Raw genomic sequence first — 57,671 nt, forward strand, 5'->3', positions numbered from 1 at the left:
AAATTTTTTATCGTAGCTAACCCGCTCGATCTCCCTTAATCCCTCAAGAATGTAACAGGAATATTCCCATATTACAGCCTTTATTTCTTTTCCGTTGGAATCAGCGACAATTGTCAGGGCATTGATGACAGCGCTCATGACTGCCGTATCTTCCTTGCCGTAGTGCCGGATTAAGTAAAAGCTTTTATAAAGTAAGTCTTCAAATGACGGCTTATGGAAAATCACCCGGAGAGAGGACTCCTCATCCATATAGAACGGACGCGGAACGTAGTTTTTACCAAGTCTTGATAATACCCTGGCAATGTGTTCAATGGCATTTGCGGTTGTATAAGGGTCGTTAAAGGCAGGAGAAATGGCCCTTATTGCAATTTCAGAGAGCTTTTGAATGCCAAATCCTACATCCTTGATGGGTTCCTGTTCAGGGATGATAACGATTTTACTGATTAAGTGGTCCTTCATCTCATCTTGTAAATGTCCGGATTTCCAGACTTTCAGAAGCGGGGTGCCCTCATCGACATAGCTGCCGGGTTCTTTCGTAATTTCAATCACTAAATCCCCTTTTTTTGCAAGGCGGATCAGCTCTTTTAATTCCGCATGCTGGATATAGCCGGCTTTTCTGCTTTTTAGGGAAATTCCATTTTCCGCTTTAAGGGAGTCTGATTCTTCACACTCTGCGGATGCCTTCAGCTTTTGATCTTCCTCATAATTTTCTTTCCAGGCCGCCATGGTTTTATTCGTAATCTGAAGAATCAGGTTACTTACTTTTATAGAGGTAACGGAGTGATGAATAAAGAAGACGAACGCTCCCAGGCAGGCAAATGCCACAAGGATCGACAAGCTTGGAACAATAAATAAGTCTCCTCCGTTATCTCTGACTAAAAGCAGCAGGATAATGGTGTAAACAAATCCTCCTGTAAACATGCCCAGAACCCGCTGGGAGCTCCGGTCGGAGGTGAAGTTCTGAAGGGCCCTGGGTGAAAATTGCGCTGCATAAGTGGTCAGCACCACTAGGATGGATGAAAATGTGATTGTTGTCATGGTTAACAGAGAAGTAGCAATTGAGCTTAATATGGTTTGTGCCAGCTGCATATCCGATAAAAAAAGATCCGGTATGTAATCATAAAGACCTGTATGCTGAGCGGCGTAACGGTCAAGTTCCATACTGCCATAAGCGAGAACAAGGGCAATTAACCCATATAGCAGCGGGATAAACCAAAAGCTTGCCCTAACTTGCAAAAATCGGTTCATTTCCATCTTCATTCCTCCGGTTATTGGCAGATTGGCTATTATGATGTATAGTAGCTTTACAGCTAAATACAAGTCCGTTTTTCTTGAACGGGAGAGGTTCTAGCACAACCCTCTATAAAAAACTAAGGACAGCAATATCTTGAGGCGTTCCTTGGATATTGTTTTTTGTTTTTTTATAGATGATCCGCTAAGGCACCTCATTAAATGGGGTGCCTTTATTAATTCACCAATCATGTAAGGGGTAAACCTGGGTGCAGCTGGAAGCCCTAAAATGAAACTGGAGGAGAACCATCATGAAAAATGAAAAAGCGCTTGTCGTCTTCAGCGGTGGCCAGGACAGCACAACCTGTCTATTCTGGGCATTGAGAACGTTCAAGGAAGTAGAGGCAGTCACGTTTAACTACAACCAGCGCCATAAGCTGGAGATCGAAATAGCAGAAAATATTGCGAAGGAACAGAAAGTCCCTCATCATTTGCTGGATATGTCGCTCTTGAATCAGCTTGCCCCAAATGCGTTAACGAGAAACGGAATAGCGATCGAACAAGCGGAGGGAGAACTTCCTTCAACATTTGTCCCCGGCAGAAACCTGCTCTTCCTGTCTTTTGCCTCTGTGCTTGCATCCCAGATTGGAGCAAGGCATGTCGTAACCGGCGTTTGTGAAACCGACTTCAGCGGCTACCCGGATTGCCGGGATCAATTTATAAAATCCTGCAACGTTACCGTCAATCTTGCTATGGATGAATCCTTCGTGTTCCATACGCCTCTCATGTGGCTGAATAAAGAGGAAACGTGGGCGCTGGCGGATGAGTTGAACGTGCTCGAATATATACGGAACCGGACTTTGACGTGCTATAACGGAATCCCGGCAGACGGATGCGGGGATTGTCCGGCCTGCAGACTGAGAAGGAATGGATTGGATTGCTATTTAACCAATAAGGAGGCTGCACAATGATTCAGCAGATTTATCCGCAAGTGAACCATGATTATCAGTATGAACTGAACAAAGATATGCAGGTTTCTGCAGCTCATTTTATCCCGCATAAAGGTGCCGGTCCTTGCCGTAATGTACATGGCCATACGTACTATATCAATGTAACGATTGCCGGGGATACATTGGATGATTCCGGATTTTTAGTAAACTTTAAAACACTTAAAAATCTGGTTCATGGCCAGTTCGACCATACGTTGTTAAACGAACATCCCCTTTTCAGCTCTGACGATCCCAAAGATTTTCCAACAACGGAAGTAGTAGCCGGAAAAATTTACGGGATGATCCAGGCGGAGCTTGACAAGATGCCCGGCAAGCCCGTTTGTCTGCAAGTATTTGTAAGAGAAACACCGACCAGCTATGTGCTGTACAGACCGAAGAAGGTGAAGCAGAATGGCTGAGACCATTCCGGTACTGGAGATTTTCGGGCCGACTATACAGGGGGAAGGAATGGTCATCGGGCAGAAAACGATGTTTATCCGAACGGCAGGCTGCGATTATTCGTGTTCATGGTGTGATTCTGCTTTTACGTGGGACGGAACGGCAGCAGAGGAAATTGTCCAGATGGATGCCGCTCAAGTGTGGGCTGAGCTTTACCGCATTGGAGGAAATCGATTTTCCCATGTAACCGTGTCAGGCGGCAATCCCGCCTTGCTGAAAAACCTCCGCTCTGTTATTTCACTTCTGAAAGAGAAAGGCAAAAAAATTGCACTTGAAACGCAGGGAAGCAGGTACCAGGAATGGTTTACAGAAATTGATGACCTGACCCTCTCACCTAAACCGCCGAGTTCTGGAATGAAAACGGATTTTTCTGTATTGCGGAGCCTAATGGACCGGCTGCAAGCAGCCGGCAGGATTCAAACAGCAAGTTTAAAGATTGTCATTTTTAATGAAGAAGATTTGGCTTATGCAAAGAGGATTCACCAGGAATTCCCTTCCATCCCTTTTTATCTTCAAGTGGGGAATGATGATCCGGGGCTAACAAATAACGAAGTCCTGATTCAAAACTTAATGAGCCGCTATGAATGGCTGATTGACTTAGTAATAGAAGATGAGGAACTAAATTCAGTCCGCGTTCTGCCGCAGCTTCACACGCTGCTTTGGGGAAACAAGCGCGGAGTTTAAGGAGATAAGAAAATGAGCGGAAGAAGAGATGAAGAATTAACCGGAGTAACCTTGCTTGGCAGTGAAGGCACAAAATACTTGTTTGAATATACACCTGAAATACTGGAATCCTTTGAAAATAAGCACCAGGGCCGGGATTACTTTGTTAAATTAAATTGCCCTGAGTTTACGTCCCTTTGTCCGAAAACCGGCCAGCCAGATTTTGCTGCCATTTATATAAGCTATATTCCAGACCGGTTAATGGTCGAAAGCAAATCGCTGAAGCTCTATTTGTTCAGTTTCCGCAATCACGGAGACTTTCATGAAGATTGCATGAACATCATCATGAACGATTTAATTCAGCTAATGGACCCCAGATATATTGAAGTGTGGGGGAAATTCACCCCAAGAGGAGGGATTTCCATCGATCCATACACAAACTATGGTAAGCCCGGCACGAAGTATGAGAGAATGGCGGAGCATCGGCTGATGAATCATGATTTGTATCCGGAGAAAGTTGATAACAGATAAAAGGCAGGCAGCTTCCATTTGGAAGCTGTTTTTTCGTTCGGCAAAGCCGGTGAAAATCTGAATGGTTTGAAAGGGTCTTAAAAGCAAATCTCTTTTAAACTTGGCTGTTGATTGCAGCTAGCAGGCGTTCGCTTATCCAAGGGCTGGGCGGTGAGCCGCCTCCTCGCTTCGCGACTGCGGGGTCTCACCTGTCCCGCTGCTCTTAGCTCGGAGTCTCACGTCTTCCGCTCCAATCAACAGGTGGGAAAAATCAACACCATGCTTTAACAAAGCCAATAGCAAAAGGAAAAATTCTTCATAAATTGGTATATGGAAAAGCTTAAACGTAAGAAAAGTAAAAAATATCAGTAAGGGAGATGGGGGTATGACCCTGATTGGGATGCTTCATCACAGGGCGGATCCTGAAAAAGTAAAAAGGAGCTATGCGTACGCCTCTGCAGCAAAATCAGAAGGGGCAGAGTTCTTTTATTTTACCGCTGGGAAAGTGGATATAAACCGAGAAACCATTCTGGGGAAAAAGTATGAAGATGGAAAATGGATTGATAAGGAATTTCCGTTTCCGGATGTTATTTTTAATGCAAGTTATCCTGCTACTGAAAATGGCGAAAAAATCATTGACCATTTGTATGAAAGAATCCCATTTACGAGTCATTCAATCGGAAATAAGCTGACAGTATATGAAAAAATCAAGAACGGAAAGCAATTCGAGCAATATTTAATTCCAAGTGCTGAATTATCAAATCTGGAATTATTATTTGAGATGGTCCATTCATACTCGAAAGTCATTATTAAACCATTATCCGGAAATCAGGGAGGAGGTATCCTTTTCATAGAAGAAGCTGAAGCAGGTACGTTCAAGATAAATGACAAGGGGAAAATATATAGCCTGGATCAGGAAAGGCTGGTTCAATCCATTAAAGACCTAGATGAAGTTTTCTTAATCCAGCCATTTATAACATGTAAAACAAAAGCGGGTAATGTATTTGATTTTCGTTTGCATGTACAAAAAGCTGGTAAAGGTGAATGGGTAATTACGTCCATTTTCCCACGGATAGGCCCGTCAGGAAGCATAGCCTCCAACCTGGGCGGGGGAGGATACACGTGTTATTTAGAAGATTTTTTAAGAAATGAGTTTGATCATTCCTGGTTTGATGTCAAAAGAATACTGGAGTACTTTGCGATTCGTTTCGCCAGCCATTTTGACACGTTGTATGATCAGTCCCTGGATGAGCTGGGAATTGATGTGGGCATAGACGAAAATCAGAAATTATGGATCTTTGAAGTAAATTGGAGACCGGGTATACCGGTGATATTCCGGGGAGAACTTGATGTTGCTAAAAACACGATCCTCTATGCCAAGTATTTGGCGGCGCAAAAAAGCAAAGCTTGATGGGGCATCATAAGGTGCTTCATCAAAGCGGTTGTTGGAACAGGCAATCCCCTATTTTAATTGTATAAAGAACCAAAACCACCATTCATCTATATACTACAGTAGACAAACTATGCATAGAAAATTACAGTTTGGTGGGATCATTAAGACAATGGAAACGATCGTGTTTATTGGAACAAATAAATCCGGATCCAGCAGAGAAGCAATCAGGGCCTCAGAGCGATTAGGTTTTTTTACGGTGCTATTTACAAATAAAAAGCAATTTCTTGAACAGAGAGAGGAATTTACGGAAGTCCATCAAATGGTGTTTTCGAATATCATCAAAGAAGAGTTAGCGGAAAACATGATGGAACTGCAGAAACAAGGAAAAAAGATCAGGTTAATTGTCAGCTTTGTAGATCCATACGTTCATATTGCAGCAGCTTTAAATGAACGGTTTACGGATAGTACCGTTTCATCTATGCAATTTCTGGACATGGAAGATAAAATACGAACAAGGAATATGTTAAAACATCTCCCGCAATCCCCATATTTCTTTGTGTATAACCCTGAAGAATCAGTAAGCGGGTTTATAAAAAAAATAAACACCCGCTTCCCGCTCATTGTAAAATCCCCTGTGTCAGCCGGCTCTAAAGATGTCCTGTATATAAACAGCAAATTTGAATTGCAAATGGCTATTATAGGGATGAGTAAAAAATATAAAAATACTCCTATTTTAGTAGAAGAATATTTAATAGGTCCTCAATATTTAATTGAAGTGATTGTTCATCATGGAAAGATAAACATTGCAGCTGTTATCAAGCAGGAGACCACATTTGACCAGCGGTTTATCGTAACGGGCTACAGTTTGTGCACAAAAATGGATAGTCGTCTGCATGAAAGCATTCGGGACTCAGTCGATTCAATAGTTGGTGCTTTTAAAATGGAAGATGGAGCCTGCCATGTCGAGATGAAACTTGTGAATGGCAATTGGAAATTAATAGAAATTAACCCCAGGATTTCGGGTGGAGCAATGAACCGGATGATAGAGACGGGATATGGGATAAATTTGGTGGAAGAAACGTTAAAACTTTACTTGGGGGGAACTCCTGAGCTCACAAGAAAGCATAATAAGTTCGTATACGTCCACTACATCACAATCGATAAAAGGGGAAGGCTGCAGAATGTTACTGGCACTGGCAGGGCTTTAAAGCACCCGGGGGTGGAAGAGGTATTCATTAAGCCCCGCAAAGGGAAGATGCTGCGCCCTCCATTATCCATGGGAGACCGGTATGGGTATGTAATGGCAGAAGCCGATAGCTATGCATCAGCGAGAAAGGCAGCATTAGAGGCTGCAAAGGAAATCTCATTTAATCTAGAGTCGGATCATGTATAGAGATACCAATAAAACCATAAAAAGCGGGTGGAAAAAATGCTGAATAAAGTGAAATTTAATGAAATGATGCTTTCAAATCAAAAAGAAAGGATAGAAGAGGTTAAATGGATGAGCTGGAAGGCTAAACAGCTGAAAGGATTTCATGGCGTCGTGGACTTGCTGAAGCAGCCAAATTGGCAGCAGGAATTAGGGGACATATTAACGTTTTTAAGTTTAAATAAAATCGTACATGGCACTGCCTATTTAAAAATCAACTGTCACTATGACGAGTGTAAGGATTAACGGACAGCCAGACTTATGCTTCTTACAAACATGAGGTTTAGCAATGCTATAAACTCAAATCAAGAATTCGCCAGTAAGGTAATCTGTTTTTTTTGAAGGGAATTAGACAGGACATTTAGAAACAAGCAGGATTTCTCATTACATTTATTGAATACCCATGTAAAACCTATGGGAAGTGAGAGAAATGAATCAATACAAAATCCGCTATCATTTCAGCAATGACTTCTATGTGACGAGAGAAGTTGAGACAAAGCTTGATAAATCAGCCGTGCTTAAAGAGTTTTGTCAAGATGAAAGAATCAGCTTTGAAGATAAGCGCGGAGATTTGCTGAGCTTTTTAATGAGCGATGTAAAACTGGTTACGGTAGAAGACGAAAACGCAAACAGCTTCAGGATGAAAACTGCAGGTTTCTAAGAAAAGAAGTACCAAGGCAGGTGCTTCTTTTCTTTGAATTCTGTATGTTCAATCAGAGATTTTTCCCATAAGAACTAAATCGTAAAACAATCCCTTTGAATATTGAGCCTTTTTCATAACTCCCTCTTTCTCAAATCCCGCTTTTTCAAGCAGACGTAACGAAGGCGTATTTTCAGGCCTTACAACAGCACCAATTCTGTTCAGTCCAAGTTCGCTGAAGCCAAAATCAGCTGCTGAAGTCAAGGCCTCGAAGGTCAGGCCAAATCTCCAATAATCAGGATGGATCTCGTATCCTATTTCCGCTCTTTTGTGATAACTGTTCCAATTGTGAAACCCGATGGTCCCGCAAAGCTTCCCATCAAACTGCATTCCCCAGCGGATTGAGGTTCGGTTCCGCCATCCTTCCTTAAAACGTAAAGCAAGGAGCTTAGCTTCTCCGGCATCTTTCAAAGGTTCCATTCCATAATATTGGAGCACATTGCCACTTGTAAATATAGCTAAAAGATCTTCTGTGTCTGCTTCGGTTATTTCTCTTAAAGCCAATCTTTTCGTAAGCAGATTAGGAAATGTCATAAAAGCCTCCCCATATGGAAATGAAATCGATGTATTCTTTGAAGATTTTGGACAAGCGATGAACTGGGGTAATAAGCAAGTCAAAGTAAAAGTGTATCAATAGGAAAAGGGACGGCCGATGCCGTCCCTTTTTAAGAGATATGACGAGATAAAAGAAACAGTTTGATCAGGATTCCTTAAGAATCTTATAATTTTTATGGTTCACGACGGTGCGCCTTTCGAGTTCAAGGTCAAGAAAATTATCCATATAAGTCAGGTCGACAATAACCGAATTTTCGTTCACCTTTTCAACAATCCCGCGCAGCCCGTTTTTAAATTCTATAAGATTTCCTACTTTAGCAATCTTCATTTCCTCTCTCCTTCAATCGTACTAACTACCCCCATTAGAAAACATTCTGCACTATTTTGGCAATAAAGTAAAGACTATTTTGATAGCGCTGTATTCCGGCAGGAGCCGTTAAACAGGGAGCCATAATCTTATTGTGATATCATGACTTTGAGGATTCACAGCGTTCCCCATGCATATTAAAGATGATTATTTGAATAACGAAGGCTGAAAGGAGAAAGAAAATTGGAACAAACGGGTTTAGTTTTAGAGGGCGGCGGAATGAGAGGCATCTACACAGCCGGAGTACTGGAATATTTTATGGAGAAGGATCTTTATTTTCCCTACGTTATAGGAGTTTCAGCAGGCGCCTGCATGGCGGCTTCCTACATATCAAGGCAAATGGACAGAAACCGGACCGTTAACATTGATTATGCCGGGGACCCCAAATATTTATCACTGCAAAATTATCTCAAGAGCCGTCAGCTTTTCGGAATGGACTATATTTTTGATGAAATACCGAACCGGCTCGTTCCGTTTGATTTTGAGGCATTTACGAAAAATACAGAACAATTAGTCATTGGTGCGACGGATTGTACCACAGGAAAAGCGGTGTATTTTACTAAGCCTGAAACAATGGGAGATTTGCTTACAATCATAAGGGCCTCAAGCTCTCTTCCTTTTATAGCGCCAATGGTCTCATTTCAGGGTAAAGAGCTGATGGATGGGGGGATTGTTGATTCCATTCCGATTAAAAAAGCAGAGAAGGACGGCATCCTTCGAAACGTCGTAGTGCTGACCAGGAACGAAGGGTATGTGAAGGCCCCGCCAAAGGGCCAATGGATGGTGAGACGGTCCTTCAGGAAGCATCCCAAGCTGGCCGCGGCTGTTCTGGACCGTTATAGGATGTATAATGAAACACTCGCGTACATTGAAGCTCAAGAGAAAGAAGGAAAAGTTTTTGTAATCAGGCCGAGTGCTAAGCTGGAAGTGGGCAGAATTGAACGGAACCCCGTAAAGCTTGATGCTCTGTACAAGCAGGGGATTGAAGATGCGAAAAGGACTCTTTCAAGTCTCAGACGCTGGCTCGAGAACAGTTGACAGCCTTTTCTTCGTGAGTAAAGTATTCGTCTGTTTACTTTATTTCAGTGCAGGGAAGAGTATAAGCAGAGGAGTGATAACTATGAAAGTACTAATTGCTGGAGCAAACGGAAGCACAGGAAGATATGTGATTGAAAAAGCGGCTGAAAAGGGATTTGAACCCATTGCAATGATTCGCGATCCCGAACAGGCTGAAGGCTTGGAGAAGAAGGGTGCTAAAACGGTAGTGGCGGACCTTGAAGGAGATGTATCGGAAGCGGTCAGCCAGGCAGACGCCGTTATTTTTGCGGCCGGTTCAGGATCCGGAACAGGAGACGACAAAACCATTGCCATTGATCAGGACGGAGCAATCAAGCTGATTGATGCGGCCAAGAAGCATAACATTAAAAAGTTTGTTATGCTCAGCTCAATTGGAACAGATACACCGGAAGAAGGACCGGATGAGATGCAGGTTTATTTAAGATCGAAAGCTATCGCGGATGAATATTTAAGAAATGCGGAAATTTCCTACTCAATCGTCCGTCCGGGGGCACTTTCAGATGAAAAAGGCACCGGTAAGATTGCAGCCGGGAAACAAGTAAACCATGAAGGTTCCATTCCGCGGGAGGATGTGGCAGAAGTACTGGTGTCATGTCTTGAAGAGGATTCGTCTCATAATCAGACATTTGAAATTATCAGCGGTGATACGGATATTTCAAAAGCGATAAGCTCAATCATGTAAATAGGGTTTGATTCATATTTGCAAGCCCTGTAAACTAATATCAAAACATTAGGGGGCTGCAAAATGGATCCGCAAACCATTCATGATTCGCTCGATCAGCTTAAGAGTGGTACATTGGCTGAATATCCGGTGCCAAAAGAATTCTTTCTGCAAGTTCGTGAAATCCTTGTCAGCAGAGAGGACTTCAAGCATTTCCGGGGAATAGCCAAACACAATGGCTATACAGTCTATACGTACTTGGAGGCCGCGAGAAGCTAGAATTAGAAAAACGCCTAAGTTCAGGCGTTTTTCTAATTTTTACTATTTATTGATTTTTTTATTCTTACTAAACTTAATAGGGTTTACCCAGATTATTAATCTTGACTCTGAGCTTTTGGACGGCTGCCCTTCTCCAGCTTTTCACTGCCGCAGGAGTTACCCGTTCTTTACAGGCAATTTCGGCAATTGAGAGTCCCTGAAACGCATAGCCGATGACCCATTTTTTTTGATTAGGCGTTAGTGAACTTATGAGATCCGCCCAGTCATATCCTTCTTCCTTTTCGCCTTCATGGGAAATGCCCTCGGACAAACTCATATCTTTTAGCTCTTCCCTCTGCAGAAAACGGTTTTGACGGGTCATCTCATTCATTAATCTCCCCTTAATGAAGAGGTAAAAATAAGCGTCCATCGGACCTTTTGAAGGATTATATTGCTCAGAAGCCTCCCATAATGCAATACAGGCAGTCTGAAAATATTCTTCGTAATTCCTGTAAATGGATAATCGCTTTAATAAATGCAGAATCATTGGCTTATAGGCTTTTAGCAATTCTGAGTACGTCAATGAACAGTTCCTTTAAAGGATGCACCCTTTATTTATTCCGCCGGTAAGCCTATAGTAAAATGCTTTTTCTTTTCTGGAAAATTGGTTTTTCCTTCAGATAAAACGTCATTCAGCATCTAAATTAAGGATTTCTCTTATCATTTTGCGTTTTTAATGAAACATTCCAATTGCCAATGGCTTATTATCATCGATTTAGATGGTAAGCATTACTAATGATTTTTTATAGAAAAGCTGTTAGGCTGGAGCATGTAAATTTTTTTGATTGCCTTGGAGGTTGGAATGTGAGAAAAAATATAAAAAGAGGACTCAACATTGCTATTGCCTTATGGATTGCTTTCATCTTTTGCGCAGCCCCTTCTTCTGCTGCTGAAAAGCATAAGGTCGAAAAGGGAGAAACATTGGAAATGATCAGCTTAACCTTTATTGTTTCTATAGATGATATAAAAAAATGGAACCACTTAGAGAGAACGGCAGCAGTTGAGGGAGATACACTGCGGATACCAGAGAAAAGGTCTCAGCGGAAAGCGTTGGAAAAAGCGCCGGGAATTTCCGTTTCTGAAGATGAAAAAAAATTGCTTGCACGGCTCGTTCATGCAGAAGCTAAAGGAGAGCCTTATGAAGGCAAGGTTGCTGTTGCCTCTGTAGTATTAAACCGGGTAGAGCATGACGAGTTCCCTGATTCCGTTAAAAAAGTCATTTACGAGAAAAATGCTTTTTCACCTGTAGGAAATGGAAGCATTCAAAACAAACCTGACCAGGAATCCAAAAAAGCGGCCGATGAGGCTCTTAAAAGGAAATCTGTTCACTATCTCTATTTTTTCAACTCAGAAACTGCTGAAAGCGAATGGATTAAAACAAGAAAAATAAAGGAAACAATTGGCAATCACAGCTTTGCTATGTAAATAGGTGAACCCCCTTCCAAGCTCCAAGGAAGGGGGTTTTTTGGTTATTAAACCTGCTCTGAAGGAAAACGGAAAACGGCGGATCATGCACCATCTGTTTAGCTGAGCGCTTTAATGAATCTTCAGGAAAAACCGTTAAGTATACTTTTATTCCTTTTCCGCAAAATAAAGGTAATGATTACAGACCGGGGTTGAGGCTTTTGGATGGGATGAAAAATTTAGACGGCACGTTAAAAGCTTCTATGACGGAGCTGATGGGCGTGCTCAGGAGCTCGTCAGATTTTATTCAATATGAAAATCGCGGAGCCGCTATTAAATATTGGGTTTCCTATTACCGCACCTTGATTGATACGAAGATGCTTCATGAAAGCGTTCTGGTTGTTCTTAACGGGGAGAAATGGTCTTCCCTCGAGCAATTAAAAGGGATTGTGCCAATTGAAGACGTCATCTTAACATCAGATACGGATGTCATAAAGGAAAAGCTTCTGCAGGGATTTATAATGGTTGCCCTGACTGAGTATAGTGCTTCATGCCTACTCATTCGAGTATTTATGGAAAAAGCAAGACAAGTGAGCCTTCCTGAAGTGGAATTTAGTGTAGTTGGCCCTAAGGAAGCCTTTGTTGAATCCTTGGAGTCGAATATACATTTAATCCGGAAGCGGCTGCCATCCGATCAGCTCAGAATTAAAGAAATCCAAATAGGAAAGCTTACACGGACGAAGACGGCTGTCCTATACCTTGAAAACATTGCAGATGAGGAGAATGTAAAGACCGTCTGGCAGAGACTTAACGAGATTGACATCGACCATATAAGCGACAGCTCTTTTTTAACTCAGCTTATATCTGATAATCATCATTCTCCCTTTCCGCAGCTTCTGGATTCTGAGCGTCCGGATCGGGCTGTTTCCATTCTGTCAGAGGGCAAAATAGTGATTGTAGTGGATGGCTCTCCACAGGTGCTGATTGGCCCAAGCACATTAGTGGAGTTTTTTTCAGCATTCGATGATTATTTTTTCAATTATATCGTTGCTTCTTTTTTCCGGATTGTAAGGCTGGCATCTGTTGCATTCTCTGTTTTAGTCACCCCAATTTATGTGGCAGCGCTTAACTTTCATTATGAACTGATTCCAAGAGACCTTTTAAACACGTTGATCAGCTCACGAGAGGAAATACCCCTTCCTCCTATATTAGAGGCGGTATTTTTGGAACTCACGATAGAACTGCTGAGAGAGGCTGGGGCAAGGCTTCCTACAAAGGTTGGGCAGACAATTGGGATTGTGGGGGGAATTGTCATTGGAACGGCGTCTGTTGAAGCGGGGTTAACAAGCAATGTCCTGCTGATCATTGTCTCACTTGCTGCACTCGCATCGTTTACGACGCCTGTCTATAAAATGAGCAATACAATCCGCCTTCTCCGATTTCCTTTTTTACTGTTTGCGGAATTTTATGGACTGCTCGGCATTGTATTTTGTTTCTGTTTTCTGGCAGCCCATCTTTTAAAGCTCACTTCTCTTGGAAGGCCGTTTCTTGGACCGATTTATCCGCCTCGGTCCGCGGATTTGAAGGATGCGCTGATCCGGCTGCCTTTTCCATTAATGTCGATGAGGCCGATTCAGCTGCGTACAAAACAGCCGGTTCGATTTAATAAGAAGAAAGCGAAAGAAAATAAAGATATCGATGAATAGAAGGGGTGAACAAGGATGACGAATATAGCCGAAAAATATCAGGTTTCTCATTTTCTTGTTTTTTACCTCATTCATTCCCTGCAATTTGGAGTTGGAGTATTAGGTTTTCAAAGAATTATTGCAAATGAAGCAGGACAGGATGCCTGGATCCCAGTTATCCTGTCGGGCTTGTTTTCCCATATGATGGTGTGGATGATATACAAAATTCTTAAAGGAGCTGATGGCAATATCCATGATATTCATCATCGGCTCTTTGGAAAGTGGCTTGGAAAAGGATTGAACCTGCTGATTTCCATCTATTTTACGCTGCTCGCCATTGAAGTGCTGAGGACGTTTGTAGAAATTATTCAAGTGTGGATGTTCCCGGATTTAAATATCTGGATATTCAGCATCCTGTTTTTGATCCTTGTTTACTATATTGTTACAGGCGGATTTCGCGTCGTTACAGGGATATGCTTTTTTGGAGTCATCCTGCCGGGCTATTTGATTTTCACGTTCTTCTTCCCGCTGGAATTTGCCGATTGGCAGAACCTTTTCCCGGTCTTTGATCATTCATTCGGAGAGATCCTTTCCGGAACGCAGAGTATGTCGCTGACGGTTCTTGGATTTGAAGCCCTCCTCGTCTACTATCCCTTTATTAAACATCCGGAAAAATCACAAAAATGGGCACACGGTGCTATCTTTTTTACTACATCCCTTTATTTGCTCATTATGATCGTCACTCTTGTTTTTTTCAGTCCAGAGCAGCTGCAAAAGAATATTTGGGCTACCCTTACCATTTGGAAAATTGTTGAAATTCCCTTTGTGGAACGATTCGAATACATTGGAATTGCCAATTGGAATCTTGTTATCCTTCCAAACATCTGCCTGACATTATGGTGTGCAAGCAGAGGCATAAAACAAACCCTGAATCTTCCTCAAAAGAAAACGCTGTTAATGGTTCTCAGCCTGACCTTAATTTCGGTGATCCTCTTGACGACCAGGCAGCAAATTGACAGGTTCAACAGCTTTATGGGAGACGTCGGGCTGTATTTCTATTTGTACATTCCATTTATTTTAATCCTTCAGATTATAATTAAAAAGATGAAAAAGCAAGGGGGTTCCGGGTGATGAAAAGCACCGTTTTTTTCTTCATAATGATACTGCTCTCTTTTCTCCAGACGGGATGTATACAAAAGGAAATCATTGATGATGTAAACATCATTCTGGCATCCGGATACGATCTGGAGGATGGAGCATTAACGGGAACCGTAATTGTCCCTGTTTATCAAAAACAGCAGCCTGTCCAAAGTGAAGTTCTGGAGGAAAAAGCCGTGTTAACGAGAGATTTGCTGACAGACCTTCAGCGCAAATCATCAGATCCGCTTGTGTACGGCAAGCTTCAAGTAGCTGTTTTTGGTGAAAAATTGGCTGCGGAAGGATTTGAGGATCTTCTGGATGCCCTTCAGAGGGATGCGAGTGTTGGGTCAAGAGTATACTTGGCAATTGGGAGGAAAACAGCTTCAGAGATTTTGAAGGGCCAGTATGGGATCAGAGGGACAGCAGTATATTTGCACAATTTAATCAAACACAATATCGAAGGCCGGGATCTTCCAAGAGAGAATCTCCATTTATTCTTATATAATCTTTATGACGAGGGAAAGGATCCCTACTTGCCGATTCTCCAGCTTTCCGGTAAAGATGAGCTGGAGATCGCAGGAGTCGCATTATTCAGGGAAGATCGGATGGTTGGGGAAGTTCAGAAAGAAAAGATGATGTTTTTTAAACTGCTGACAGATCAATATATGGAAGGAACTTACACTTTCAGTCTTAAAAGCGGAGAAACGGTTTCAGTTAAAAGCATCACATCCAAAAAAGATGTGAAAATGGAATCTGCGGAGAAGGTGAAATTTACGATTGAGCTTGAAGGGCACATCCGAGAATTTACCGGTGAAAAAATAACTCCGAAGATCATTCAAGAAGTACAGGAGGAATTCAAAAAAGCCGTGGAAAAAGAATGCCTGGCTCTCGTTAATAAGTTTAAATCCCTGAATACAGATCCCACTGGAATAGGGGATACAGCTTCTCATACGTTCAGGTCCTTTAAAATGGATGAATGGAAAAAATCGTATCAGGATTTGAAGGTTGAAATCGAAGCGAATATTATCATTACTGAGTCGGGAGTTATCGAATAAACCTTTGATAAAGAAAATATTTTGTCCCAGCCTCTCATATGATGAAAAAGCGGAATGAAGATGGGAGTGCTGCGAATGAGTTCATTTGCAAAAGGAGCCTTGCTGCTGGCGCTGGCAGCTTTTTTTGGAGAATGCCTGGAATTTCTCCTGAATATGATATTGGCGAAAGAGCTTGGAGAACATGGAATGGGAATGTATATGCAGCTGCTGCCCGTTATATTTTTCGTAGTGGTGATTTCCAGTCTTGAGCTGCCTGTTTCCATATCCAAATTTGTGGCAGAGCAAAAAAAGGAATATCACTACAGCATGCTCAGACATGCGTTAAGGTTTGTTTATAAGCTAACAGGCATGATCTTAATTGTTGTGCTTGTTATCTTGCCGTTCCTGCCAATCTTTTCAGCGTATCACCCGCTTGTCCGTTACCTGCTGTTTCTGCTTGTCCCCATCGTATCCTTCTCTTCTATTGCGAGAGGCTATTTTATGGGTGTGCAGCAAATGGAAAAAATAGCCATATCAAATTTTTTAAGAAAAGCTGTGCAGCTCATCGTTCTTTACTTGCTTTTCCAAGGCTTGAGCTTTAATGAAAGCTCCGCATTATTTATTGCTCTGGCCGTATTAATAGGAAGTGAAGCCGTTGTTTTCTTTTATTTATTTGCTCAATACTTGCTTCAATACCGAATGATGAAGCAGGTGACCCATCATGATATGGATGGCCGCGATGTTCATAAAGCATTAATGTCAGTTTCGGTCCCTACGACAGCCTTAAGAATTTTCAATGCCATAACCAATGCGATACAGCCTTTTTTAATTAAAGGTGCCTTGGTTGTGTCAGGAGCAGGGGGGGTGATGGCTACTGAGCAGTATGGATTGCTTGCAGGGGTAGCGATGAGCATCGGGTTTTTTCCTGCTTTTTTATCCCATTCCATTATGGTGGCTCTCCTTCCGAATGTTTCAGAAGCTTATGCTAAGCAGGATGGAGAGCGGTTGCGCAGTTTACTGCAGCAATCGATGTGGGTCACTTTCCTGTATGGGATCCCTGCCGTTTATCTTATGTATTGGTTTGCTGAGCCGCTAACCCATCTTTTTTTTCAATCGCCGGAAGCTTCTCTATATTTAAAGCTCCTGTGGCCGTATTTTCTGTTTCATTTTTTCATTCACCCGCTCCAGGCATATCTGATTGGACTGGGGCTGGTAAAAGACGCTTTTTATCATTCAGTCTGGTCTCACATCGTCTCTTTCCTCATGATGTATATACTTGGATCCATGAGCCAATTTCAAATGACAGGTGTCATATTAGGAATGAATATGGGGATTATTCTTCTGTTTCTGCTTCACTACGTTACAATTTGCAGGAAAATCGGCTTGTCCCTTTTCTTACTTTCAAGCAGCCGTTTCACCTGAGCATGCAAATTGAATAGCCTGAAGCATAGAAGGTATAATGACGATATGAATGATTGCAGGGAGGATTACCTTGATTATGCTGGCAGCAGCTATTTTTATTCTCGTTTTATATAGTGCATTTGAATGGTATCAAAGATACATTCCTGTTCGGAATATTCCATGCTTGCCGTTAGACAGAATGGACGGACAGCTTATCGTGGATGTGCGGGATTACAATAACAGGAACGATATAGTCCAGGAGCAAACATTAAATATTCCTATTCCGTATTTGCAGAAAGCCTTTGTTGATATTCAGGGCAGTGAAATATACCTGATTGCAGCGACAAAGCTTGAACGCAATATGAGTATCCGTTTTTTAAAGCGGAAAGGGATTGCGGTAAAGGGCTACACGCTTACTGATGAGAGCGGCTGTGGCAAATGACGGCAGTGAATGAATGACATTTAGAAAATATAGAACGGCTTCCGGGAGGGAGCCGTTTTAATTTGGATCAATTTCTTATTAAATAAGCGTCCCACATGATCTAGGAGTTATCAAGGCACTGGGGAAGCAGGGCAGGGAGCGGCAAATTATGATTTATAAATCAGTTCGATTTGTTTTCCAGTCCCATTGCACCCGCTGCATTTACTGTTAAATGGAAGAAAGGTAATGCGTTTCAGCTTTCCGGAGCCGTTGCAGGATTTGCATATGACAAGTAAGGCCAAGTTATCCCACCTCCTATAACTAAACATTTCCAAAGGGCTGAAAACTATGCAGTGGAGTAAGTAGATTAAAAATTCAGTCTATTTCTGCATTATATGATCCCACCCTTCTATTTGCCCGCAGCAAAGGTATTAAAAAGCATCAAACAGATAAATTGGGCTGGGTACTTTCCTTTTTAAGTTATTGATCTGCGTTCGAACTGGCTAATAATTCAATAAAGTTCAAGTATCCTTCTAAACAAGTCCGTCTGGAGAAAGAGAAGATTCAAGGAAATCAACGTTACTAGTTGGACACAATGAAAAACCGGCCGCGTTCATAACCGGTTTTATATTTCGTTTTTAATTATAATAATTATTAAATATAAATTATAATAATTATAATATATATTTGGGGTTCATCTGCTATAATGGTTCATATAATGCTTAAAACAAGTAAATTTACAGAAGTGAAGATGATTTACATTCTCAATTAGAGGTGATTAAATTGGACTTTGTTACTTATATTTCTCCTAAATGGAAGGAACACAGTGAATTAATTGCTGCCATCGTTTCAGGCCTTTTCATTGTTGCCGGCTGGTCTTTGCAGCAGAGTTCCGAGCAAGCTTCTGCTGCATTATTTATTATGGCTTTTGCAATCGGGGGATTTGCGAAAGCTAGAGAGGGGATAGAGGAAACGATTGCGGAGCGGACCCTGAATGTAGAGCTCCTGATGATCTTTGCCGCTGTTGGCTCGGCGCTAATCGGCCATTGGATGGAAGGGGCAATCTTGATTTTTATATTCTCGCTAAGCGGTGCTCTTGAGACGTATACGATGAATAAAAGCCATAGAGAAATTTCGGCTCTGATGAAGCTGCAGCCCGAGGAAGCGGTGCTTATTGAAAACGGTGGAGAAAGGATCATCCCTGTCAGTGAACTGATAAAAGGTGACCTGATTCTTGTGAAACCCGGGGAACGAATACCGGCAGACGGTTTTTTGTATAATGGGCGAACGACTGTTGACCAATCGGCCTTGACGGGAGAATCCATTCCTGCCGAAAAGAAGGAAACAGAAGAGATGTTCGCAGGAACTGTCAATCTTACAGGATCTGTTACCATTCAAGTATCAAAGAAAAATGAACAGACATTGTTTTCAAAGATTATTCAGATGGTGCAGTCCGCTCAATCCGAGAAATCTCCATCCCAGCTGTTTATCGAGAAATTTGAAAATGTCTACGTTAAAGCCGTTTTGGCTGGTACCGGGATTATGATGATTGCCCCCCATTATCTTTTTGGATGGTCATGGGACGAAACATTTTACCGTGCGATGGTTCTTATGGTGGTAGCCTCTCCCTGCGCATTAGTGGCTTCCATTATGCCGGCTACCCTGGCAGCTATTTCAAATGGGGCAAAAAGCGGCTTGTTATTCAAAGGGGGTGTCCATCTTGAAAGGCTGTCCAGAACATCGGTGATTGCGTTTGATAAAACTGGAACACTGACAAAGGGCAATCCTGCTGTAACCGATTTGGTTTTGCGCGAGGATGTTCAGCAGCATGAATTTTTAAGCGCTGTGCTGTCCATCGAAAGCAGGTCTAATCACCCGCTCGCTAAAGCAATTTCAAAGTATGCGATGCAATTTGATGACACAGCACCGTCCCCTGTGAACGTGGTGGAACAGTCAGGGATGGGGGTTTTTGCCGAATGGAACGGACAGACCTATTATATTGGAAAAGAAGATTTTGCAGGAGGAACAGAAGCTGAAAGGTTTGCCGGAGGTGCCGCTGACCGATTTTCCGCAGAAGGGAAAACAGCTGTATTCGTTCGTGACGAAAAAGGTGTTGCAGGTGTTTTTTCGTTAAAGGATACGTTGCGCAATGAAACAAAAAGCGCCATCCGCTCCTTTAGGGAAAAAGGGATTGTAACCGTTATGCTGACCGGTGATAGTGAGCATACTGCAAAGGCAATATCAATGGATGCGGGTTTAGACTCTTACCGTGCAACGTGTATGCCAGAGGATAAGGTCAATGAAATTAAAAAGCTTAAATCCAATGGAATAACTATTATGATCGGGGATGGAATAAATGATGCACCGGCACTTGCGGCAGCGGATATAGGCGTTGCAATGGGAGAGGGCTCAGATGCAGCTCTTGAAACAGCGGATATCGTTTTAATGAAGAATAACTTGGAGAAGCTGTCGGAAGCCATTATTTTATCCGGAAAAATGAACCGGATCATTAAACAAAACATCATCTTCTCAATGACTGTGATCGCTCTATTGATCTGTTCGAATTTTCTGCAATTTCTAAGTCTTCCTTTAGGGGTGATCGGCCACGAGGGCAGTACCATTCTTGTGATAGCAAATGGCTTAAGGCTATTGAGAAGCAGCAGCTGATGAGGGTGCTGATTTCTTCTGGAAAAGAGAATGAAAGCCGCTGGTCTATGTTTAAGCATGCTCAGCGGCATGGGCGGGCGGCTGCCCATCTCCTGCGCCCTCTTCCATGCACATTCCGGCTTACGAGGCGGCTGATCAGAGGGCTGTATTAAGTCACCCTTCTGGCTCCGTTTCAGGCCTTCGCACCACAATGATATAAGCAGATACAATACTAATAAAACCGGCGATCCAGCCTATTAGAGAGCTATAATAATAAAAATCAATAACCGCCATGCCAATAAACGGACAGGCAAGTCCGAAAAGGGTTAAAAGGACAACGCTTCTTTTTTTTATAAATTCAGCCATATACACATCTCCTTACGTATACGAACAACGTTATTATACAGAAAAATAAGGAGAAAGAAAAACTAAACCTTACACAAAATCGCTGTACCAGAATGGCAGGAGATCTGATGCAAACGGGGTATGTTCAGGAATAGGTCCTTCCCTTCCACTCATAGCCTTTATTCCGGAGAGCCGTGTACATTGACACAAGCATTAGGACAATAAAGGCTGCCCCGGAAAAAGGCATGGAAAATGAAAGAAGGAGAGACTGATTTGAACATTTGTCGATGTACATTTTTTGCAAAACAATAATCAGGTAAGGAAAAAACATAAACAGGGAGAAAGATTGTCCGGCAAAAAAATGAACGATCCCATAAATGAACAATACTCCGGGCAGTACATAGAAACAAGCGTAAAAGAGGCATAAAGCAAACGTGACAGGCAATGAGCGGCCGAAACCGGGAAAGATGTTTTTTTTGAACCCGTTCCATGCTTCTTTGCTGGAAGTATACATATAGCAAGTGACAAAATCTGTTACATTTGCGAGCAGAACTTTTTTGCCCGTATCCTTCATCCGTTTTGCAAGATGCACATCATCAACAATTGAGGCTTTAATGGACTCATGTCCTCCAGCTTCCAAGTAATCCTCTCTTCTAAAAAGCATAAAGGCTCCATGTGCAGCCGTAGCGGGAGGAAAGAATGTGTAATTTGCGAGAAAGAGAGGCAAATGGAAATAGACAAGAAAATGCTGCATGGGCACAAGCCATTTTTCCATTAAATACTTGACAGGAAACCTTGGGAATCCAGTAAGCAGGGCCCCTCCTTTTTCCTGCAGCATGGCAACGGCATTGTCCACTGCCTCAGGGTGAAGACGGACATCCGCGTCCAGGAAAAGAAGAAATTCCTGCTGGGCATTTAAGCTAAGGGTATGACATGCGTGAACTTTACCCGCCCAGCCCTCAGGAAGTTTTTTGCCTGATAACAAGGTGAACCTGACATCCTTGCCGATATGATGCTCAAGCAGGGAGCGGGTTGCATCCTCGGACTGATCATCCAGCAAGTAAAAGCTTAAATCGGGATAGACAAGTTTTTTCAGCATATGTACGAGTTCTTCAGCATTTCTCTCCTCATTTCTGAGAGGAATCATAATAGAAACCGAGGGGATTTCCTTTAATGCTGAAGGTTTCAGCTTTGGCATAAAAAAGGAGTTCAGAATGGTGAAAAGAAGAAAAATCAGCAAAATACCGCTGTAAATGACGAGCATTCGTTCACACTCCTTTCAGATCAGTAAACAGTTTTAGTTTAAAGCGCTGGCATGCAGCATCAAGCATCAATAGATCCTATTTTCGGTTAGCTGATTCTTCATGAATATATGGCGGGTTTGTCAGAAATATCAGTACGGACTGGCTGCTGATTAATTGTTCCCGTTTGTCTGTTAATCGGTTAAACGATAAAGTGCAGCCGTCAAAAAAAAAGAGGGCGTGTCTCGGAGGACAAGCCCTTTTTCCATTATAAGCTTAATGAAGCTGATCAGCCAGTTTGGTTTGGTCAGCCTATTTCTTTTTTGGTAGCTTTAGCGAGATCATCTTCCAGTATTAAATCAGCAGTCAGCTGTCCGGAGAGGGTGACCATAGGAACTCCGCCTCCCGGATGGGTAGAGCCGCCAGTAAAGTATAGGTTGTTAAGCAGGCTGCTTCTGCTCGGTATTTTAAATCCGCCATTTTTCTTGCGGTCCGTTGCCACTCCGTATATAGATCCTCCATTGGAGCCGTAAAGCTCTTGAATATCATCAGGGGTAAACTGATATTCCCATTCAATGTGGTTTCTTAAATCCGTAACACCCATTCGCTCTAATTTATCGAGAACCTTTTCCCTGTACTGCTCTTTCACTCCGGCCCAGGTCTCTCCCTCTTTTAGCGGAGGAACATGCGTCAGAACGAATAGGTTGTCCTTGCCCGCCGGAGCCTGGGAGGAATCTGATTTAGAGGAAATGCCAATATAGACAGTCGGATCATCGGCAGGTATTCCTTCATTAAAGATTTGATCAAATTCTTTTTTCGGATCTTCCGAGAAAAAGAAATTATGATGAGCAAGGTGCTTGTATTCCTTATCTGTTCCGAGAAGCAGAACAAGTCCGGAAACCGTAGGTGCATATTTTTCCAGCTCTGCTGCTGCTTTTTTGCTTCCGTTATGCTCCTCCATGATGGAGTTGTATGCCGGGATTGCCTCAAGGTTGGAAACGACCAGATCGGCTTCAATCATTTCTCCCGTCTCCAGTTCAACACCGGTCGCGGTATCGCCTTCTGTCACTACCCTTTTGACTTTGCTGTTCAATTTGACGTTGACATTCAGTTCGCGCAGCACTTTGGACATGGCTTCTGCAATCTTGTACATCCCGCCCTCTACATAGTGAATGCCAATTCCAAGCTGAACATAAACGAGCTGTGAAAGGACTGCAGGTGCCTGGTATGGAGAGGAGCCGATATACATGATCATAAAGTTAAACAGCTGCTGAAGATGCTTGCTTTTAAAATGCTTTCTTGTCACCTGATCCATCGATTTGATTGGATCCATAGCCAGCAGTTCCTTCATGGTATGCATATTTCGAAGATCGCTGATTCCGGAAAGGCTCCGCTTATAAAAACTTTTCATGCTGTATTCATACATTTTTGTACAATAGGCCATATACTGAAAGAACTCATGCTGATCCTCTGGATTATGTTCTTTAATCTGCCCCATCATTTCATGCAAATCACTGGTAATGTCAATGGACGTGCCGTCTTCAAAAAATGTCCGCCACTGAGGCTCAATGCGTTTGATCTTTATGTAGTCATGGATATTCCTGTTGGCACTGCGAAACAGCTGCTCCAGAACCCATGGCATCGTCAGGATGGATGGGCCGGTATCAAATTTAAATCCATTTCCTTCTCTTATGTTCAGCTTTCCTCCAAGGCGTTCCCCCTTCTCAACAATGGTCACATCATACTGATCTGCAGCCAGACGGATTGCTGAGGACATCCCGCCTAGTCCTCCCCCGATTACAACTACTTTTTTTCTCAATGCTTTCGCCTCCTTAGGAATATGTGTGAAAATGGATTACAATGGGAATATGTTCTGAACTCATTTTATCCCAATTGCTGAAAAATTTATTCATACATATATGTAGTATTTTCCACAATACTTCAATAAGAAAACCTAAATGACTTTCCGATACTCAATTTAATTGAACTGGGGTATAGGGTATAATGAAGGAACATTTCAGTGAGGTGGATTTACATGGCAATGATTATGATTGCATTAATAATCGGGATTATTTTATTCTGGAAAATACCCACTCTAGAATCGATTCCTGCAGATAAAAGTGCCGGCTTTGTAAAAGAGAAACTCTCAATTATTATACCGGCAAGAAATGAGGAGGAAAACCTTCAGATGCTCTTTGATTCCCTCACCTCTCAAAGCGAGGCTCCCTATGAAGTGATTGTAGCCAATGACCACTCAGAGGACCTTACGGGAGAAGTAGCGGAACGATTCGGGGCATCGGTGGTTAATGTCCCGGACTTGCCTTCAGGCTGGTCAGGTAAATCGTGGGCATGCTGGAACGGTGCCAAAAACAGCAGTGGAGAGTGGATTTTATTTCTGGATGCCGATACTTACTTTGAAAAAAATGGGCTGCGGCGGTTCGCGGATTTTTTCAGGCATATTGAGCAGAAAGGGGTGCTGACTGTTCATCCCTTCCATAAAACAAAAAAAGCCTATGAATCTCTCTCTGCCATTTTTCACTTGATGACGGTCGGAGCAATCGGGGCATTTACACCGGAATGGGTCCGGAAAAAAGGAGCGGGAGCCTTTGGACAGGCCCTTCTTTGCAAACGGGAGGATTATTTCGGCTGGGGAGGACACGAAGCCATCAAGAGCGACATTGTTGAAAATATGGCAATGGGGGAACAAATTAAAAACGCCGGAAAAACCGTGTATTTCTTAAGCGGGAAAAAAGCACTCTCCATGCGAATGTATCCCGAAGGACCGAAAAGTATGACATTCGGCTGGGCGAAAAGCTTCGCCTCAGGAGCTAAAACGGCCCGGCTGCTCTTGCTGGTGCTTTCTTCTGTATGGCTAGCAGGATATATTTCCTTTCTGGTTAAAATACCTGATCTTTTTTCAGGCAGCTGGCTGCCGATGCTGCTGTTATACACAGCAGCTTTTATACAGCTCCGCAGTATATTATTAAAATTCGGAACATTTCCTTTCTATTCCGTTCTGCTTTTTCCTCTGCATGTGATCTATTTCATTCTTGTGTTCGGCCTTTCTCTGTATCAGACATTCATTAGGAAAAATGCCAGCTGGAAGGGGAGAAGCATTGTTAAAAGCAGTGGAGGGACAGAAGAGAAATGACGGCCCTTCAGCTCATAACACTGAATGTTTTCCTGCTTCTGGTCATTCCGCTAGTCACATCCTGGCTCATTTCTCTTATTCCAGCGAATAGGTTTGAAGCCTCTTCACTTCTGTACAAGAGAAGAAAATGGGAGCAGGATGGAAGGCTGTATGAACGGTTTTTGATCAAAAAATGGAAGGACAAACTTCCCGAGGCAGGCGGGTGGTTCAATAAAGGATTTTCTAAGAGATCGTTAAAAGGGTCTGACACAGCTGGTCTCAAACGCTTCATCGCAGAAACAAGGAGGGGAGAGCTGGCCCATTGGCTTCAAATGCTGCCTTGCTTCTTTTTCTTTTATTGGAACAGCCTGGCGGGGGGGTTGGTGATTGCTCTATACGCTATAGTGTTCAACCTGCCTTTTATAGCGGTTCAGAGATACAACCGCATCAGGCTGGAAAGGACTTTATTCAGAAAAAGGACAAATGATGAAATGAAACAGGGAAAGGCGGGAGAAGGATGAATAGGAGATTGGCAAGATTGAAGGAATGGATGGAGGCGGAGAGAGTGGATGCAGCATATATCCACTCCCCGGAAAACGTATTTTATTTAACCAATTTCCTGACAGATCCCCATGAACGGATGATGGGACTCTTTCTGTTCAGGGAGCAGCCCCCATTTTTTGTTTGCCCGGAAATGGAAACGGACCAGGCAAGAGAGGCCGGCATTTCCTGTGAAATGATTGGATATAAAGACCATGAGCAGCCATTTATGCTAATCAGGGAGGCTTTGGCAAAAAGAGGCTTGCCCTCCATACAGAGAGCTGCCATGGAATGTGAGCTGCTGCCTTACTCCAGAGCTAAGGAATTTTTGGAAATCACAGGTTCCCCTTCCGTTCGATCTGCTGAAACCATATTAAATGAATTACGCTCTATTAAGGACAAGAGTGAAATTACGATTATGGAAAAGGCTGCTGAGCTAGCTGATTACGGAGTTGAGGTTGGGGCGGCTGCGTTAAAGCCGGGTGTGACAGAAATGGAAGTTCTCGCAAAGATTGAGTATGAGCTGAAACGAAAAGGTGCAAAGGAAATGTCATTTTCCACAATGGTTCTTTTTGGTAAAAAGTCAGGCCAGCCTCATGGAAATCCAGGGAATGCTGTTTTGCAGGAGGGGGATTTCGTTTTGTTTGATTTAGGGGTGGTTCTCGATGGGTATTGCTCTGATATTACCCGAACGGTGGTATACGGGGAACCGGATGAGAAGCAGCGGCTTATCTATGAGACCGTCCTGAAAGCCCAAAACGCTGCTCTTGAAGCGGCTAAACCCGGAATAAGAATAGGGGATTTAGATGGAATTGCCAGGGATATTATCCGTGCAGCAGGGTTTGGTTCAAACTTTCCGCATCGTCTTGGACACGGATTGGGAATCAGTGTGCATGAGTTCCCTTCAATTGCTCATACAAACGATGGGGTCCTTCGAGAAGGGATGACCTTTACGATTGAACCGGGCATCTACGTTCCGGAAACCGGCGGGGTGCGCATTGAAGATGATGTATTTCTTACAGCGGAAGGTGCCCGTGCCTTAACGGCGTATCCGAAAGAGCTTCAGGTGATAAAATAAATGAAACCACTTCGGGTAAGGAGCCGGAGCGGTCTTTCAGCGATTCAATAATAACTAAAAAGAGAATAAGTTCTCGCCGGGGCTCCGGCGATCAAGTTGCCCCGGTGCCCATTAAAATACTTGGCCGTTCTCTGCTGCGGGAGGATGCGGGACAGACAACCTTTATTTGGCCAGGCGCCTCCGCTTTTGTTAGTGGACCGGTATTTGCGAGAACAAGCTTTCCTGTGATGCCGGGCTTTTTGCTGGTTTGCCGATAAAATATCCCTGTCCTAAGTGGATGTCGATAGACTGCAAATAAGAAAACTCTTCTTCTGATTCAATTCCCTCTGCGAGAACAGTTATGGATAATTCCCTTGCCAGGCCTTGGACTTTGTTCAGAAAGGTTTGTTTTTCAGGATCTTTGTAGCAATCTGAGATATACTGCCGGTCGATTTTTACATAATCCGGCTTTAATTTTTCAAGTACTTCATAAGTGGAATAGCCGCTTCCTAAATCATCCAATGCCACCTTCATTCCGTGAGCGCGGTATGTATCTAGAATGTTTTTTAAATGATTGATGTCCTTGATCTTTTCCGTTTCAACTACTTCAAAGATAAGGTCATCCGGACGGACGCCATATTGCTTGACCATTTTAAACGTGTGCTGCAGGCAGTGCTCGGGATTATAAATAGAGGACGGGATAAAGTTTATAAAAGATTTTATTCCAGGTTTGATGGAATCTGAACGGCTCATGATTGCAAGCTCTCTTGCCCTGCGGTCCAGGATGGATTGCAGACCTGTTTTTATAGCTGTTCCAAATAAATGGAAGGGTGATACAGGAGGGTCAAAACTTCTGAGCAGGGATTCATATCCATAGAGGCTTCCGCTTTCGAGGTGAACAATCGGCTGAAAAAAACTGGAAAAGTCACCTTTCATGATCAGGTCTACCAAATCCCTCTGCACTACCCGTTCATAGATGTAGCCAAAAGGGGAAAAAGTCTTTGCTTCTTTAGGATTTGCTGCTAGTGCAGCTTTAATATTTGCTGTCTCTGTTTCTGAATTAATCTGGGTAAGCCGGTCAGAGAGTTCATCTGGATTCCTGTATGGAACTGCATAAACTTTATCCTTCGTATAGAAGGGTTCCAAAAGGGGCAGGGTATCATGCCGGGAATGCAGCAAAAGTAAGTAGCCTTGCTCAGGTATAGCGAGATCGGGGGTACAGGCCGTACAAAAGGTCATTTGATCGCTCCTTAAAAATAGTTCTTTTATAATGTGTCTATTATACCAAATTGTTCTCCTCATGATAAAGGGTTTTGTTTTGAGAAATTGAGGGATGGGGATTATAGTAGATACGTACACCAATCAAGATCGATCTATAAGAGGTGAATGACAATGAAAAAAATTGCAGTGTTAACCAGCGGGGGAGATTCTCCCGGAATGAATGCCGCGATCAGGGCAGTCGTAAGGAAAGGGATTTTCAGCGGGCTTGACGTGTATGGCGTGTATCAGGGCTATCAGGGACTGATGGAAGGCAACATTAAAAAGCTCGAGGTGGGCTCAGTAGGCGATATCATTCATCGGGGCGGAACGATGCTTTATACCGCCAGATCTGAAGAATTCAAAACCGATGAAGGGCAGCATAAAGCAATTGAGCAGTTAAGAAAGCTTGGGATTGAAGGGCTTGTCGTCATCGGCGGAGACGGGTCCTATCAAGGGGCAGCTAAACTTACTTTGAAGGGTTTCCCCTGTATAGGCCTGCCGGGTACAATTGATAATGATATTGCAGGTACAGACTATACGATTGGATTTGATACTGCCTTGAATACGGTAGTTGATGCAATCGATAAAATAAGGGATACGGCAACTTCACATGACAGGACCTTTATTATCGAAGTGATGGGCAGAAGAGCCGGTGATATTGCGCTTTGGTCAGGTCTTGCCGGCGGCGCAGAAACCATATTGATTCCGGAGCATCCCCATGAGGTGGACGAAATGATGGAAAGGCTCAATAAGGGAATCAGCAGAGGTAAGAAACACTCGATCATCGTCCTTGCAGAGGGAGTAGGAAGTGCTGAGGACTTAGCAGATGAGCTGAAGACAAAGTTTGATCTTGAAACTAGAATCAGCGTTCTTGGACACATACAGCGGGGCGGAAAACCGACAGGAAGGGACCGTGTTCTCGCCTCCAGGCTTGGTGCGAGAGCGGTGGAACTGCTCCTGGAAGGGAAATCGGGAAGAGCCATTGGAATAGTCAATGAAATCATTACAGACCGGGATCTTTTGGACATAGCCGGCCAAAAAGATCCTCTGCCGGAAAAGCTTTACACACTGTCTCAGGAGCTATCCATTTAAAGCCGAGGCCTCTGCGGCTTACCGAAGGAGAAACGGGTAAACACAGGAACATACAGCAATTTCAGCTTATGATAGTAAGAAAGTCCGGGAAAGCCCAGTGCAGCCCCGGGTTTTTATTGTGCTTCGTCCTGGCTCGTTTTTTTGTATGTTTAAGTCTGATTGCGGCAGATCAACTGAAAGAGGGAGAGCGTACGCATGAAGGTAAAAACGGTGCAAATGGTTGGATGTTTGAGCTACTCTGTTTCTTTAGTAAGTTTGAGCAGAATAAAGCGCAGGCCAAAACCGGCAGCGAGCCCGGGCAGCAGGAAGAGCATGGGCAGCCAAACCGGACCTGGGAGAATTCCGAACACCTCAGCTTTTTCTGCGTACATGATTCCGACCGTAACAAAATAAGCTGCAAAGGCAAAAGGGAGAAACGAAAAACGGGGTGAAGGTCCATCTGCATATTTGTATGCGTCATACATGGCAAAGAAATAAACGCATGGATAAAACATAAGCCACTGGAGATCTGCCGTCTCAAACGCGTTTGCGATATCTCCGTTAAAGCTGAATTTTATTGCAAGGTTGAAGCCGGCGTTGTAATTGATTAAAAATTCCAGTGTAATAAAGACAAGGCCTTTTCCAAAATGACCATTTAAAAACTGACCAAAGCCTGGCAGGGCGATGCTCCAAAGGATGGCTTCAAGTTTGCCTGTTTTTTTCATTCCAAAGCTCCGTTCACTCGGTTTTTAATAGGATTCCCTCCTCAGCGTCTAACATACACCAGGTGTCCGGGCCAGCCATTGCTAAGGAGATCAGCAAGCAGTAAAGGGATGATGCGGTGAGAAAAAAACATTGAAAAATCTTCTGCATTCAGATACCTTTACATTAGACAAATTTTAGCAAAAGAGGAGATTTCATAGTATGCGCTATAATCGTTCTGAATCGTTCCGTTTTGTTTTCTCAGATCCTATGGAAGCATCATTTTCCATAGCAGAAAAAGCAGGGGAGCCTGTGAATTCAAAACAGGGGGAAGCCGTGATTATGGATATCAGCCCATCAGGCTTGAAGCTGGTTACCCATTTGGATCTTCCAATGGAAAAACCGGTCATCCTTACTATCCTTTTTAAAATCAGAACTGAAGAACTGGAACTAAAAGGGGAGCCAATGTGGAAAAAAAGAACCGCTACGGGATTTCAATACGGCGTCAGAAGTTTAAATGATGAAATTCTGCAAAACCGGATTGTTAAGGAATTAAAAGAATTTGCGCAGCAAAAACCTAAAAATCCCCGGGGCATCTGACACATTTCAAGTCATAGGAAGGCCTGGGAATATTCTGGACTTTCCGCTTGAATCGCTGTAGGCAAGAGCCTTCCATCATTGAGAGGATAGAGTGAAAGGCGAGATCCGATTAAAAACCCCAATTGTATACGGTATGGCACTTATGATAGAAGCTCCTTTAAACGTGGCTGTTGATACGTTCCAATCAGCAGATGTTAGGATCATCATCATGCTTTGTTAAGGACAGGATGAAAAGGCTTATTTCAGATTTTGAAAAAAGTCTTTTTTTTTATGCTACTTTTTCCCCTTTCGATTGTATTGCTATAGCGAAAGGGGGTGAGAAACATGGCAACTACACTTCTTATTGACAGTCAGCTTCGCCTTGTGTATGACCTTGGGCTTAACCAGGAGGGCAAGCAAGTATTCAAATCAAAGACATACAGCAATGTAAAAACAACCGCAAATGCAGACCAGCTGAATGCAGCAGCAGGGATCTTATCAGGACTGCAGCAGTATCCTTTGTTTACAGCAGAGCGTCTGGACCAGAATGAAATTCAAAACTAAAAAAGGAGAGGTTTAAATGGCTAAAACATTAGAATTGCAATTTGGAAACGAGTTAGGCAGTACTGTGACAGTCAGTGTAGATGCCCCTAAGGAAACACTGACAGATGAAGAAATTACCGCAGCTATGGACGGATTGCTGACAGCAGATATCTTTACTTCTTCAGGAGGCAATCTGACTGTGAAAAAGGGTGCAAGAGTGGTAGAGCGGAATGTAGTGGAGCTTGAGATTATCTAATTTAAACAGGGGTCTGACTTGGTCAGGCCCCTGTTTAGGAAATGGAGGGCTTTAAATGGAGCAGTGGCTTCAGCTGATTGGGGACACCGGATTTCCAATTGTGGTGACGATGTATTTAATGCACCGGATTGAAGGAAAGCTTGATGTATTAATTCAAACCATTCAAATGCTGCCGGTCAGAATACAGGAAGTAAGCCGGGACCCGGGAGAACGATTGGCAAAGATCCAACTGAGTGAGAAGATTAACTAAAAAAACCGGTCTCCTGAGAGACCGGTTTCTTCATTTATGCGTTTTCCGCAGTTTCCACTTTTTTCTGTCTTTCTTTTCTTGATTGTTTAAAGAAGAATAGCTCATACACTACCGGTACAATAATCAATGTCAGCAAGGTGGAGGAGGTCAATCCTCCAATAACAGTAATTGCCAGGCCTTTTGAGATTAACGTTCCGGAGGACGTTGTAAAGGCGAGCGGAAGAAGAGCCGCTATGGTGGCGAATGCTGTCATCAATATCGGGCGCAGTCTTGTTTTACCTGCTTCGATTAAGGCTTCCCTGATGACCAGACCTTTTTGTTCACGGTTCTGACCGATCCGGTCAACCATTACGATAGCGTTTGTCGTAACAATTCCAATCAGCATCAATAATCCGATCATTACGCTGACACTCAGCGGTTCTTTCGCCAGATATAATCCAAGCAAGGATCCGATCGGTACGAAAATCAGCGATGAAAGAATGACGAACGGAATTCGGGCTTTGCCGAATGTGATAAGCATAGTGATATAGACCAGACCGATGGCAACGAGCATGGCAAGCCCGAGCTGCTGGAAGGTTTGTACGGTTTCATCGCTTCCGCCGCCGCCTTCAAGGGAAACGCCATCAGGAAGATTGACATCATTTTCTACACCTTCTATGACAGCGGACGAAACCTCCGCTATGTTATCAGAAGAGATCTGGGCACTGACCTGTGCATATACTTTGCCATCCAGGCGCTGAATTGAAGTAAAAGCATCCTTCTCCTCAACTTCTGCTACATCAGACAGTTTGATTGGCCCCTTTTGACTGAAGATTACGGTATCCTTCAGCTGGTCTACAGATGTAACATCATCGCTGTAGCTGAGCTCTACGGTACGCTCTTCTCCGTCAAGCTCCAGGTCTCCTACTTCGACCGGTTTCGTCTGATCTGAAACGATGCCGAGAACCTGGAATCCGGATACTCCAAACTCATCAGCTTTTTCCGGATCGATGATGACTTCTGCCTGTTTCTGCCTTTCAGCAAAATTGTTGGATACATATTTTAAGTTTTCATTTTTGTTCATATAATCTTCAACTTTTTTGGCAGCTTCAGACAGTGCTCCCAAATCATTAGAATACAGATCAATATTTACATTGTTATTTGATGGGGGACCGCCGCTGCTTTGTTCCTGTATGCCAAGCTTAGCTTCAGGCTCTAATTCAGCAGTGATGTCTTCCATCTTAGTCTGGAGGTCTTTAATATACTCTGTAACTTCCGTTCCATCCTTGAGTGTAATAAAGTAGCTCGCTTTGTTTTCGCGCTTAAGGCCGGTATTAAAGTCTCTGCTTCCGACACCGGCTGTAACCTCTTCAATCGGTTCTTCCTTATCAAGCATTTTTTCCAGTTCCAATGATACTTCGTTCGTTTTATCAATGGTTGTGGAAGACGGAAGTTCTACACTCGCAACGAGGGTTTTCTGTTCCTCATTCGGAATGAAAGTAAATCCAAGGCCGCTGACAAGGAAAACGGATCCGAATAACAAGAGCAGTGATAAACCGATTATGGTAATTTTATGATTCAAGGACCATTCGATCACGCCTGCATAAAACTTCTGCAAAGGACCTTCTTTTTCTTCCTTCGGCACTTTTTTAAACGAGAATCGGGCGAGAATCGGTACAATTGTTACCGCTACAATAAGTGATGTCAGCAAAGCAAAGATGATCGTTAAAGCAAAAGGAAGGAAAAACTCTCCTGTGATTCCTCCAACAAAGCCCAGCGGCAAAAATACAACAACTGTTGTAATCGTAGAGGAAGTGATGGCCTTTAATATTTCTTTAGTCGAATCCTCTATTATTTCATTCGTAACGTCCGCATTTGTTTTGCGGACTCGCCTGAATACATTTTCAATAACAACGATACTGTCATCTACAACCCTTCCGACTGCAACCGCCATACCTCCAAGTGTCATGATATTCAGAGAGATATCAAGCTGATTGAGGAAAATGGATGTGACTAATAGGGATAGCGGAATGGAGATGATCGCTATGATGGTTGCCCGGAAATTGCGAAGGAACACAAGAACGGCAACGGATGCAAATAAGGCCCCGAGCAAGCCTTCGCGAATAAGTGTTTCAACTGATTTTTCAATGCCCTCTGCCTGATCAAATCCGATGGAGTAATCAAGTTTATCCTCATATTTTTCGAGGGTCTCTATAACCCGATCGGCGACTTCCACAGTGTTGGCATCCTGTTTTTTTGTAATGGCCATTGATAGAGAATCTTTTAAATTGTAGCGTGTAATTTCCGGCCGTTCCGTGATGGTTTCAATTTCAGCAATTTCTTTAAGCTTTACCGGTTCTTGCTGAGCCTGCTGGGCATTTGGAGCTGGGGATGCTCCGCTCTGTGAGGAGCTGCCGCTTGACTGGGAACCAGACTCCGCACCGCCGCCTGCAGGCTGACCGCCTTGGGCGCCCGGCGCCTGGCCAGATGGTCCCTGCTGAGGTGCTGCTGGTGCTCCAGCTGAAACCTGAAGTTCCTTAAGGGCCTCTACCTCATCTAAGCCTTCCTGAACTCTTATAGGTATTTCTGTCTCTTCATTCGTAATATTTCCAGCAGGGAATGATAAGTATTTTGCGTTGATTTTTTCTTTGATCTGTGTAAGAGTCAGGCCATTCTTTTCTGCTGCTTCTTTATCTACAGTGATCCGCACAGCCTCTTCTTTTAATCCCCCTACAGAGACGCTGTTTATACCTGAGATTTTATTCAATTCCGGTATAACATCCTCTTGGAGCAATTTTTCAATATCTCCATCTTCTTTTGTGAACAGTGAGATATTAAAAATAGGGAAAGTTCCAAACGAGAAGCGGTTAATATTCGTTTGAGCATTTTCCGGAAGATTTGCTTCACTAATTAACGTATTAAGCTGATCTTCCACCTCATCGATATCCGTGTTAAAAGGGAATTCCAGGTTTATGATTCCAACACTTTCAAATGAGGAGCTTGTGATTTTTTTTACACCATCAATGGCTTTAAATTCTTCCTCGAGCTTGGAGGTTACCTGCTCGCTTACATCATCAGGCGATGCTCCTGGGTAAACTGCTTCAACAGATACTTGAGGGAATTCAATGTTTGGGAGCAGATCCACTTTAAGCTGGGTAAAGCTGTATAGCCCTCCAAGTATCAGCAAAAAAGAAATAATAAATACCGCGACTGCATTTTTAAGGCTGAATTTTGTTAAAAAGTTCATGGCTACACCTCTTTGTATTAGTTGTACAAAAGTTATACAAGATTTACTATACTCTCTTTGTTCAGAAATTGCATCAATTATCCCAATTAATTTATGTCAAAACTGAAAACTTAATAAAAGGCTGGCTGAATGCGTTTAATTGTTTGAATAGCGGAATGTGTTCTTTCCTTAAAGATTGTAAGTGACGGGTATAGAATGCTCCATTTTGCAGCCTTGACGCTAATTTGCAAGTGTGAACCGGCTCATTAGCCGATTCCCTTTTTTTTTGTGATGCGGAGCACCCTGCCGAGAGTAACTGATCCAGCCGGAAAGAACGGATGCCGCCCTTCAGAAGACATTTAGCAATCAAATAGTCTGCAGATTTTTTCAATACAATTATATTTCTTTGGGTGATCTCTCCTGATGATGAAGCTAAATAAATGAGCTGAATGGGTCTTCTATGCTCGATGCTGCTATGGAAAATAAAATTCATCATGCTGCCTCCCTATCTTCTTATTCAGATTAGCATATACGAACAAGCATGCGGTATGCTGGCAAGAAGGAACATTCGTTCTTTTTCATAACCCGGTATACTTGGAGGGATATGGATATGAGGTATCATGTTATGTACACATTTGTTGTACAGAGTGTTCGATATGCAAAAATTATGGATTTTAAGAAGTGGAGAATTATAAGGGTATCCTTGATGGAAATACAAACAAACACTTATTTACAGAAGTGTGGAACGATATTAAATATAAGGAAGCGAACATAAAATCCGGAATGTTGAATTACAGAATTCAACCCAAGTCCCGATAAAGGATTCATTCGCTTCATGTCGAATAGTTTTTATACACGATTTTAACTTTCCACTGAGGAGCATACACTTTAAAAAGGGGTGATGGCTGTGTCAGAAATGGAAAAAATGAAAGAGGTTCAAAAGCTGTCAGAAGAAATTTTAAAAACTTTGCTTAAAGACGGCTATGTTGGAGATCAGAACGGGCTAATGAAGGCTGTGGAGCTTTTATCGAGATCGATAAGTGATTTATCATTTATGTATGAAAAAAAAGATATATGCCATGAGAATTTATTAAAGGGAACGCTTGCGAAAGTCCAAATCTCCTATAATGCAATACAATCCAAGCAATAATAAAGATCCGCTGACCGCGGATTTTTTTTAGGTCTGAACCGGAAAGCCGGACCTTTAAGAATGGTGCTGATTATAAATGCCTATAGTCTGTAGCGGAAGGCTTGAAACTCCGAGCTAAGAGCAGCGGGGCCAGGTGAGACGCCACTGTGGCGGAGCAAACATATAAATAAGAAGGTGTTTAAAAAACAGCCTTAAAGCGTGGAAGTTTTAGATAGAATTAGTCAATAATGGGCTATAGGACTTATTTTACCAAACGTATGTTCTATTTCAGGTTTGGTTTATGCTATAATGGACTTGCAGCAGGTTGCCCGGATCACGGGAGAATCCCCTTGCGGAAAGGGGGTGAGGCAGCATGACCATTTATGAGAGTCTGATTTTAATGCTCACGTTTGGTTCTGTCGTTATCGCGATTCTTTCTTTTCCGAGAAAAAAATAGCCCACCCTAAGCGGGAAGGCTAAATTCAAGAGTAATTCTGCTGTGGCTGAATTAGATGTTGGCGCATCTAATCAGCCTTTAAACTGGCATTTATCATCCAATTAACAGTATATCATAAGAGTGGGCTTTGATGCTCTTTTTTTTTATCACAAAAGCGGAAGCTGACCGGAAAAACGGCTCAACCATCCACGTGTATTTCAGGTTGATTTTCCCACGCCGTGCTCCCCTCAAACATTGGAAAAATTGAATAGCTTCCTAGTGTCCAGAACAGACCTGTTCAACAAGCGAAAGGCGGGTAGAAATAGATTCTATCCGCCTTTCGTATGTAGCTCTTATTTTTGATTTTTATTGGATTTCGGAGCGTTCATTTCTTTACCAAATTCAGTATCAGACTTCTGGTTTTGCTGATTTTGCTGTTTTTGCATTTGCTGTTCCTTGCTCTCATTTTGCTGATTTTTAGCCATTTCCTATCCCTCCTTTGCTTAAACATGTAGCGTAAGGGGTATATTTTCACCACATACGAATCCTATTTTTACCTATTTTTTCTGTATTATACATTTTGGCGGCTTCTTATCAGTTTAATCTTCCGAATGTTCCTGGACGAAAATACCACCGCACTGCCCACCAATAAAGGAGTGAATAAAATTGAAAAAAATACGGACCGGACTTGCTGGCTATGGTTTATCGGGAGAGGTTTTCCACGCACCGTTTCTGCACACAAACCCCTTATTTGAATTTGCGATGGTAATGGAAAGATCGAAAAATCTTGCAAGAAAACGCTACCCTTATGTTGAACGGGTCCATTCCTTTGATCAGATGATTCTGGATCCTTCCATTGAACTTGTTGTAATCACCACTCCTAATGAATACCACTTTGAAATGATTAAAGAGGCGCTGATGAAAGATAAGCATGTTCTGGTGGAGAAGCCGTTCACGGTCACTTCATCTGAAGGGTATAAGCTTGATGATCTTGCGAAAAAAAGAAATCTTGTTCTTGCCGTTTACCATAACAGGAGGTGGGATGGGGATTTTCTTACGGTGCAGGCCTTGCTTAAGCAGGAACTGGCAGGAAACCCGTCCGCTTTTGAGGCTCACTTTGACCGGTTTGAAAGCGGCATGAACTTCGATTCATGGCGAGAGAAAGATTTACCCGGTTCAGGGGTACTGTTCGATTTGGGTTCACATTTGATCGATCAGGCTTTGTGTTTGTTTGGAAAGCCGGAAGAGGTAACTGCCAATATCGAGATACAGAGGGAAGGGGGAATGGCCGATGATGCATTTGACATCCACCTTCATTATAAAACCCTTACAGCTGTTCTTAAATCAGGTATGCTTATTAGAGAGCCGGGCCCCCGTTATCAGCTTCACGGCAGCAAAGGGTCGTTTATTAAATATGGAATAGATCCCCAGGAGGAAAGATTAAAGGCGGGAGCTTGGCCGGATGAAAAAGATTTTGGATTTGAACCGGAAGAATCGTGGGGAATCCTGAATACAGACTTCAATGGTCTGCACTTCAGAGGGAATATCGAAACACTGCCTGGTCAATATAATACCTTCTATAACAAACTTTATGAATCCATAAGAGATGGGAAAAAGGTGCCTGTTAGTGCCTCGGAAGCAGCAGCTGTCATTGATGTCATCGAGTGCGCCCGGAAAAGCGCGGCAGAGGGAAGGACTATCCGTTTTATTGACCGCGGTGCTGAATAGGGAAATAGTGATTATGCCACTCTAAGAAAAAGAGGAGTGAGCATAATGAATAGATGGATACTAGCAGGAACAATTATTTTTCTTCTTGCCGGATGCAAAGAAGATGACCAGGCAGCGCCCAGAACTTTTTTGATCCCTGAAGGCTATACCGGGTGGGTCAAGGTGGAATATAAAGGCACGATGAAAGCTTCGACCTCCCAAAACCATCAGGAAATACTGAGAGCTGACTCAAATGGGCTGATTAAGACAAATGGCCGCAGTATACACGAAGGATGGGCTCAAAGCAGTTATTACTATATAAGCAAAAACGGAACAAAGACGAAACTTAATCCTGATAAAATGATTCATGGCAACTCCAGCGGGAGGGAATCCAAAGAAGCAGCAGAACAGTACTTTTTTGTAGGTACGGATAAGGATTTCCAGAAAAACGAATACAAACCGGAGCATCCGTAACCAGCTATTCCATTCAGCTTTTTTTCTACAGTATCCGACAAAATTCGTTGACGGCGGGCGTAAACACCTGTACGATATGAAGGGTTATAGCAGGAAAAGGAGCTGGGTAGGTCGTGAGTACGCCCTTTATCGTTAAGAAAGTCCTTAATAATAATGTGCTGATTGCTGATCACCCGGGGTTTCAAGAGGTTGTACTGATTGGCAGGGGGATTGGCTTTGGCAGATCCAGAGGCGATCGGATCGAGGAAGATTCCTATGAAAAGATGTTTGTTTTAAAGGATGAGAAAGAACAGGAGCAGTATAAGCTGCTGCTGCCGCATATCGATGAAGATGTGATAGCAATTATTCATGAAGTGATCCAGCACATAGAAACTAAGCTTAAGCACCCCTTGAACGAACATATTCATATTGGGCTGACGGATCACATTTCATTTGCACTTAAGAGAATAAAACAGGGCATGGACCTAAAAAACCCCTTCATGATTGAAACGAAGACCCTTTATCCGATGGAATATGAATTGGCAAAAGAGGCTGTTGATATTATTGAGCGCCGCCTTGATGTCGTTCTCCCGGAAGGCGAAGTGGGATTTATTGTCCTTCATATTCACGGTGCCATTACGGATAAACCCTTAAGTGAAGTAAACCAATCGTCCCAGCTGATTGCCAGGCTGACGAATTTAATTGAAGATTCTCTTAAAATCCAAATAGATCATGAAAGCATTAACTATTTAAGGCTTGTCCGCCATATCCGATTCACGATAGACCGGGTTCGGGCTGGAGAAAAATTGGATGAACCGGAAAAAATGGCTGACCTATTGAAAAATGAATATCCACTGTGCTATAATACTGCTTGGAAATTAATTAAAGTGATGCAGCAAACGCTTAAAAAGCCAGTATATAATGCTGAAGCAGTTTATCTGACCATGCATTTATACCGATTATCCAATAAAATATCGTAACCGGTACCAGCGTGTAACTGATTCGATCAGGCATGAGTGATAAAGGGGAAAGGTTTTCCTGCTTTCCATTTAGGGAAGGAGAAACAGGAAATCTCTATGCCTTTTTCACCATGCCTTTTTCTGTTTTATTTTTGAGGGTCCCATTTAGTTACCTTTAGTAAGAAAACGGTTTCAATATGTATTGTTGGATTTTTTAGCCGCTGCAAGCACACAATAGGCTCAAGGAGGATTGAATCGAATGTTCAAAAACTTATTTGGAGTATTGCAGAAAATCGGGAAAGCACTTATGCTGCCTGTTGCTATATTACCTGCAGCAGGGATCTTGCTTGCTTTCGGTAATGCTATGCAGAACCCCCAGCTCACTGCAAAAATACCAGCGCTTTCAAATGAAACCTTTACATTGATCGCAAAGGTAATGGAGTCCTCAGGGGACATTGTCTTCTCGAACTTGCCGCTTCTGTTCGCGGTGGGGGTTGCCATTGGTTTAGCAAATGGCGATGGGGTTGCCGGTATCGCGGCAATCATTGGATATTTGGTCATGAACGCAACGATGAGTGCTGTTCTTACTCAAACAGGACAGCTACCATCTGATGCTGTACAATTAGCTGAGTTTTTAGCAGCGGGTAACCCTGAATACGCCAGAGTACTGGGAATTGCCACACTCCAGACCGGGGTTTTCGGCGGGATTATTATAGGGGTGCTTGCCGCCTCCATGTATAACCGCTTCTACAATATTGAGCTTCCTCAATATCTTGGATTCTTTGCCGGAAAGCGTTTTGTACCGATTGTAACAGCTGTTTCAGCACTAATTATCGGAATTATCATGCTGTTTATCTGGCCGCCTGTACAAAGCGGATTGAATGCTTTCTCGAATGGACTGCTTGAATCAAACCGTACATTAGCTGCATTTCTTTTCGGTCTTATTGAACGGTCTCTTATTCCTTTTGGGCTTCACCACATTTTCTATGCACCATTCTGGTTCGAATTCGGAAATTATACGACCCAGGCAGGGGAGCTTGTCCGCGGCGACCAGCGGATTTTTATGGCTCAAATAAAAGACGGTGCTGAACTGACTGCAGGTACGTTTATGACTGGTAAATTTCCTTTCATGATGTTCGGACTTCCTGCTGCAGCACTTGCGATTTATCACGAGGCACGCCCGGAGAACAAAAAGCTTGTTGCCGGGATCATGGGGTCCGCAGCACTAACATCTTTCCTGACTGGTATTACAGAACCGCTCGAGTTCAGCTTCTTGTTTGTCGCACCTATTCTTTTCGGAATTCATGCTGTATTTGCGGGCTTGTCATTTATGATCATGCAAATGCTCGATGTTAAAATTGGTATGACCTTCTCCGGCGGGGTCATCGATTATGTTCTATTCGGGATCCTGCCAAACCGTACAGACTGGTGGCTAGTCATTCCCGTTGGACTGGTTATGGCTGTCATCTATTACTTTGGCTTCCGATTTGCTATCCGCAAGTTTAATCTTGGAACACCGGGCCGTGAAGAGGCAAATGCAGAAACGGACGGAGAAGGTTCCCAACGTCCTGCCGGAGATCTTCCATATGAAGTCCTTCAGGCACTTGGCGGCCAGGAGAACATTAAACACCTTGATGCTTGTATCACCAGACTTCGTGTCCAGGTTGAAGATGTAAAGAATGTGAAAAAGGACCGTCTGAAAAACCTGGGTGCTTCCGGAGTGCTTGAAGTAGGAAACAATATTCAGGCGATCTTCGGACCTAAATCCGATAATTTAAAATCGCAGATTCAAGATGTTATTTCAGGCAAACGCCCAAGAGCTGCTGATACTTCCAGCATGAAAGATGAAGTGGAGCAGCAAATTGAAGAAGTGAATCCTGAAGCTCTGCAAAATCATTTTGATGAAGAACACTTTGTATCACCGATACATGGCCGCATTCTTCCGATTACTGAAGTGCCGGATCAAGTCTTCTCAGGTAAGATGATGGGAGACGGATTTGCGATTGATCCAATTGATGGAACGGTTGTATCACCGGTAGACGGCAAAATTTTAAATATCTTCCCGACAAAGCATGCAATTGGGCTTCTATCTGAAAGCGGACATGAAATTCTGATTCATGTGGGAATTGATACTGTTAATCTTAAAGGTGAAGGCTTTGAGTCCTTCATTGCCGAAGGGGACACTGTTAAGAAAGGCCAGAAGCTTCTCGAGGTAAACCTTGAGTTTGTAAAGGCCAATGCTCCATCAATCATTACACCGATTGTATTCACGAATCTCAAAGACGGAGAGTCCATTGAGATTCTGGAAACAGGAGAAGTGAAAAGCGAACAAAAGAGTATTATTAAGATCAGCAAATAAGCTTTATGCCAGCTCCCACTTGTCAGATGACAAGCGGGACTGGTAAGATAACATATTGTGAACAATTAAAAATACCTATTGTGATAAAGGAGAAGATTAACATGGCTGAAAAAACATTTAAAGTAACTGCGGAATCCGGTATTCATGCACGTCCTGCAACAGTATTGGTACAAACGGCAAGCCGTTTTGATGCGGATATCAATCTTGAATACAATGGAAAAACGGTCAACCTTAAATCCATCATGGGCGTTATGTCTCTTGGAATCGCCAAAGATTCTGAAGTTAAAATCACAGCAAGCGGCTCTGATGAAAGTGAAGCAATTGCTGCTCTTGAAGAAACGATGAAGAATGAAGGACTTGGAGAATAATGCTGGAACTTAACGGTATCGGAGCTTCTGCCGGTATTGCGATTGCGAAAGCATACCGCCTTGAAGAACCAGATCTTACTGTATCCAAAACCACAGTTTCGGATCAGGATGCTGAGATCCGCCGGTTTGAAGAAGCTATTCATAAATCAAAGTCAGAGCTTGAACGAATCAAGGAACATGCACTAAACGAACTTGGTAAAGACAAAGCAGAGATTTTTGCCGCTCATTTGCTGGTACTAAGTGATCCGGAGCTGTTGAATCCTGTAAAAGATAAAATCAGCAGTGAAGCTTCCAATGCTGAATTCGCCATGAAAGAAACGGCTGATATGTTTGTCAGTGTGTTTGAATCCATGGACAATGAATACATGAAGGAACGTGCCGCTGACATTCGCGACGTTACAAAGCGTGTTATTGCCCATCTGATTGGCGTAGAGCTTCCGAGCCCTTCTCTTATTTCTGAAGAAGTCGTGATCATAGCGGAGGATTTAACTCCTTCTGACACAGCTCAGCTCAACCGTCAATTTGTGCTTGGATTCACGACGGACATCGGCGGACGTACATCCCATTCCGCCATCATGGCCCGATCCATGGAAATCCCGGCTGTTGTAGGTACAAAAGAAGCAACAGCTAAAATTCAAAACGGTACGATGGTTATCGTTGATGGACTGAGCGGTGATGTAATCATCGATCCTTCCTCCGAGACCATTGCTGCTTACGAAGAAAAGAAAAAGAAGCATGAAGCTCAAAAAGCAGAGTGGGCAAAACTCGTTAATGAGCCGACCGTTTCAAAAGACGGCCATCATGTCGAGCTTGCAGCAAATATCGGTACACCAAAAGATGTAAAGGGTGTGATCGAAAACGGCGGGGAAGCAGTAGGCCTTTACCGTACGGAATTTCTTTACATGGGGCGTGATCAGCTTCCTACAGAGGACGAGCAGTTTGAAGCATACAAAGCCGTTCTCACTAATATGGAAGGCAAGCCAGTCGTAGTTCGCACACTTGATATTGGCGGGGATAAGGAACTGCCTTATCTTCATCTTCCAAAAGAAATGAACCCGTTCCTCGGCTTCCGTGCTATCCGCCTATGCCTTGAGGAGCAGGATATCTTCAGAACACAGCTTCGGGCTCTGCTCCGGGCAAGCGTTCACGGCAATCTTCGCATTATGTTTCCGATGATTGCCACACTTGATGAATTCAGGCAGGCTAAAGCGGTCCTGCTTGAAGAAAAAGCAGGCCTTCAATCAAAAGGTGTGAAAGTGTCGGAAAACATTGAGATTGGGATTATGGTAGAGATTCCATCTACAGCAGTTATGGCTGACGTTTTCGCCAAGGAAGTTGATTTCTTCAGTATCGGGACCAATGACCTTGTTCAATACACGATGGCTGCTGACCGTATGAATGAACGTGTTTCCTACCTTTATCAGCCATACAATCCTGCCATTCTGCGCCTTATTACGCTTGTAATTGAAGCGGCGCATAAAGAGGGCAAATGGGTTGGCATGTGCGGAGAAATGGCGGGCGATCCAATTGCAATCCCAATTCTGCTTGGGCTTGGCCTGGACGAATTCTCTATGAGTGCAACATCCATTCTTCCTGCAAGGACTCAGATTCTGGGGCTGTCAAAAGAAGAAGCTGCTTCCTATAAGGAACAGATTTTGGGAATGGAAACAACTCAGGAAGTAATTGACTTTGTAAAGCAAACCTTTCATGTAGAATCATGATTAAAAAGACAGGCAAATGCCTGTCTTTTTTGCGTTTAATGTAGAAAATATAGGCTATTGGTTAGAATTAACTGGTATAATAGCGGTAAGAATAACCATTTGTTCTGGCTGTTCCGCACCATTTGGCAGTCCATACGAGATTATACTGATAAAGAAGAGGTTGTTTTATGGATAAAAAGCCTGTCATTATAAAAAGGAACCGCTTTTTAATTAGGCTGCTTTGTGTATTTTACATACTGGATTTACTCTTTATTTATATGTTAGACGGGGACCGGGATCATTGGCTCCTCCTAATTGCTTTTTCTATCCCTTTTATTTTTCTGTTTTTGGGAGAAAAAAAGATTAAGCCGGAGTATTTAATGTTCTGTTTGATTGCTCTGCTTTATGCTTATTTGATCATGCTGAATATGACCGTTCCTGCTTTTGTAAACCTTGTGTTTCTGACATTGCCTATTTTGGTCAGCACCATTTATCAGAACCGCACCCTGTTAATTTCTTCCTCCCTCTTTACAGCTGCTGTGCAGATTTATTTCTTTTATACGTATTTCGATGTCCTCCTTCAGGATATTACCCGAAAGGAAATAGCCTATTACATCCTCTTCACCATCCTGGTATTGTTTTTCCAGCTTTATTATTTAAGGTTTATTGGCGGCCTATGGAAACAGGTCAATGAACAAAAGGATGAAATGGCAGAGACACTGGAGTCCACTAAAGCGCAGCTTGAGCTGTTATTTTCACAGAGCAAGGATGCGATTGTATTAATGGATCGGGAATATAAAGTAATTGCTGTAAATCCCGCCTTTGAATCGTTATATAAGCTCCATGAGGATGAACTAAAAGGGAAGCAGTATCCATACGGTGAATATACACATCAAGCTATCGCTCAGCCGAACAGTTTTGGAAGCATGGTAACCCGTTCAGATTTAACAGCGGACGGGCAGAGGGTTGAGGTCGAGGCTGCCGTATCGCCTATCTATGGTGAAAGTGGCGCGCTGATTGCCCATTCCGAAGTTATTCGTGATGTGACCGAAAGAAGAAATGAAGAATTGATGCTTATTCAGGCAGAAAAACTTAAAGTAGCAGGAGAGATGGCAGCAGGTGTAGCTCATGAAATAAGAAACCCTTTAACTGTTCTGCAAGGTTTCCTTCAAATCTTAAAAGAAAAGTCTCCAGAGGATTATCCCTATACGGAAATTATGCTCTCTGAGCTTAAGCGCCTTAATGACATTGTCAGCGAATTCCTGATTTTATCAAAGCCCCAGTCCGTTAACCGTAAACTCTTCAATTTAAGGGAAGTCCTTAAAGAAACGATTACTTTTTTCGGATCTGAAATGGCGCTTAAAAATATTGTGATAAAAATGGACGAAATAGACTCTGTCACTGTATACGGAGACAGGAATCAAATTAAACAAGTACTCATTAATCTCCTGAAAAATTCCAGTGACGCGATGCCTGATGGGGGAACGATCCGAATTTCTTTAGAAAAAAATGATGGAAAAACAGCTGCCCTTATCATTAATGATTCCGGATGTGGTATTCCTAAGCAAAAGCTGGATAAAATTAAAGAACCTTTTTTTACAACTAAAGAAAAAGGAACTGGACTGGGGCTTGTGATTACAGAAAAAATTGCAGCCCAGCATGGGGGATCCCTTGAAATAGAAAGCGAGGAAGGTAAAGGGACAACGGTGAAGCTTATTCTTCCGCTTCCATAAAACCATGAATATGAGAAGGAATCTCCAATTCGTTCAGGATCCGCCTAAAACATACCTGACTGACTATTGCCCAATAGTTCAGTCTTTTTTTATGCCATGACATAAAATTCAGCTATCCCGCAAAGATTAACATAGAAGATCAGAAAAGGAGCTGACACATCAGTGAGAGCAGAGCATAAAGCAGGAGATACGGTTTACGTTATTTATAGAAATCCTCACACAGCCAATGTAGCAGTGATCAAAGAAGCGGAAGTGGTCCAGCACCCTGAGGACAAGAATGACATCGCTTTGTTTCTATATGACACTTATCACGAATTGCTTCCGGATGATGCGGTGTTTGCTTCATTTGAGGAAGCAGAGCAGCTCTATAATGAATTATTTGACCGTGAACAATACGAGTGATGCATACATAAAGGAGGGAATTAAGATTGGTTAAACCATTTGTTCCACAGCTTGTTTATTTTGAACCAAGGGCTCTGGAGTACCCCCTTGGTGTCGAACTGAAAGAAAAATTCGAAAAAATGGGACTTGAACTACGAGAGACAACCTCCCATAACCAAGTCCGGAATATACCTGGAAAGAATCACCTTCAGCAGTACCGAAATGCGAAATCAACATTGGTTATAGGGGTCAGAAAAACGCTAAAGTTCGATAGCTCAAAGCCCTCAGCTGAATACGCCATTCCGCTTGCTACAGGATGCATGGGCCATTGTCATTATTGCTACCTTCAAACGACTATGGGAAGCAAGCCTTACATTAGGACATATGTAAATGTTGAAGAAATACTTGAACAGGCACAGTCATATATGGAGGAAAGAGCACCAGATATAACGAGGTTTGAAGCCTCTTGTACCTCTGATATCGTCGGAGTGGACCATCTCACCCATTCACTGAAAAAGACGATTGAATATTTTGGTAAAAGCGATCTTGGGCAGCTCCGCTTTGTAACTAAATTTCATCATGTAGACCATCTTCTTGATGCAGATCATAACGGAAAAACCAGGTTTAGGTTTAGTGTCAATGCAGATTATGTCATTAAGCATTTTGAGCCGGGCACTTCTCCCTTGGATAAACGGATCGAGGCAGCGGTTAAAGTTGCCCGGGCAGGATATCCTCTCGGGTTTATCGTAGCACCAATCTATATTCATGAAGGATGGCAGGAAGGATATAAACAGCTGTTTGTTAAACTCCATGAATCACTCCCTAAAGACGCTGTTCAGGATATTACGTTTGAAATGATTCAGCACCGCTTTACTAAGCCTGCAAAAAGGGTGATCGAAAAGAATTACCCGAAAACAAAACTAGAAATGAGCGTGGATGAGCGCAGATATAAATGGGGAAGGTACGGAATTGGCAAGTATATTTATCAGAAGGACGAGGAACAGGAATTAAGGGATACACTGGAAGATTATATTGAAGCCTACTTTCCGCAGGCGAAAATTGAATATTTTACGTAAACAGAAGGAAAAGGTTAGATAGACTCAAGAATGCTTGATTCACGAGCATTCTCGGGTTTTTCTTTTGGTGCGCAAGAGTTCTGAAAAGGGTAGAAAAGTGATTAATCTGAAGCTTTATAAAGTATGCACGAGCATTGGCATACCTGACAGAAAAAATGAGAATACAAAATTTTCCCTGTCTATCAGGAATGACAGGAAGCCGATGAAAATGCCAGCAGTTCCTGTGTGTGATAAAATTGGAGTATCTTAGAAAAGGGGTGATATGGATGGATTTGAATCTGCAGCATAAAACAGCTCTTGTTATTGCATCCAGTCAGGGGCTTGGCAAAGCGGTCGCCAAAAAATTAGCGCAGGAAGGCGCAAATGTGATCTTGAGCGGGCGCGATGCTGAGAAGCTGGAAAGTGTTCAGCAGGAACTTGCTTACATAGGAGACGGAAGAATTATCAGTAAAACTTGTGATATTACAGACCCGCAGCAAATTAAAGCTCTTGTTGAACATACCATCGATGAGTTTGGGGAAATTGATATCCTTGTGAACAATGCAGGCGGGCCTCCAGCCGGAACGTTTGAGGACATGACAGATGAAAATTGGTATGAAGCATTTGAGTTGAATCTTCTCAGCTATGTGCGCATAATCCGTCAGGTCCTGCCCCATATGAAAGAAAAAGGCGGAAAAATCATTAATATCGCTTCCTCCTCCGTGAAAGAGCCTATTGAAGGGTTATTGCTTTCCAATACGTTCAGGATGGGAATTGTCGGACTGACTAAAACTCTGTCCCAGGAGCTTGCCCCTTATCATATTCTGATTAACACACTTGCTCCGGGAAGGATTGCGACCGGCCGCGTAGCGTTCCTGGATCAGTCAGCAGCTGAAAGACAGGGCATTACTCCTGATGAGGCGGCCGAGAATAATAAAGCACGTATTCCGCTCGGCCGGTATGGTGATCCCGAGGAATTCGCCAATTATGCTGTTTTTATGCTTTCAGGCGTAAATACATATGTAACGGGCCAGACGCTGCTGGTAGATGGCGGATTAGTAAAATCGGTATAGAAACAAGGAGGAGAGGTCCTATGGCGGGAGAAAACGTGGCATTTATCGGGACAGGGGTCATGGGGAATAGCATGGCAGAACATTTAATGAGTAAAGGCTATTCATTAACAGTATATACCCGAACAAAGAATAAAGCAGAAGATCTCCTTGAGAAAGGGGCAAAATGGGCCGATACCGTCAAGGAAGCTGTGGCGGAAGCCGGCTTTGTGATTACGATGGTCGGCTATCCAAGTGATGTTGAAGCGATCTATCTTGATGAAGACGGTATTATCGATTCCTCTCAAGAGGGTGCCTATTTAATTGATATGACAACTTCTAAGCCATCACTTGCGGTAAAAATTGCTGAAGCAGCACGTTCCAAAGGACTTTATGCCATCGACGCTCCAGTATCAGGAGGGGATGTTGGTGCAAAAGAAGCAAGGCTTGCGATTATGGCAGGCGGCGAAGAATCTGCATTTGAAAACTGTCTGCCTCTTTTTCAGGCAATGGGGAACAATATCGTTCATCAGGGGGGAGCAGGTTCAGGACAGCATACAAAGATGAGCAATCAGATCGCAATTGCCTCAGGGATGATTGCGGTATGTGAAGCTCTAGCCTATGCAGAAAATTCAGGTCTCAATCCGGAACAGGTTCTGAAAAGCATTTCCACAGGGGCAGCAGGAAGCTGGTCCCTCAGCAACCTTGCCCCCCGAATGCTGAGCAATCAATTTGAACCGGGCTTTTATGTAAAGCATTTTATAAAAGATATGAGAATTGCCAAAGAGGAATCAGAGCAATTTGGCCTCCCTACTCCAGGACTTGACCTGGCACTGGAGCTTTTTGAAACACTGGAAAATATGGGAGAAGAGAACAGCGGAACACATGCTTTATACAAGCTTTGGAAGCAAAAAAGGCTCTCCTGATTGATAAAAAAGACAGCCGCTTACGAGCGGCTGTCTGCTAAACTATAAAACTATTATTTACCGATGAACTGCTGAGTCCAGTAGTTGCCTTCTTCAACATGTCCTACACCGATGTGCGTGAACTCGGAATTCATAATGTTTTTACGGTGACCTTCGCTGTTCATCCATGCTTGTACAACTTCTTCAGGTGATTTTTGCCCCATAGCAATGTTTTCCCCTGCTGTTTTGTATTCAACCCCAAATTGTTTCATCATATCAAACGGAGATCCGTATGTTGGGCTATTGTGATCAAAGTAGTTATTTTTCTGCATATCTGCAGACTTTTCTTTAGCTACTTTGCTTAGCTCTTCATCTACTTGAAGTGGCTTAAGACCTTGTTTTTCACGCTCTTGGTTTGTCAGTTCAACAACCTGCTGTTCAAACTCGCTAAGGGCGCCGGACTTAGCTGTTTCTTGCTTAGGTTCAGAAGCTTGCTCTTTGGCAGGAGCCTGCTGCTGTCCTTGTGCAGGAGCTGGAGCCTGCTCTTTAGCAGAAGCTGGAGCCTGTTCTTTGGCAGGAGCTGGAGCCTGTTCTTTAGCTGCTTCCGGTTCTTGTCCTGGCAGGCAGTTTGGTTTTTGAGCCTTATCCTTACCGTTCTGACCTTGTGCGGCCTGAGCCTGCTTGCCTAGAAGCTGCTGAATTTGCTCCTGAATTTGCTGCTGATTGCCGCTGCCTTCAGCTGCCTGCTGAACTTGCTCAGGGCTGATATTAAATTTCTTGCTTAGTTCAGTCACTTTAGCCTGTACATTCTGCTGAGAAAGTTCCTGTGCACCTGCCGGGTTGCCTCCTCCGAAAGTGGCGAATCCTGCCGCAGCAGCGACTGATATAATAAAAGATTTCTTAGTAGTGTTCTTCATAAATTAAAGCCCTCCTAAAAAATGTGTGATTGTATTTTCGTGCTTCTCTCTTGCACAAACTCATCATAACACGGCAGAATTGTAATATTTCAGCCACCGATTTCCATTGACATGTTTACCTTTGAAATAAAACCCCGAAACTTAAAAAATCCCTTATATAATAGTGGTTTAATCCACTTTCATTCTGTAAGTAGAGCAGTTTTTCACAGTCGAAAATCTCCTTAAAATACCATCTGTTGAAGTTTTTTCATTGAATTTGTACTTGACACAAAAAATAGGCCGTTCGACATATGACAACTATTACACAAGTGTTACAATAGGGATGTTATTTTACAAAACTTTTCATTTAATAGATATCTATTTTGAAAGGAGTACGAAATTGACAGAACAAGGGACACATTCATCGGAGGATCGAAAGCTGAAAAGAGCCCGCCATTTTCGCATCAATATTTTTTTCTTTTGCGTATTTCTCATTTTCACGATGCTTATCGTCCGTCTGGGCGTTATTCAGATTGTTAAAGGAGAGGAGTATACGAAGGAAGTAACCAGAACGGAAGCAAATATCTCTTCTTATCCGGCGCCCCGGGGGAAAATGTATGACAGGTATGGCAGAGTGGTTGTTGACAACGTAAGTGTACCTGCCATTACTTACACGGTAGAAAAAAGCACGAAAACGGCAGATAAGCTGGAGACAGCAAGAAAGCTTGCCGAATACATCGAGGTTGAAAAAGAAGCAATTCAATATACAGCCGGACAGGAAAGCGAACGGGATATCCGTGATTATTGGCTGGCCTCCCACGAAGAGGAGGCTAAAAAACTTTTAACGGCAAAGGATTTGGAGAGGAAAGGGAAGGATCAATATAAGCTTCAGGTTGAGAGGGTGCCTCAGCATGAAGTGAATGTGATAAAAAACAATCCGGGTGAACTGGAGCTTGCGGTGCTATACAAACGTTTCTCTTCAGGATATGAGTATGAACCGCAAATCATTAAGTCGCAGGCAGCTCCTAAAGATGAAGTTCCAGGGCCGCATAATATGCTTACGAATGATGAAATGGCCCGGGTTTCAGAGAATATCGAATCTCTGCCGGGTGTTAACATCATTACAGACTGGAACCGGAGCTACGTATTTGGAGATACGCTGGAAAGTATACTTGGAGGGGTCACAAGCTCCTCCCAGGGTATATTGGAAGAACGTAAGCCTTATTACCAGGCGAGAGGGTACGCACGCAACGACCGAGTAGGGAAGTCTCGCCTTGAGTATCAATATGAAGAATTTTTAAATCCGCGTAAAGCGAAGGTTGAATATATCACAGATAAAAACGGCAGCACTATTTCCGAGAAGGTCGTGGACCCTGGCAGAAGAGGACTTGATCTGAAGCTGACTTTTGATGCGGAGCTTCAGCGTGAAGTAGAAAAAATTGTCGAGGAAGAATTGAAAAAAGCTGTAGCCGTAAGCCCATATGCCGACCGTGCCTTTGCAGTGATGATGGATCCCTACGAGGGCGATATCCTCGCTATGGCTGGAAAAGGCTACGACCGCTTTAATTCAAAAAAATATTATGATTTTTCTTATGGAGCCTACACAACCCAGTATGAAATGGGATCAGCTGTTAAGGGGGCTACCCTCTTAGGGGGGTTTCAGGAAGGCTTGGAGCCTGGGACGTCATTTAATGACAATATCCCGATTCTTCTCAAGGGTACCGCTCCGAAAAAATCCCTGCACCCGAGCGGATGGGTCGATGACCGCGAGGCACTGGAAGTCAGCTCGAACGTTTATATGTTCCGGACGGCGATGGAAATTGCCGATATTCCATATGTACCCAACGGGAAATTCTCCGCGGGACCGGATGACCTGCGGAAATTCCGCAACCTGAACGATCAATTTGGCCTCGGAGTGCCCACCGGCATCGATTTGCCCGGTGAAGCAGACGGTCAAAGAGCGTATCCGGACTCGGTAGGCGGATTGCTTCTTGATGTCGCAATCGGCCAATATGATACGTATACTCCTTTGCAGATGGCCCAGTACATCTCTGTCATAGCAAACGGAGGATACCGGGTTGAACCAAGAGTCGTCAGGTCTGTTCACGAACCGATGAACGATCATCAGCTTGGGCCATTTGTATTTGAGAGAGACCCCAAAATTTTGAATGCCATTAATAATACTTCAGATGAAATCAAGCGGATCCAGGATGGGATGAAACTCGTTACAAAAGGTTCCCGGGGGACAGCCAGGGCCTATTTTAACGGCCTTGATGTTGCGGGGAAAACGGGAACCACTCAATCTTTTTACACAAATATCCAGCAGGGAATTAAATTAAAGCCTGTAAGCAATGTTACTTTTGTAGGGTATTACCCGACCGACCATCCCAAAGTAGCGTTTAGTGTAACCGTGCCGAATGTAAAGGAAAGGTCTTCGGCGACTGCCGCAAGCAGGCTTATCGGAGACCGGATCATGAAGGCTTATGTACAGCTTGAAAAAAAATATAATGCCCAAGAAGATAAATCGAAAGTGATCATTGACAAAAAGAAAGAAGCCGCCAGCTAATCATAAAGGGCCGCAGTTTATGCGGTTCTTTTTTTTGCCAATCATATACTGCCCCTTTTCGAAAGAAACTATATAGCAGGAAAGAAAAGGGGTGAAAAAAGAATGGCAAAACGCACAAAGAAGAATAATGCTGAACAGAAAAATAAAAAAGGATTTGATTCTTCAAAGCAAGATACTGAATTTGCCCATGAATCAGGAAGCCATCATGTCAATCAGCTTCATCATGAGAAAGCTAAAAAAGAAAAGGCGTCTAAAAATCAAGGGGAATACAAAGGAATGAATTGAGCCGAAAACACCTGCTTTAACCAAAGCGGGTGTTTTTTTGCGGTTTACGTGAAGATGATGTTCATTAGCTCACATTGACTTCCGGTCTTGCCGGAACATGGCACAGGGAAAAGCACCCTCTTCATTTTGAGAGTCTCGAGCAAGCTCTTGCAAGGTTAAGCTAGGCCTGAAAATATTGGAAACTTTTGAAAGTGTTTGAAGGATTCAGATAAAATTTCTCGAATTGTTTTATAGATATCATACCCGGGCTGAAGATTTAAAAGTATGCTCCAATTGAAAGCTTTTCCGAAAAAGGGGGGGGGGAGCAATGGATCAGCAAACGGAAAAAACAGATTACGTATACACGGTCCTAAACTCTAAAGGAAAGATTCTCTACGTTTCAGCCAATGCAGAGGAATTTATACGCTCCGGCAGGGAAGAACTCATAGGGAGATACCTTTCAGACTATGTACATAGTGAGGATGTGCAGGCTGTAGAGAGCTATTTGCAGAATCAGCACTATATGTTTCCGTGTTCATTCAGAATGAAAACGAAGGAAAACGGAAGTGTTTGGGCAGAAGCAGTGATGGATTTTATCCGGAGCCATAAAGAAGCAGGCGAACGGGAAGAAATCGTCCTGAAGATCACGTTTTCTGATCCGGAAGATGCTTTATCCAATCCATCCACGCTCCTGGATGAAGGAACGGCGGAAAAGATGTTTCTGAATCATTTGCCAAGCCCGCTTATTATAACGGTTAAAGGGGTGATTCACTTTGCCAACAAAGAAGCGGTTGCGCTGCTGAAAGCCGGAGCAAATGACGCCAGGCTGATTGGACTGAATTCCCTGGAGTTAATTCAGGAGGATTACAAGGAGATTTTCCGCAACAGGATTGAACGGCTTCAAAAGGGAGCGAGGGCAGGTGTTACTGAACAAATCTGGCACAGGCTTGACGGTACACCAATTGAGCTGGAAGTGAAAACGTCATCGATCCAATATGGAAAAGAGCATGCAGAGCTTGTAGTCCTGCTTGATATATCTGCCAGAAAAAGATTTCAGAAAATCCTTCAAAAAAGCAGGGAACGCTATCAAAGACTGATTCAAAATTCTTTGGACACCATCGCTGTAATTCATAATGATAAATGGGTATTTATTAATGAATCAGGGGTACGTCTGTTTAGAGCTTCAGGCTATCAGGATATGCTTGGGAAGAGCTATACCCGATTTATGAAGGAAGATCAGCTCATTCATGCACAAACTCTCATTCGTGAGGTTCTTACAGGGCAGTCGGATTCAAGGGTTGGGGAAGTGGAGTGGAAAACCTACGAAAACCAGCTTATATTTACCGAGATGGTCTGCATTCCCACCAGTTACTTTGGTGAGCCTGCGGTTCAAGTAATCTTAAGGGACTTAACAGAAAAGAAAAAAACTGAAGAGCTGATGCTGCAATCTGAAAAATTGTCTGTAGCGGGACAGCTGGCTGCGGGGATCGCCCATGAAATCAGAAACCCGCTTACAGCAATCAAAGGATTTTTACAGCTTATGAAAACAAAAGACACCAGCAATGATGAGTATTTTAAAATCGTTTTTGGGGAACTGGACAGAATTGAATTAATCTTGAGCGAGCTTCTTGTGCTTGCTAAACCGCAAACGAGCATGTTTACAAAAACAAATTTAAACCTGCTGATCCATGAAGTGACCACTCTTCTTGAAACACAGGCTAATTTGAACGGAGTGTACATTAAGACTTCTCTTACGAACGAAAACTCAAATTTATACGGAGACCCCAATCAGCTGAAACAAGTTTTTATTAACTTGATTAAGAATGCCATTGATGCGATGCCAAATGGAGGTTCAGTTAAGATAAACACGAGCGGAAGCAGCGACGAAATCGTGGTAACCGTTCAGGATGAGGGGGAAGGGATATCCGAGTCCATCTTAAAGCGGATGGGTGATCCATTTTTTACGACGAAAGAAAAGGGGACCGGTCTAGGACTCATGATTACATATAAAATCATTGAAAACCACTTTGGAAAAGTAACCATTGCAAGTGAAAAAGGAAAGGGCACCACATTCACGATCTGCTTTCCAACAAAAGGAGGACGCTCAGTCAGGTGAGCGTCCTCCCTTTTTTATAGCATTCAGCTGTCAAAATCTCTTTTAAACCGGCTGGACCACATTTCGGATAAAATGATCAAAGCGGTCCATCCCTGTCTCCAGCTGCTCCATTGAGTAAGCGTAAGAGATCCGGATAAATCCTTCCCCGTACTTGGAAAAAGCACTTCCCGGCACCACGGCTACTCCTCCATCACTGACTAGGGAAAGAGAAAAGTCAAAGGAAGATAAGCCGAATTTTTTAATGGAAGGAAATATGTAAAATGCACCCGTAGGCCTGGCTGTTTCAATTCCCATCTTTATAAGCCTGCCGTACACGTATTCCATTCTTTTCCTGTATTGTTCGCGCATGATAAACGCGTCATCAATTCCGTTTGTCAGCGCCTCATAAGCGGCTTTCTGAGAAATGGAGGAAGCACAGGATACATTATACTGATGTACCTTAAGCATGTGCTTTGCAATCTCTTTCCGGGCAAATACAAACCCCACTCGCCATCCTGTCATGCTGTGGGATTTAGACAGCCCGTTTATAACTATGGTTTGTTCAGGCAGCAATGCTGCAATGGAATAGTGAGTTCCAGTAAACACCAATTCACTGTAGATTTCATCTGAAAGAACAAAAACATCCCGTCCTCTTAAAAGATCGGCGATTTTTTCAAGCTCTTCACGGTCCAGAGCAGCGCCTGTCGGATTGGATGGATAAGGCAGGATGACACATCTTGTCCTTTCTGTTAATCGTGCTTCAATCTGTTCTGCTGTTAATTTGAACTGGGTTCTGGCTGTGTCAGCATGAACAGGAACGGCTCCGCAAAGCCTGATAATCGGCTCATACCCGGGATAAACCGGCCCGGGGAGAATTACCTCACTTCCCTCTGAGAGGATTGTCCTTAGCGTTATATCAATGGCCTGGCTTGCTCCTGCGGTTACAATGACTTCTTCTTCAGGACTATAGGAGAGTTTGTACTTCTTCAGTAAAAAGTCGCTTGCTGCTTTTCTAACCTCTGCATACCCCGCATTATGAGTATAGGAGGTGAAGTTTTCATCAATTGCTTTTTTTGCCGCAGCCTTAACATGATGCGGGGTGAAAAAATCGGGCTGCCCGATTGTCAGGGATACAACATCTTCATAATTCTCAACTAAGTTAAAAAACTTTCTGATTCCAGACATTTCGATCTCTTTTACTCTGGGCTGGATTAAATGCTCCATCAAATCACCTTTTCTTCCTCGTGCTTATGTATCATTTTAACAAATCTTATCTCCATTTTGTAAAGATAAACATTTTCCCATGCCAATTGCCTTTTTAAAAGCGCCTAATGGAATGTTAAAATGGTACGCAAGGTTTGAATCTGCTTAATCAGGGTAAATTTTTAAAAGTAAAACTGCCAATCGGAGATGGAATAAATGATTCGAACACTCGCCGTAACAGATTCCGGAGAAGTTATATACGATTTACCGCTGGGTTCATTGAAAAAAGAAGGATACAAGTGGTACTGGGTTGATTTTCAGGAACCTTCCGAAAAAGAGATTCAGCTGCTTTCAAAATTTTTCAGGTTCCATCCACTTGCAATTGAGGACTGTGTAGAATTTGTACAGCGGCCCAAAATGGATTTTTATGACGATTATTTCTTTTTGGTCCTCCACTCCATCCATCAAAAAACCCTGGATGCCGAAGAAGTCGATTTATTTGTCAGTGACCGGTATCTTGTTTCTTTTCATAAAAAGCCTGTCAGGGAAATCAGTAATTTATTTTTGCGTGTGAAAAAGGATGCTGGTATGCAATCCGGGCCCATGCAAATCATGTACGAGATACTTGATAAACTGGTGGATGAATATTTTCCTCCAGTCTACCAATTGGAAGATGTGCTCAATTCGATGGAAGATAAATCCGAGGAGCAGACAATCAGTTCCATTATGGAAGAAGTGTTTAAAATACGTACAGATTTATCCAGTCTCCGCAGAAGCATTATCCCTATGAGAGACTTGCTGTACCGTATGATTTCCTCTTCAAAGCTCAGCGGTCTAAAGCAAAAAGAAATTTACCTGCAGGATGTTTATGATCACCTGCTGAAGCTGGTTGAAATGATTGATGCAAACAGAGAGCTGACTGCGGATATTAGAGACAGTTACCTTTCCATCAGTTCGGATAAAATGAACCGGATTATGATGACACTTACCGTAATGTCATCCATCTTTCTTCCGCTTACCTTCATCGCCGGTCTGTATGGAATGAACTTTCAATATATGCCGGAGCTGCAGGGAAGAAACAATTATTTTGTTGTTCTTGGGATCATGATTGTTATCGTGATTGTTATGGTTGGATTCTTTTGGAAGGTCGGCTGGCTCCGCTACAAAAAATCAAAATTATAGCCCGCCCCCCCATAAGACCTATTTATGAATCGAAACTCTATATGTACACAAAAAATCCTTATAAGAAGGTGAAATTTGTGCTTCCAGATGATACCTATCTTACACCGGAAGAAAAATTACTTGTTGTCAAATTAAGGAGCGAAATGTTTAATGCTCTGACATTAGAGCATATGAAATTTTATAAACAGGAATTGGATAAAATTTATGAACAGGCGGAAAGAAGAGAAGAGTTTAAAGAAAAGATGAAAAAAATGGAAGATGAAATTCGGTCCCTTGTATAGAGAGACCGGATTTTTTAATGCAAAAAAGTTTTTTCATGCTCATTCCGATAGAACCATTCCCTAACGTCAGGGATGCTGCAGAAAATCCAGATTCCATACACCTGGCAATACCAATGTGCCTTCTGGTGCCTGCCTCCGACCCTCCCTCTGCTAAAGAATTAAAGCTCTGGCACCATCTCTCGGGCCCGTTATACCGCAAGGCTTTAAAGAACAAGTCTCCGTACCGCTTTGCGTTAAAGCAGCAGGGGCCAGGCACTGTGCCTGGCCCCACTTTCGGTGCCGTACTAAAGCTCCGGCACTTGATCCGCGAATCCTTGCTGCGCAGGGGCTGGCAGACCAACGTCTTTGCCCCCCGCCCCTTTACAGCAGTAAAGCTCCGGCACCGTGATACCTGGAAAAGCCGTTCCTGAATCATCTGAGGATTTCGATAAGTCACTGGCATGCTCTTTCCAGCGGGTCATTTTGCAGGGGGATGTGATTTTTTTTCAGCCTGCTGTGAAGTTTGGGCATCTTTAGAGAACTCCATCTCTGTAATAGATGCTGCGTGCTGGAGTCCGGATTTAGTCTTGCGATTTCTTTTTGTCATTGGAATCCCTCCTTATGTATAGAATGGCAAGCTTGCTGGCATGCCATCCTTTTATTTAGTGGAAATTCGAGGAGGATTTCCTTTACATGTCCAAACGGATGGA

The 57,671-nt window shown here is 43.0% G+C and carries 58 protein-coding genes and 1 riboswitch (1 of these 59 cut by a window edge); of the genes, 44 read left to right on the forward strand and 14 right to left on the reverse strand.

Annotation, left to right across the window (positions count from 1 at the left end; all coding sequences use genetic code 11):
- Positions 1-1,254, reverse strand: partial view of a DUF2254 domain-containing protein gene (locus ACQCV8_RS12720; RefSeq protein ID WP_426845015.1) — the 5' portion only. It extends 66 nt beyond the left edge of the window; 1,254 of the gene's 1,320 nt are visible here — the first part of the coding sequence; it begins with the start codon at positions 1,252-1,254; its stop codon lies off the left edge, out of view.
- Positions 1,255-1,335: 81 nt separating this feature from the next.
- A riboswitch (PreQ1 riboswitch) is annotated at positions 1,336-1,380 on the forward strand.
- Positions 1,381-1,541: 161 nt separating this feature from the next.
- Here ACQCV8_RS12720 and queC point away from each other — a divergent pair.
- The 8 genes from queC to ACQCV8_RS12760 all read left to right on the forward strand — a co-directional run bounded on the left by queC (position 1,542) and on the right by ACQCV8_RS12760 (position 7,334).
- Positions 1,542-2,201, forward strand: a complete 660-nt coding sequence (gene queC / locus ACQCV8_RS12725; RefSeq protein ID WP_426845016.1) for a 7-cyano-7-deazaguanine synthase QueC — start codon at positions 1,542-1,544, stop codon at positions 2,199-2,201.
- Positions 2,198-2,638 carry a 6-carboxytetrahydropterin synthase QueD gene (gene queD / locus ACQCV8_RS12730; protein ID WP_426845017.1) on the forward strand — a complete coding sequence of 147 codons (441 nt, stop codon included), beginning with the start codon at positions 2,198-2,200 and terminating at the stop codon, positions 2,636-2,638. Before queC ends, queD begins: the two co-directional genes overlap by 4 nt.
- Positions 2,631-3,362, forward strand: coding sequence for a 7-carboxy-7-deazaguanine synthase QueE (gene queE, locus ACQCV8_RS12735; RefSeq protein ID WP_426845018.1), 732 nt, complete (start codon positions 2,631-2,633; stop codon positions 3,360-3,362). Before queD ends, queE begins: the two co-directional genes overlap by 8 nt.
- 12 nt (positions 3,363-3,374) lie before the next feature.
- The gene (queF, locus tag ACQCV8_RS12740; RefSeq protein ID WP_426845019.1) at positions 3,375-3,872 is read left to right on the forward strand and encodes a preQ(1) synthase; all 498 of its coding nucleotides are present in this window, start codon (positions 3,375-3,377) and stop codon (positions 3,870-3,872) included.
- Between the two features lie 364 nt (positions 3,873-4,236).
- A complete protein-coding gene (locus ACQCV8_RS12745; protein ID WP_426845020.1) occupies positions 4,237-5,262 on the forward strand; it encodes a YheC/YheD family protein in 1,026 nt (341 codons plus the stop codon).
- Positions 5,263-5,413: 151 nt separating this feature from the next.
- On the forward strand, positions 5,414-6,637 hold the full coding sequence (locus ACQCV8_RS12750; RefSeq protein ID WP_426845112.1) for an ATP-grasp domain-containing protein: 1,224 nt from the start codon (positions 5,414-5,416) through the stop codon (positions 6,635-6,637).
- Positions 6,638-6,673: 36 nt separating this feature from the next.
- Positions 6,674-6,919, forward strand: coding sequence for a hypothetical protein (locus tag ACQCV8_RS12755; RefSeq protein WP_426845021.1), 246 nt, complete (start codon positions 6,674-6,676; stop codon positions 6,917-6,919).
- Positions 6,920-7,103: 184 nt separating this feature from the next.
- Positions 7,104-7,334, forward strand: a complete 231-nt coding sequence (locus tag ACQCV8_RS12760; protein WP_426845022.1) for a hypothetical protein — start codon at positions 7,104-7,106, stop codon at positions 7,332-7,334.
- 48 nt (positions 7,335-7,382) lie between these two features.
- Here the strand turns inward: ACQCV8_RS12760 and ACQCV8_RS12765 are convergent, their stop codons facing one another.
- Positions 7,383-7,907, reverse strand: a complete 525-nt coding sequence (locus tag ACQCV8_RS12765) for a GNAT family N-acetyltransferase (RefSeq protein ID WP_426845023.1) — start codon at positions 7,905-7,907, stop codon at positions 7,383-7,385.
- A gap of 166 nt (positions 7,908-8,073) precedes the next feature.
- The gene (locus ACQCV8_RS12770; protein WP_426845024.1) at positions 8,074-8,256 is read right to left on the reverse strand and encodes a YkvS family protein; all 183 of its coding nucleotides are present in this window, start codon (positions 8,254-8,256) and stop codon (positions 8,074-8,076) included.
- A 222-nt stretch (positions 8,257-8,478) separates the two neighbouring features.
- Here ACQCV8_RS12770 and ACQCV8_RS12775 point away from each other — a divergent pair, with 222 nt between their 5' ends.
- The 3 genes from ACQCV8_RS12775 to ACQCV8_RS12785 all read left to right on the forward strand — a co-directional run bounded on the left by ACQCV8_RS12775 (position 8,479) and on the right by ACQCV8_RS12785 (position 10,312).
- Positions 8,479-9,333: a patatin-like phospholipase family protein gene (locus ACQCV8_RS12775; protein ID WP_426845025.1), complete on the forward strand. Its 855-nt coding sequence runs from the start codon at positions 8,479-8,481 to the stop codon at positions 9,331-9,333.
- Positions 9,334-9,415: 82 nt separating this feature from the next.
- Entirely contained in the window at positions 9,416-10,054 is a 639-nt protein-coding gene (locus ACQCV8_RS12780; protein WP_426845026.1) for an SDR family oxidoreductase, read from the forward strand.
- A gap of 63 nt (positions 10,055-10,117) precedes the next feature.
- The gene (locus tag ACQCV8_RS12785) at positions 10,118-10,312 is read left to right on the forward strand and encodes a hypothetical protein (protein ID WP_426845027.1); all 195 of its coding nucleotides are present in this window, start codon (positions 10,118-10,120) and stop codon (positions 10,310-10,312) included.
- Positions 10,313-10,385: 73 nt separating this feature from the next.
- Here the strand turns inward: ACQCV8_RS12785 and ACQCV8_RS12790 are convergent, their stop codons facing one another.
- The gene (locus ACQCV8_RS12790) at positions 10,386-10,874 is read right to left on the reverse strand and encodes a sigma-70 family RNA polymerase sigma factor (RefSeq protein WP_426845028.1); all 489 of its coding nucleotides are present in this window, start codon (positions 10,872-10,874) and stop codon (positions 10,386-10,388) included.
- A gap of 281 nt (positions 10,875-11,155) precedes the next feature.
- Between ACQCV8_RS12790 and ACQCV8_RS12795 the strand changes: the two genes are divergently transcribed.
- From ACQCV8_RS12795 to ACQCV8_RS12825, 7 genes are all read left to right on the forward strand, one after another.
- Positions 11,156-11,776, forward strand: a complete 621-nt coding sequence (locus ACQCV8_RS12795) for a cell wall hydrolase (protein ID WP_426845029.1) — start codon at positions 11,156-11,158, stop codon at positions 11,774-11,776.
- Positions 11,777-11,985: 209 nt separating this feature from the next.
- Positions 11,986-13,461, forward strand: coding sequence for a spore germination protein (locus ACQCV8_RS12800; protein WP_426845113.1), 1,476 nt, complete (start codon positions 11,986-11,988; stop codon positions 13,459-13,461).
- A gap of 15 nt (positions 13,462-13,476) precedes the next feature.
- A complete protein-coding gene (locus tag ACQCV8_RS12805) occupies positions 13,477-14,571 on the forward strand; it encodes a GerAB/ArcD/ProY family transporter (RefSeq protein WP_426845030.1) in 1,095 nt (364 codons plus the stop codon).
- Complete coding sequence (locus ACQCV8_RS12810) at positions 14,571-15,635, forward strand: Ger(x)C family spore germination protein (RefSeq protein WP_426845031.1); 1,065 nt, start codon at positions 14,571-14,573, stop codon at positions 15,633-15,635. Before ACQCV8_RS12805 ends, ACQCV8_RS12810 begins: the two co-directional genes overlap by 1 nt.
- A 75-nt stretch (positions 15,636-15,710) precedes the next feature.
- Positions 15,711-17,036: a polysaccharide biosynthesis protein gene (locus ACQCV8_RS12815; protein WP_426845032.1), complete on the forward strand. Its 1,326-nt coding sequence runs from the start codon at positions 15,711-15,713 to the stop codon at positions 17,034-17,036.
- 70 nt (positions 17,037-17,106) lie between these two features.
- A complete protein-coding gene (locus ACQCV8_RS12820) occupies positions 17,107-17,457 on the forward strand; it encodes a hypothetical protein (RefSeq protein WP_426845033.1) in 351 nt (116 codons plus the stop codon).
- Positions 17,458-18,210: 753 nt separating this feature from the next.
- Positions 18,211-20,103 carry a heavy metal translocating P-type ATPase gene (locus ACQCV8_RS12825; RefSeq protein WP_426845034.1) on the forward strand — a complete coding sequence of 631 codons (1,893 nt, stop codon included), beginning with the start codon at positions 18,211-18,213 and terminating at the stop codon, positions 20,101-20,103.
- Positions 20,104-20,256: 153 nt separating this feature from the next.
- Here the strand turns inward: ACQCV8_RS12825 and ACQCV8_RS12830 are convergent, their stop codons facing one another.
- From ACQCV8_RS12830 to ACQCV8_RS12840, 3 genes are all read right to left on the reverse strand, one after another.
- Entirely contained in the window at positions 20,257-20,448 is a 192-nt protein-coding gene (locus ACQCV8_RS12830) for a hypothetical protein (RefSeq protein WP_426845035.1), read from the reverse strand.
- A 124-nt stretch (positions 20,449-20,572) separates the two neighbouring features.
- Positions 20,573-21,691, reverse strand: coding sequence for a glycosyltransferase (locus tag ACQCV8_RS12835; protein WP_426845036.1), 1,119 nt, complete (start codon positions 21,689-21,691; stop codon positions 20,573-20,575).
- 284 nt (positions 21,692-21,975) lie between these two features.
- On the reverse strand, positions 21,976-23,487 hold the full coding sequence (locus ACQCV8_RS12840; RefSeq protein WP_426845037.1) for a phytoene desaturase family protein: 1,512 nt from the start codon (positions 23,485-23,487) through the stop codon (positions 21,976-21,978).
- Between the two features lie 216 nt (positions 23,488-23,703).
- Between ACQCV8_RS12840 and ACQCV8_RS12845 the strand changes: the two genes are divergently transcribed.
- From ACQCV8_RS12845 to ACQCV8_RS12855, 3 genes are read left to right on the forward strand one after another with little or no spacing between them, the layout of a single operon-like run.
- Complete coding sequence (locus ACQCV8_RS12845; RefSeq protein ID WP_426845038.1) at positions 23,704-24,819, forward strand: glycosyltransferase; 1,116 nt, start codon at positions 23,704-23,706, stop codon at positions 24,817-24,819.
- Positions 24,816-25,319: a glycosyl-4,4'-diaponeurosporenoate acyltransferase gene (locus ACQCV8_RS12850; RefSeq protein WP_426845039.1), complete on the forward strand. Its 504-nt coding sequence runs from the start codon at positions 24,816-24,818 to the stop codon at positions 25,317-25,319. The genes ACQCV8_RS12845 and ACQCV8_RS12850 overlap by 4 nt, the downstream gene beginning before the upstream one ends.
- On the forward strand, positions 25,316-26,416 hold the full coding sequence (locus ACQCV8_RS12855) for a M24 family metallopeptidase (protein WP_426845040.1): 1,101 nt from the start codon (positions 25,316-25,318) through the stop codon (positions 26,414-26,416). The genes ACQCV8_RS12850 and ACQCV8_RS12855 overlap by 4 nt, the downstream gene beginning before the upstream one ends.
- A gap of 189 nt (positions 26,417-26,605) precedes the next feature.
- Here the strand turns inward: ACQCV8_RS12855 and ACQCV8_RS12860 are convergent, their stop codons facing one another.
- Positions 26,606-27,634: an EAL domain-containing protein gene (locus ACQCV8_RS12860; RefSeq protein ID WP_426845041.1), complete on the reverse strand. Its 1,029-nt coding sequence runs from the start codon at positions 27,632-27,634 to the stop codon at positions 26,606-26,608.
- Positions 27,635-27,787: 153 nt separating this feature from the next.
- Between ACQCV8_RS12860 and pfkA the strand changes: the two genes are divergently transcribed.
- Entirely contained in the window at positions 27,788-28,747 is a 960-nt protein-coding gene (gene pfkA, locus ACQCV8_RS12865; RefSeq protein ID WP_426845042.1) for a 6-phosphofructokinase, read from the forward strand.
- A 233-nt stretch (positions 28,748-28,980) separates the two neighbouring features.
- Here pfkA and ACQCV8_RS12870 read toward each other — a convergent pair whose 3' ends face one another.
- Positions 28,981-29,451, reverse strand: a complete 471-nt coding sequence (locus ACQCV8_RS12870) for a hypothetical protein (protein ID WP_426845043.1) — start codon at positions 29,449-29,451, stop codon at positions 28,981-28,983.
- Positions 29,452-29,650: 199 nt separating this feature from the next.
- Here ACQCV8_RS12870 and ACQCV8_RS12875 point away from each other — a divergent pair, with 199 nt between their 5' ends.
- The 4 genes from ACQCV8_RS12875 (at position 29,651) to ACQCV8_RS12890 (ending at position 31,056) form a co-directional block, all read left to right on the forward strand.
- Positions 29,651-30,028: a PilZ domain-containing protein gene (locus ACQCV8_RS12875; RefSeq protein ID WP_426845044.1), complete on the forward strand. Its 378-nt coding sequence runs from the start codon at positions 29,651-29,653 to the stop codon at positions 30,026-30,028.
- A gap of 324 nt (positions 30,029-30,352) precedes the next feature.
- Positions 30,353-30,571 carry a DUF1659 domain-containing protein gene (locus ACQCV8_RS12880; RefSeq protein ID WP_426845045.1) on the forward strand — a complete coding sequence of 73 codons (219 nt, stop codon included), beginning with the start codon at positions 30,353-30,355 and terminating at the stop codon, positions 30,569-30,571.
- A 16-nt stretch (positions 30,572-30,587) separates the two neighbouring features.
- A complete protein-coding gene (locus ACQCV8_RS12885) occupies positions 30,588-30,806 on the forward strand; it encodes a DUF2922 domain-containing protein (protein ID WP_426845046.1) in 219 nt (72 codons plus the stop codon).
- 55 nt (positions 30,807-30,861) lie between these two features.
- Complete coding sequence (locus tag ACQCV8_RS12890; protein WP_426845047.1) at positions 30,862-31,056, forward strand: YvrJ family protein; 195 nt, start codon at positions 30,862-30,864, stop codon at positions 31,054-31,056.
- 34 nt (positions 31,057-31,090) lie between these two features.
- On the opposite strand, the gene ACQCV8_RS12895 is transcribed toward ACQCV8_RS12890, so the two are convergent.
- Positions 31,091-34,282 (reverse strand): efflux RND transporter permease subunit, encoded by a 3,192-nt coding sequence (locus ACQCV8_RS12895; RefSeq protein WP_426845048.1) that lies wholly within the window; start codon positions 34,280-34,282, stop codon positions 31,091-31,093.
- 886 nt (positions 34,283-35,168) lie between these two features.
- Here ACQCV8_RS12895 and ACQCV8_RS12900 point away from each other — a divergent pair.
- Positions 35,169-35,411, forward strand: a complete 243-nt coding sequence (locus ACQCV8_RS12900) for a hypothetical protein (RefSeq protein WP_426845049.1) — start codon at positions 35,169-35,171, stop codon at positions 35,409-35,411.
- A gap of 352 nt (positions 35,412-35,763) precedes the next feature.
- The gene (locus ACQCV8_RS12905; protein ID WP_426845114.1) at positions 35,764-35,847 is read left to right on the forward strand and encodes a putative holin-like toxin; all 84 of its coding nucleotides are present in this window, start codon (positions 35,764-35,766) and stop codon (positions 35,845-35,847) included.
- Positions 35,848-36,179: 332 nt separating this feature from the next.
- Here the strand turns inward: ACQCV8_RS12905 and ACQCV8_RS12910 are convergent, their stop codons facing one another.
- Positions 36,180-36,311: a hypothetical protein gene (locus ACQCV8_RS12910; RefSeq protein WP_426845050.1), complete on the reverse strand. Its 132-nt coding sequence runs from the start codon at positions 36,309-36,311 to the stop codon at positions 36,180-36,182.
- A gap of 181 nt (positions 36,312-36,492) precedes the next feature.
- Here ACQCV8_RS12910 and ACQCV8_RS12915 point away from each other — a divergent pair, with 181 nt between their 5' ends.
- From ACQCV8_RS12915 to ACQCV8_RS12965, 11 genes are all read left to right on the forward strand, one after another.
- The gene (locus ACQCV8_RS12915) at positions 36,493-37,554 is read left to right on the forward strand and encodes a Gfo/Idh/MocA family oxidoreductase (RefSeq protein ID WP_426845051.1); all 1,062 of its coding nucleotides are present in this window, start codon (positions 36,493-36,495) and stop codon (positions 37,552-37,554) included.
- A 45-nt stretch (positions 37,555-37,599) separates the two neighbouring features.
- Positions 37,600-38,007: a DUF6843 domain-containing protein gene (locus ACQCV8_RS12920; protein WP_426845052.1), complete on the forward strand. Its 408-nt coding sequence runs from the start codon at positions 37,600-37,602 to the stop codon at positions 38,005-38,007.
- Positions 38,008-38,120: 113 nt separating this feature from the next.
- On the forward strand, positions 38,121-38,966 hold the full coding sequence (gene glcT, locus ACQCV8_RS12925) for a glucose PTS transporter transcription antiterminator GlcT (protein ID WP_426845053.1): 846 nt from the start codon (positions 38,121-38,123) through the stop codon (positions 38,964-38,966).
- 238 nt (positions 38,967-39,204) lie between these two features.
- Positions 39,205-41,304: a glucose-specific PTS transporter subunit IIBC gene (gene ptsG, locus ACQCV8_RS12930; protein WP_426845054.1), complete on the forward strand. Its 2,100-nt coding sequence runs from the start codon at positions 39,205-39,207 to the stop codon at positions 41,302-41,304.
- Between the two features lie 101 nt (positions 41,305-41,405).
- Positions 41,406-41,672, forward strand: a complete 267-nt coding sequence (locus tag ACQCV8_RS12935; RefSeq protein WP_426845055.1) for a phosphocarrier protein HPr — start codon at positions 41,406-41,408, stop codon at positions 41,670-41,672.
- Entirely contained in the window at positions 41,672-43,393 is a 1,722-nt protein-coding gene (gene ptsP, locus ACQCV8_RS12940; protein ID WP_426845056.1) for a phosphoenolpyruvate--protein phosphotransferase, read from the forward strand. Before ACQCV8_RS12935 ends, ptsP begins: the two co-directional genes overlap by 1 nt.
- A 167-nt stretch (positions 43,394-43,560) precedes the next feature.
- Entirely contained in the window at positions 43,561-45,105 is a 1,545-nt protein-coding gene (locus ACQCV8_RS12945) for an ATP-binding protein (RefSeq protein WP_426845057.1), read from the forward strand.
- A 162-nt stretch (positions 45,106-45,267) separates the two neighbouring features.
- Entirely contained in the window at positions 45,268-45,507 is a 240-nt protein-coding gene (locus tag ACQCV8_RS12950) for a transcriptional regulator SplA domain-containing protein (protein ID WP_426845058.1), read from the forward strand.
- A 26-nt stretch (positions 45,508-45,533) separates the two neighbouring features.
- Entirely contained in the window at positions 45,534-46,562 is a 1,029-nt protein-coding gene (gene splB, locus ACQCV8_RS12955; protein ID WP_426845059.1) for a spore photoproduct lyase, read from the forward strand.
- A gap of 266 nt (positions 46,563-46,828) precedes the next feature.
- A complete protein-coding gene (locus tag ACQCV8_RS12960) occupies positions 46,829-47,614 on the forward strand; it encodes an SDR family oxidoreductase (protein WP_426845060.1) in 786 nt (261 codons plus the stop codon).
- A 20-nt stretch (positions 47,615-47,634) separates the two neighbouring features.
- Entirely contained in the window at positions 47,635-48,516 is an 882-nt protein-coding gene (locus tag ACQCV8_RS12965) for an NAD(P)-dependent oxidoreductase (RefSeq protein WP_426845061.1), read from the forward strand.
- A gap of 53 nt (positions 48,517-48,569) precedes the next feature.
- Here the strand turns inward: ACQCV8_RS12965 and ACQCV8_RS12970 are convergent, their stop codons facing one another.
- Positions 48,570-49,412, reverse strand: coding sequence for a CAP domain-containing protein (locus ACQCV8_RS12970; RefSeq protein WP_426845062.1), 843 nt, complete (start codon positions 49,410-49,412; stop codon positions 48,570-48,572).
- Positions 49,413-49,791: 379 nt separating this feature from the next.
- On the opposite strand from ACQCV8_RS12970, the gene ACQCV8_RS12975 reads away from it, so the two are divergent.
- From ACQCV8_RS12975 to ACQCV8_RS12985, 3 genes are all read left to right on the forward strand, one after another.
- Positions 49,792-51,957, forward strand: a complete 2,166-nt coding sequence (locus ACQCV8_RS12975) for a peptidoglycan D,D-transpeptidase FtsI family protein (protein WP_426845063.1) — start codon at positions 49,792-49,794, stop codon at positions 51,955-51,957.
- Between the two features lie 102 nt (positions 51,958-52,059).
- Positions 52,060-52,242, forward strand: coding sequence for a hypothetical protein (locus tag ACQCV8_RS12980; protein WP_426845064.1), 183 nt, complete (start codon positions 52,060-52,062; stop codon positions 52,240-52,242).
- 307 nt (positions 52,243-52,549) lie between these two features.
- Positions 52,550-54,337: a PAS domain S-box protein gene (locus tag ACQCV8_RS12985; RefSeq protein WP_426845065.1), complete on the forward strand. Its 1,788-nt coding sequence runs from the start codon at positions 52,550-52,552 to the stop codon at positions 54,335-54,337.
- A 42-nt stretch (positions 54,338-54,379) separates the two neighbouring features.
- Here the strand turns inward: ACQCV8_RS12985 and ACQCV8_RS12990 are convergent, their stop codons facing one another.
- The gene (locus tag ACQCV8_RS12990) at positions 54,380-55,540 is read right to left on the reverse strand and encodes an aminotransferase A (protein ID WP_426845066.1); all 1,161 of its coding nucleotides are present in this window, start codon (positions 55,538-55,540) and stop codon (positions 54,380-54,382) included.
- A 195-nt stretch (positions 55,541-55,735) separates the two neighbouring features.
- Between ACQCV8_RS12990 and corA the strand changes: the two genes are divergently transcribed.
- On the forward strand, positions 55,736-56,701 hold the full coding sequence (corA, locus tag ACQCV8_RS12995; RefSeq protein ID WP_426845067.1) for a magnesium/cobalt transporter CorA: 966 nt from the start codon (positions 55,736-55,738) through the stop codon (positions 56,699-56,701).
- A gap of 77 nt (positions 56,702-56,778) precedes the next feature.
- Positions 56,779-56,982, forward strand: a complete 204-nt coding sequence (locus ACQCV8_RS13000; protein ID WP_426845068.1) for a hypothetical protein — start codon at positions 56,779-56,781, stop codon at positions 56,980-56,982.
- Positions 56,983-57,439: 457 nt separating this feature from the next.
- Here ACQCV8_RS13000 and ACQCV8_RS13005 read toward each other — a convergent pair whose 3' ends face one another.
- Positions 57,440-57,568, reverse strand: a complete 129-nt coding sequence (locus tag ACQCV8_RS13005; RefSeq protein ID WP_426845069.1) for a hypothetical protein — start codon at positions 57,566-57,568, stop codon at positions 57,440-57,442.
- Positions 57,569-57,671: the final 103 nt, after the last annotated feature.

The organism is Metabacillus sp. 84 (assembly GCF_050107715.1).
GTDB lineage: Bacteria > Bacillota > Bacilli > Bacillales > Bacillaceae > Metabacillus_B.

Coding starts and splice junctions, on each gene's coding strand:
- queC (WP_426845016.1), top strand. CDS start 1,542: ATGAAAAATGAAAAAGCGCTTGTCGTCTTCAGCGGTGGCCAGGACAGC.
- queD (WP_426845017.1), top strand. CDS start 2,198: ATGATTCAGCAGATTTATCCGCAAGTGAACCATGATTATCAGTATGAA.
- queE (WP_426845018.1), top strand. CDS start 2,631: ATGGCTGAGACCATTCCGGTACTGGAGATTTTCGGGCCGACTATACAG.
- queF (WP_426845019.1), top strand. CDS start 3,375: ATGAGCGGAAGAAGAGATGAAGAATTAACCGGAGTAACCTTGCTTGGC.
- ACQCV8_RS12745 (WP_426845020.1), top strand. CDS start 4,237: ATGACCCTGATTGGGATGCTTCATCACAGGGCGGATCCTGAAAAAGTA.
- ACQCV8_RS12750 (WP_426845112.1), top strand. CDS start 5,414: ATGGAAACGATCGTGTTTATTGGAACAAATAAATCCGGATCCAGCAGA.
- ACQCV8_RS12755 (WP_426845021.1), top strand. CDS start 6,674: ATGCTGAATAAAGTGAAATTTAATGAAATGATGCTTTCAAATCAAAAA.
- ACQCV8_RS12760 (WP_426845022.1), top strand. CDS start 7,104: ATGAATCAATACAAAATCCGCTATCATTTCAGCAATGACTTCTATGTG.
- ACQCV8_RS12765 (WP_426845023.1), bottom strand. CDS start 7,907: ATGACATTTCCTAATCTGCTTACGAAAAGATTGGCTTTAAGAGAAATA.
- ACQCV8_RS12770 (WP_426845024.1), bottom strand. CDS start 8,256: ATGAAGATTGCTAAAGTAGGAAATCTTATAGAATTTAAAAACGGGCTG.
- ACQCV8_RS12780 (WP_426845026.1), top strand. CDS start 9,416: ATGAAAGTACTAATTGCTGGAGCAAACGGAAGCACAGGAAGATATGTG.
- ACQCV8_RS12785 (WP_426845027.1), top strand. CDS start 10,118: ATGGATCCGCAAACCATTCATGATTCGCTCGATCAGCTTAAGAGTGGT.
- ACQCV8_RS12800 (WP_426845113.1), top strand. CDS start 11,986: ATGAAAAATTTAGACGGCACGTTAAAAGCTTCTATGACGGAGCTGATG.
- ACQCV8_RS12805 (WP_426845030.1), top strand. CDS start 13,477: ATGACGAATATAGCCGAAAAATATCAGGTTTCTCATTTTCTTGTTTTT.
- ACQCV8_RS12810 (WP_426845031.1), top strand. CDS start 14,571: ATGAAAAGCACCGTTTTTTTCTTCATAATGATACTGCTCTCTTTTCTC.
- ACQCV8_RS12815 (WP_426845032.1), top strand. CDS start 15,711: ATGAGTTCATTTGCAAAAGGAGCCTTGCTGCTGGCGCTGGCAGCTTTT.
- ACQCV8_RS12830 (WP_426845035.1), bottom strand. CDS start 20,448: ATGGCTGAATTTATAAAAAAAAGAAGCGTTGTCCTTTTAACCCTTTTC.
- ACQCV8_RS12835 (WP_426845036.1), bottom strand. CDS start 21,691: ATGCTCGTCATTTACAGCGGTATTTTGCTGATTTTTCTTCTTTTCACC.
- ACQCV8_RS12845 (WP_426845038.1), top strand. CDS start 23,704: ATGGCAATGATTATGATTGCATTAATAATCGGGATTATTTTATTCTGG.
- ACQCV8_RS12850 (WP_426845039.1), top strand. CDS start 24,816: ATGACGGCCCTTCAGCTCATAACACTGAATGTTTTCCTGCTTCTGGTC.
- ACQCV8_RS12855 (WP_426845040.1), top strand. CDS start 25,316: ATGAATAGGAGATTGGCAAGATTGAAGGAATGGATGGAGGCGGAGAGA.
- ACQCV8_RS12860 (WP_426845041.1), bottom strand. CDS start 27,634: ATGACCTTTTGTACGGCCTGTACCCCCGATCTCGCTATACCTGAGCAA.
- pfkA (WP_426845042.1), top strand. CDS start 27,788: ATGAAAAAAATTGCAGTGTTAACCAGCGGGGGAGATTCTCCCGGAATG.
- ACQCV8_RS12870 (WP_426845043.1), bottom strand. CDS start 29,451: ATGAAAAAAACAGGCAAACTTGAAGCCATCCTTTGGAGCATCGCCCTG.
- ACQCV8_RS12875 (WP_426845044.1), top strand. CDS start 29,651: ATGCGCTATAATCGTTCTGAATCGTTCCGTTTTGTTTTCTCAGATCCT.
- ACQCV8_RS12880 (WP_426845045.1), top strand. CDS start 30,353: ATGGCAACTACACTTCTTATTGACAGTCAGCTTCGCCTTGTGTATGAC.
- ACQCV8_RS12885 (WP_426845046.1), top strand. CDS start 30,588: ATGGCTAAAACATTAGAATTGCAATTTGGAAACGAGTTAGGCAGTACT.
- ACQCV8_RS12890 (WP_426845047.1), top strand. CDS start 30,862: ATGGAGCAGTGGCTTCAGCTGATTGGGGACACCGGATTTCCAATTGTG.
- ACQCV8_RS12895 (WP_426845048.1), bottom strand. CDS start 34,282: ATGAACTTTTTAACAAAATTCAGCCTTAAAAATGCAGTCGCGGTATTT.
- ACQCV8_RS12905 (WP_426845114.1), top strand. CDS start 35,764: ATGACCATTTATGAGAGTCTGATTTTAATGCTCACGTTTGGTTCTGTC.
- ACQCV8_RS12910 (WP_426845050.1), bottom strand. CDS start 36,311: ATGGCTAAAAATCAGCAAAATGAGAGCAAGGAACAGCAAATGCAAAAA.
- ACQCV8_RS12920 (WP_426845052.1), top strand. CDS start 37,600: ATGAATAGATGGATACTAGCAGGAACAATTATTTTTCTTCTTGCCGGA.
- ptsG (WP_426845054.1), top strand. CDS start 39,205: ATGTTCAAAAACTTATTTGGAGTATTGCAGAAAATCGGGAAAGCACTT.
- ACQCV8_RS12935 (WP_426845055.1), top strand. CDS start 41,406: ATGGCTGAAAAAACATTTAAAGTAACTGCGGAATCCGGTATTCATGCA.
- ptsP (WP_426845056.1), top strand. CDS start 41,672: ATGCTGGAACTTAACGGTATCGGAGCTTCTGCCGGTATTGCGATTGCG.
- ACQCV8_RS12945 (WP_426845057.1), top strand. CDS start 43,561: ATGGATAAAAAGCCTGTCATTATAAAAAGGAACCGCTTTTTAATTAGG.
- ACQCV8_RS12960 (WP_426845060.1), top strand. CDS start 46,829: ATGGATTTGAATCTGCAGCATAAAACAGCTCTTGTTATTGCATCCAGT.
- ACQCV8_RS12965 (WP_426845061.1), top strand. CDS start 47,635: ATGGCGGGAGAAAACGTGGCATTTATCGGGACAGGGGTCATGGGGAAT.
- ACQCV8_RS12970 (WP_426845062.1), bottom strand. CDS start 49,412: ATGAAGAACACTACTAAGAAATCTTTTATTATATCAGTCGCTGCTGCG.
- ACQCV8_RS12980 (WP_426845064.1), top strand. CDS start 52,060: ATGGCAAAACGCACAAAGAAGAATAATGCTGAACAGAAAAATAAAAAA.
- ACQCV8_RS12985 (WP_426845065.1), top strand. CDS start 52,550: ATGGATCAGCAAACGGAAAAAACAGATTACGTATACACGGTCCTAAAC.
- ACQCV8_RS12990 (WP_426845066.1), bottom strand. CDS start 55,540: ATGGAGCATTTAATCCAGCCCAGAGTAAAAGAGATCGAAATGTCTGGA.
- corA (WP_426845067.1), top strand. CDS start 55,736: ATGATTCGAACACTCGCCGTAACAGATTCCGGAGAAGTTATATACGAT.
- ACQCV8_RS13005 (WP_426845069.1), bottom strand. CDS start 57,568: ATGACAAAAAGAAATCGCAAGACTAAATCCGGACTCCAGCACGCAGCA.